The organism is Glutamicibacter sp. 2E12 (assembly GCF_050030965.1).
In the GTDB taxonomy this organism is placed as follows: Bacteria; Actinomycetota; Actinomycetes; order Actinomycetales; family Micrococcaceae; genus Glutamicibacter.
In genome coordinates this window covers 912341-969131 of the sequence record NZ_CP188297.1, presented here as the reverse complement: position 1 = coordinate 969131, position 56791 = coordinate 912341, and the positions used below count along the sequence as shown (strand labels likewise).

General features: G+C 60.3%; 52 protein-coding genes, 1 tRNA gene and 3 riboswitches (2 of these 56 cut by a window edge). Of the genes, 33 read left to right on the top strand and 20 right to left on the bottom strand.

Annotation, left to right across the window (positions count from 1 at the left end; translation table 11 throughout):
• The 3 genes in view from ACP3TE_RS04405 to ACP3TE_RS04395 are tightly spaced (at most 58 nt apart) and all read right to left on the bottom strand, a layout consistent with a single transcriptional unit that may run on beyond the window.
• A protein-coding gene (locus ACP3TE_RS04405; RefSeq protein ID WP_105659124.1) for a sensor histidine kinase crosses the window boundary here: on the bottom strand, positions 1–663 show its beginning. It extends 876 nt beyond the left edge of the window; 663 of the gene's 1539 nt are visible here — the first part of the coding sequence; it begins with the start codon at positions 661–663; its stop codon lies beyond the left edge, outside the window.
• A gap of 52 nt (positions 664–715) precedes the next feature.
• Positions 716–1423 (bottom strand): response regulator transcription factor, encoded by a 708-nt coding sequence (locus ACP3TE_RS04400; RefSeq protein ID WP_105659125.1) that lies wholly within the window; start codon positions 1421–1423, stop codon positions 716–718.
• A 58-nt stretch (positions 1424–1481) separates the two neighbouring features.
• Positions 1482–1700, bottom strand: coding sequence for a hypothetical protein (locus ACP3TE_RS04395; protein ID WP_105661594.1), 219 nt, complete (start codon positions 1698–1700; stop codon positions 1482–1484).
• Positions 1701–1954: 254 nt separating this feature from the next.
• On the opposite strand from ACP3TE_RS04395, the gene ACP3TE_RS04390 reads away from it, so the two are divergent.
• Positions 1955–2338, top strand: a complete 384-nt coding sequence (locus tag ACP3TE_RS04390) for a cold-shock protein (RefSeq protein ID WP_038990235.1) — start codon at positions 1955–1957, stop codon at positions 2336–2338.
• Between the two features lie 3 nt (positions 2339–2341).
• Entirely contained in the window at positions 2342–2950 is a 609-nt protein-coding gene (locus ACP3TE_RS04385; RefSeq protein ID WP_332487716.1) for a DUF3027 domain-containing protein, read from the top strand.
• Between the two features lie 74 nt (positions 2951–3024).
• Here ACP3TE_RS04385 and serC read toward each other — a convergent pair whose 3' ends face one another.
• Positions 3025–4146 (bottom strand): phosphoserine transaminase, encoded by a 1122-nt coding sequence (gene serC, locus ACP3TE_RS04380; RefSeq protein WP_426735501.1) that lies wholly within the window; start codon positions 4144–4146, stop codon positions 3025–3027.
• Positions 4147–4406: 260 nt separating this feature from the next.
• Between serC and ACP3TE_RS04375 the strand changes: the two genes are divergently transcribed.
• The 4 genes from ACP3TE_RS04375 (at position 4407) to ACP3TE_RS04360 (ending at position 8262) form a co-directional block, all read left to right on the top strand.
• Positions 4407–5105, top strand: a complete 699-nt coding sequence (locus ACP3TE_RS04375) for a metal-dependent transcriptional regulator (protein ID WP_105659129.1) — start codon at positions 4407–4409, stop codon at positions 5103–5105.
• A 104-nt stretch (positions 5106–5209) separates the two neighbouring features.
• Positions 5210–5360: riboswitch (cyclic di-AMP (ydaO/yuaA leader) on the top strand.
• A 4-nt stretch (positions 5361–5364) separates the two neighbouring features.
• On the top strand, positions 5365–6411 hold the full coding sequence (locus tag ACP3TE_RS04370) for a M23 family metallopeptidase (protein ID WP_105661597.1): 1047 nt from the start codon (positions 5365–5367) through the stop codon (positions 6409–6411).
• Between the two features lie 123 nt (positions 6412–6534).
• Positions 6535–6705: riboswitch (cyclic di-AMP (ydaO/yuaA leader) on the top strand.
• Positions 6706–6708: 3 nt separating this feature from the next.
• Positions 6709–7536: a C40 family peptidase gene (locus ACP3TE_RS04365; protein ID WP_426735498.1), complete on the top strand. Its 828-nt coding sequence runs from the start codon at positions 6709–6711 to the stop codon at positions 7534–7536.
• Between the two features lie 189 nt (positions 7537–7725).
• The gene (locus ACP3TE_RS04360) at positions 7726–8262 is read left to right on the top strand and encodes an HNH endonuclease (RefSeq protein ID WP_400291495.1); all 537 of its coding nucleotides are present in this window, start codon (positions 7726–7728) and stop codon (positions 8260–8262) included.
• 38 nt (positions 8263–8300) lie between these two features.
• Here ACP3TE_RS04360 and ACP3TE_RS04355 read toward each other — a convergent pair whose 3' ends face one another.
• Positions 8301–8711: an NUDIX hydrolase gene (locus tag ACP3TE_RS04355; protein ID WP_105659133.1), complete on the bottom strand. Its 411-nt coding sequence runs from the start codon at positions 8709–8711 to the stop codon at positions 8301–8303.
• 187 nt (positions 8712–8898) lie between these two features.
• Here ACP3TE_RS04355 and ACP3TE_RS04350 point away from each other — a divergent pair, with 187 nt between their 5' ends.
• Entirely contained in the window at positions 8899–10128 is a 1230-nt protein-coding gene (locus ACP3TE_RS04350) for an ROK family transcriptional regulator (RefSeq protein WP_105661599.1), read from the top strand.
• A gap of 121 nt (positions 10129–10249) precedes the next feature.
• Here ACP3TE_RS04350 and ACP3TE_RS04345 read toward each other — a convergent pair.
• Together ACP3TE_RS04345 and ACP3TE_RS04340 are read right to left on the bottom strand one after the other, a co-directional pair.
• Positions 10250–10323, bottom strand: a tRNA-Arg gene (locus ACP3TE_RS04345).
• Positions 10324–10390: 67 nt separating this feature from the next.
• Positions 10391–11053 carry a hypothetical protein gene (locus tag ACP3TE_RS04340; RefSeq protein WP_133833228.1) on the bottom strand — a complete coding sequence of 221 codons (663 nt, stop codon included), beginning with the start codon at positions 11051–11053 and terminating at the stop codon, positions 10391–10393.
• Between the two features lie 83 nt (positions 11054–11136).
• Between ACP3TE_RS04340 and pcrA the strand changes: the two genes are divergently transcribed.
• From pcrA to ACP3TE_RS04320, 4 genes are all read left to right on the top strand, one after another.
• The gene (gene pcrA, locus ACP3TE_RS04335; RefSeq protein WP_105661600.1) at positions 11137–13515 is read left to right on the top strand and encodes a DNA helicase PcrA; all 2379 of its coding nucleotides are present in this window, start codon (positions 11137–11139) and stop codon (positions 13513–13515) included.
• Positions 13516–13757: 242 nt separating this feature from the next.
• Entirely contained in the window at positions 13758–14930 is a 1173-nt protein-coding gene (gene sucC / locus ACP3TE_RS04330; RefSeq protein WP_105659137.1) for an ADP-forming succinate--CoA ligase subunit beta, read from the top strand.
• A gap of 16 nt (positions 14931–14946) precedes the next feature.
• Complete coding sequence (gene sucD / locus ACP3TE_RS04325) at positions 14947–15849, top strand: succinate--CoA ligase subunit alpha (protein WP_133833227.1); 903 nt, start codon at positions 14947–14949, stop codon at positions 15847–15849.
• A gap of 392 nt (positions 15850–16241) precedes the next feature.
• Positions 16242–16631 carry a hypothetical protein gene (locus ACP3TE_RS04320; RefSeq protein WP_426735494.1) on the top strand — a complete coding sequence of 130 codons (390 nt, stop codon included), beginning with the start codon at positions 16242–16244 and terminating at the stop codon, positions 16629–16631.
• 78 nt (positions 16632–16709) lie between these two features.
• Here the strand turns inward: ACP3TE_RS04320 and ACP3TE_RS04315 are convergent, their stop codons facing one another.
• The 3 genes from ACP3TE_RS04315 to ACP3TE_RS04305 form a co-directional block, all read right to left on the bottom strand.
• Complete coding sequence (locus tag ACP3TE_RS04315) at positions 16710–18251, bottom strand: MFS transporter (protein ID WP_426735492.1); 1542 nt, start codon at positions 18249–18251, stop codon at positions 16710–16712.
• Between the two features lie 575 nt (positions 18252–18826).
• A complete protein-coding gene (locus ACP3TE_RS04310) occupies positions 18827–19063 on the bottom strand; it encodes a hypothetical protein (RefSeq protein WP_105657313.1) in 237 nt (78 codons plus the stop codon).
• Positions 19064–19273: 210 nt separating this feature from the next.
• A complete protein-coding gene (locus ACP3TE_RS04305) occupies positions 19274–22621 on the bottom strand; it encodes an SNF2-related protein (protein ID WP_426735490.1) in 3348 nt (1115 codons plus the stop codon).
• Between the two features lie 86 nt (positions 22622–22707).
• Here ACP3TE_RS04305 and ACP3TE_RS04300 point away from each other — a divergent pair, with 86 nt between their 5' ends.
• Entirely contained in the window at positions 22708–23898 is a 1191-nt protein-coding gene (locus tag ACP3TE_RS04300; RefSeq protein ID WP_133833223.1) for an LOG family protein, read from the top strand.
• Between the two features lie 63 nt (positions 23899–23961).
• On the opposite strand, the gene ACP3TE_RS04295 is transcribed toward ACP3TE_RS04300, so the two are convergent.
• The 3 genes from ACP3TE_RS04295 to ACP3TE_RS04285 form a co-directional block, all read right to left on the bottom strand.
• Positions 23962–25065, bottom strand: coding sequence for a VIT1/CCC1 transporter family protein (locus tag ACP3TE_RS04295; RefSeq protein WP_105657316.1), 1104 nt, complete (start codon positions 25063–25065; stop codon positions 23962–23964).
• 54 nt (positions 25066–25119) lie between these two features.
• Positions 25120–25386 carry a hypothetical protein gene (locus ACP3TE_RS04290; RefSeq protein ID WP_426735488.1) on the bottom strand — a complete coding sequence of 89 codons (267 nt, stop codon included), beginning with the start codon at positions 25384–25386 and terminating at the stop codon, positions 25120–25122.
• A 16-nt stretch (positions 25387–25402) separates the two neighbouring features.
• A riboswitch (SAM riboswitch) is annotated at positions 25403–25516 on the bottom strand.
• Between the two features lie 67 nt (positions 25517–25583).
• A complete protein-coding gene (locus ACP3TE_RS04285) occupies positions 25584–26171 on the bottom strand; it encodes a DinB family protein (protein ID WP_426735486.1) in 588 nt (195 codons plus the stop codon).
• 136 nt (positions 26172–26307) lie between these two features.
• Between ACP3TE_RS04285 and ACP3TE_RS04280 the strand changes: the two genes are divergently transcribed.
• The 3 genes from ACP3TE_RS04280 (at position 26308) to ACP3TE_RS04270 (ending at position 29064) form a co-directional block, all read left to right on the top strand.
• The gene (locus ACP3TE_RS04280) at positions 26308–26874 is read left to right on the top strand and encodes a helix-turn-helix domain-containing protein (protein WP_105661607.1); all 567 of its coding nucleotides are present in this window, start codon (positions 26308–26310) and stop codon (positions 26872–26874) included.
• A 137-nt stretch (positions 26875–27011) separates the two neighbouring features.
• Positions 27012–27428: a hypothetical protein gene (locus ACP3TE_RS04275; protein WP_400343649.1), complete on the top strand. Its 417-nt coding sequence runs from the start codon at positions 27012–27014 to the stop codon at positions 27426–27428.
• 106 nt (positions 27429–27534) lie between these two features.
• On the top strand, positions 27535–29064 hold the full coding sequence (locus ACP3TE_RS04270) for an APC family permease (protein WP_400343646.1): 1530 nt from the start codon (positions 27535–27537) through the stop codon (positions 29062–29064).
• 55 nt (positions 29065–29119) lie between these two features.
• Here the strand turns inward: ACP3TE_RS04270 and ACP3TE_RS04265 are convergent, their stop codons facing one another.
• Complete coding sequence (locus ACP3TE_RS04265) at positions 29120–30655, bottom strand: PucR family transcriptional regulator (RefSeq protein ID WP_400343644.1); 1536 nt, start codon at positions 30653–30655, stop codon at positions 29120–29122.
• Between the two features lie 81 nt (positions 30656–30736).
• On the opposite strand from ACP3TE_RS04265, the gene ACP3TE_RS04260 reads away from it, so the two are divergent.
• From ACP3TE_RS04260 to ACP3TE_RS04250, 3 genes are all read left to right on the top strand, one after another.
• Positions 30737–32095 carry an aminotransferase class III-fold pyridoxal phosphate-dependent enzyme gene (locus ACP3TE_RS04260; RefSeq protein ID WP_426735483.1) on the top strand — a complete coding sequence of 453 codons (1359 nt, stop codon included), beginning with the start codon at positions 30737–30739 and terminating at the stop codon, positions 32093–32095.
• Between the two features lie 196 nt (positions 32096–32291).
• Positions 32292–33278 carry an agmatinase gene (speB, locus tag ACP3TE_RS04255; RefSeq protein WP_426735481.1) on the top strand — a complete coding sequence of 329 codons (987 nt, stop codon included), beginning with the start codon at positions 32292–32294 and terminating at the stop codon, positions 33276–33278.
• Positions 33278–34921: a thiamine pyrophosphate-binding protein gene (locus tag ACP3TE_RS04250; RefSeq protein ID WP_105657324.1), complete on the top strand. Its 1644-nt coding sequence runs from the start codon at positions 33278–33280 to the stop codon at positions 34919–34921. The genes speB and ACP3TE_RS04250 overlap by 1 nt, the downstream gene beginning before the upstream one ends.
• Positions 34922–35013: 92 nt before the next feature.
• On the opposite strand, the gene ACP3TE_RS04245 is transcribed toward ACP3TE_RS04250, so the two are convergent.
• Together ACP3TE_RS04245 and ACP3TE_RS04240 are read right to left on the bottom strand one after the other, a co-directional pair.
• Positions 35014–35226: a hypothetical protein gene (locus ACP3TE_RS04245; RefSeq protein WP_133833215.1), complete on the bottom strand. Its 213-nt coding sequence runs from the start codon at positions 35224–35226 to the stop codon at positions 35014–35016.
• A gap of 76 nt (positions 35227–35302) precedes the next feature.
• The gene (locus tag ACP3TE_RS04240; protein ID WP_332594649.1) at positions 35303–36163 is read right to left on the bottom strand and encodes an inositol monophosphatase family protein; all 861 of its coding nucleotides are present in this window, start codon (positions 36161–36163) and stop codon (positions 35303–35305) included.
• A gap of 196 nt (positions 36164–36359) precedes the next feature.
• Here ACP3TE_RS04240 and ACP3TE_RS04235 point away from each other — a divergent pair, with 196 nt between their 5' ends.
• The 7 genes from ACP3TE_RS04235 (at position 36360) to ACP3TE_RS04205 (ending at position 43970) form a co-directional block, all read left to right on the top strand.
• A complete protein-coding gene (locus ACP3TE_RS04235; RefSeq protein WP_426735479.1) occupies positions 36360–36770 on the top strand; it encodes a MarR family winged helix-turn-helix transcriptional regulator in 411 nt (136 codons plus the stop codon).
• Positions 36763–38322, top strand: a complete 1560-nt coding sequence (locus ACP3TE_RS04230; RefSeq protein ID WP_426735477.1) for an MFS transporter — start codon at positions 36763–36765, stop codon at positions 38320–38322. Before ACP3TE_RS04235 ends, ACP3TE_RS04230 begins: the two co-directional genes overlap by 8 nt.
• 44 nt (positions 38323–38366) lie before the next feature.
• Entirely contained in the window at positions 38367–39086 is a 720-nt protein-coding gene (locus ACP3TE_RS04225; protein WP_426735475.1) for a GntR family transcriptional regulator, read from the top strand.
• Between the two features lie 133 nt (positions 39087–39219).
• Positions 39220–40365 carry a CaiB/BaiF CoA transferase family protein gene (locus tag ACP3TE_RS04220; RefSeq protein ID WP_426735474.1) on the top strand — a complete coding sequence of 382 codons (1146 nt, stop codon included), beginning with the start codon at positions 39220–39222 and terminating at the stop codon, positions 40363–40365.
• Between the two features lie 27 nt (positions 40366–40392).
• Positions 40393–41571, top strand: coding sequence for an acyl-CoA dehydrogenase family protein (locus ACP3TE_RS04215; RefSeq protein ID WP_402735711.1), 1179 nt, complete (start codon positions 40393–40395; stop codon positions 41569–41571).
• A 35-nt stretch (positions 41572–41606) separates the two neighbouring features.
• Positions 41607–43064, top strand: coding sequence for an aldehyde dehydrogenase family protein (locus tag ACP3TE_RS04210; RefSeq protein ID WP_426735472.1), 1458 nt, complete (start codon positions 41607–41609; stop codon positions 43062–43064).
• A gap of 36 nt (positions 43065–43100) precedes the next feature.
• Complete coding sequence (locus ACP3TE_RS04205; protein ID WP_332728147.1) at positions 43101–43970, top strand: 3-hydroxyacyl-CoA dehydrogenase family protein; 870 nt, start codon at positions 43101–43103, stop codon at positions 43968–43970.
• Between the two features lie 72 nt (positions 43971–44042).
• Here the strand turns inward: ACP3TE_RS04205 and ACP3TE_RS04200 are convergent, their stop codons facing one another.
• Positions 44043–44477 (bottom strand): pyridoxamine 5'-phosphate oxidase family protein, encoded by a 435-nt coding sequence (locus tag ACP3TE_RS04200; RefSeq protein WP_105657333.1) that lies wholly within the window; start codon positions 44475–44477, stop codon positions 44043–44045.
• Between the two features lie 96 nt (positions 44478–44573).
• On the opposite strand from ACP3TE_RS04200, the gene ACP3TE_RS04195 reads away from it, so the two are divergent.
• From ACP3TE_RS04195 to ACP3TE_RS04185, 3 genes are all read left to right on the top strand, one after another.
• Positions 44574–45659, top strand: coding sequence for an App1 family protein (locus ACP3TE_RS04195; protein ID WP_426735470.1), 1086 nt, complete (start codon positions 44574–44576; stop codon positions 45657–45659).
• Positions 45660–45661: 2 nt separating this feature from the next.
• A complete protein-coding gene (locus tag ACP3TE_RS04190) occupies positions 45662–46129 on the top strand; it encodes an acyl-CoA thioesterase (protein ID WP_105661618.1) in 468 nt (155 codons plus the stop codon).
• Positions 46130–46192: 63 nt separating this feature from the next.
• Entirely contained in the window at positions 46193–47047 is an 855-nt protein-coding gene (locus tag ACP3TE_RS04185; RefSeq protein WP_426735468.1) for a siderophore-interacting protein, read from the top strand.
• Between the two features lie 326 nt (positions 47048–47373).
• On the opposite strand, the gene ACP3TE_RS04180 is transcribed toward ACP3TE_RS04185, so the two are convergent.
• Complete coding sequence (locus tag ACP3TE_RS04180) at positions 47374–48219, bottom strand: DNA-3-methyladenine glycosylase family protein (protein ID WP_426735466.1); 846 nt, start codon at positions 48217–48219, stop codon at positions 47374–47376.
• A gap of 4 nt (positions 48220–48223) precedes the next feature.
• Complete coding sequence (locus ACP3TE_RS04175) at positions 48224–48817, bottom strand: DNA-3-methyladenine glycosylase I (RefSeq protein ID WP_426735464.1); 594 nt, start codon at positions 48815–48817, stop codon at positions 48224–48226.
• 81 nt (positions 48818–48898) lie between these two features.
• Between ACP3TE_RS04175 and ACP3TE_RS04170 the strand changes: the two genes are divergently transcribed.
• From ACP3TE_RS04170 to ACP3TE_RS04150, 5 genes are all read left to right on the top strand, one after another.
• Positions 48899–49270 (top strand): ArsR/SmtB family transcription factor, encoded by a 372-nt coding sequence (locus ACP3TE_RS04170; RefSeq protein ID WP_426735463.1) that lies wholly within the window; start codon positions 48899–48901, stop codon positions 49268–49270.
• The gene (locus tag ACP3TE_RS04165; RefSeq protein ID WP_426736197.1) at positions 49267–50199 is read left to right on the top strand and encodes a cation diffusion facilitator family transporter; all 933 of its coding nucleotides are present in this window, start codon (positions 49267–49269) and stop codon (positions 50197–50199) included. Before ACP3TE_RS04170 ends, ACP3TE_RS04165 begins: the two co-directional genes overlap by 4 nt.
• A 122-nt stretch (positions 50200–50321) precedes the next feature.
• Positions 50322–51071, top strand: a complete 750-nt coding sequence (locus ACP3TE_RS04160) for an ABC transporter ATP-binding protein (RefSeq protein WP_105657341.1) — start codon at positions 50322–50324, stop codon at positions 51069–51071.
• Between the two features lie 3 nt (positions 51072–51074).
• Positions 51075–53570 carry an ABC transporter permease gene (locus tag ACP3TE_RS04155; RefSeq protein ID WP_426735460.1) on the top strand — a complete coding sequence of 832 codons (2496 nt, stop codon included), beginning with the start codon at positions 51075–51077 and terminating at the stop codon, positions 53568–53570.
• Positions 53571–53664: 94 nt separating this feature from the next.
• Positions 53665–54009, top strand: a complete 345-nt coding sequence (locus ACP3TE_RS04150; RefSeq protein ID WP_426735458.1) for a DUF6176 family protein — start codon at positions 53665–53667, stop codon at positions 54007–54009.
• A gap of 73 nt (positions 54010–54082) precedes the next feature.
• Here ACP3TE_RS04150 and ACP3TE_RS04145 read toward each other — a convergent pair whose 3' ends face one another.
• On the bottom strand, positions 54083–56791 hold the 3' portion of the coding sequence (locus tag ACP3TE_RS04145; RefSeq protein WP_426735456.1) for an ATP-binding protein. The gene runs 618 nt beyond the window's last position; 2709 of the gene's 3327 nt are visible here — the last part of the coding sequence; its start codon lies off the right edge, out of view — the gene reads right to left on this strand; it ends in the stop codon at positions 54083–54085.

Genomic DNA, 56791 nt, shown 5'->3' with positions numbered 1-56791 from the left:
CATCGACGCGGTGCGCTCCACATTGATCAGCGGCTTGAGCGAACGCCCGGTGAGCCCGTAGGCGATCATCGACATCAGCAGGGCCGCAAGCGTGCCGGTGGAGAGCACCAGCACCGCAGTTTGGCTGACGGTACGGTTCACATTATCCAGCGGCATGGACAAGAACAGGTTCAGCTCGCTGCTCTTCAACGGGATCATCACCGTACGCCAACCAGCGGAGGTGGGGAAGGCGCCGGGGACCGTAGCAGGGGAGTTCGGGTGGGCTGCCAGCTGCTGGATCTGTTCCATATTAAGCAGCGGCAGATCCGTGCCGTTGGAAGGACCGACCCGCGAACGCGGCATCACGTAGACGATCTCGCCGTCCTGGTCGCGAATGTCAGCGTAGGCGCTGCTGAGCCCGAGCAGCGTGGCATCGACATCCAAGGCGTCATGGCTGCCGTTGTCCTCGTTCAAGGAGTAGAGGTAGGCCTTGTTGAGCCCGTAGGCCATCGTCGACTTGGACACGTTCAGCTGCTTGTCGATCTGGCTGGTCATCGCGATCCTCAGCGTATGCGCTGAACCGATAGCGGTAGCGAAGATCGCGACGATCATCAGTCCAAACATGACCGCGACCAGTTTGGTCCGCAACGAGGTGCGACGCCACTGGGCTCGAAATGACTTCATATGCTGACTTTACAAGGCCTTCAATTATTGGCGCGGACCGTTACGTGTGCCGTTAGCGGCGGTCTGGGGTGCGCATCAGGTAGCCCACGCCGCGCTTGGTCTGGATCAGTGCAGGCCACTCCGGGCGGTCGACCTTGCGACGCAGGTAGGAAATGTAGGATTCCACGATCGAGGCATCGCCGTTGAAGTCGTATTCCCAGACATGGTCCAAGATCTGCGACTTGGACAGTACGCGGTTCGGGTTCATCATCAGGTAGCGCAGCAGCTTGAACTCGGTGGGGGACAGGTCAATGATCTCCCCGGCACGGCGCACCTCGTGGGCGTCGTCATCCAGCTCAAGGTCGGCCACGATGATGGTCGCGTTCTCGTCCTCGCCATTGGCGGTACGGCGCAGGACGGCACGGATGCGGGCGACGACTTCATCCAGGCTGAATGGCTTGGTGACGTAGTCGTCGCCGCCGACGGTCAAACCGGTGACCTTGTCGCTGGTGTCGTCGCGCGCGGTCAGGAACAGCACCGGGAAGTGGCGGCCAGCGGCGCGCAGTTTACGGGTGATGGTGAAACCGTCCATGTCCGGAAGCATGACGTCCAGGACGGCCAGGTCCGGTTCTTCGGCTTCAACGGCTGCGAGGGCTTCGCGTCCGTTGGCAGCAGCGACAACTTCGAAGCCTGCAAAGCGCAGGGAAGTGGAGAGCAGTTCGCGGATATTCGGCTCGTCATCGACAACGAGAAGTTTTGCCTCAGCAGTTTTTGGACTCATGGATTACAGTGTGCCGAAGAAGTCTGGGAGTCCGCTGAGTGAATGCTGAAGCGAGTGGCTAGCTTTTTCGGCGCCTGGCGACGTTTCCGAAGACCACGATGGCGGCCAGGATGAATGCCGTTGGCAAGCCCAAGCGCGCAAAGAGCATGAGCAGCGGCGGGATGGCCATCTCCTGGAAGTAGAAGACGAGGGTTCCGACCAGCGCCAAGGCGGAAAGGATGGCGATGATGATCGCCAATCGGGAAAGTGCAGTCATGGTTTTGGATGAATCGCTCACGCTACCAAGTTTAGCCCCGGAGCCATGGGCGACAGGCGGAATGCGAAGATTGCCGGGCAAAGATGAATTCACCGCACGAGAGATGACATAATCTTAGATAAAGGACTTGAAGCGATCCAGCAGATTGAGCACCCGGCAAGAAGCAGAGAAGAATTCCGGCAGTGGCTCCGCTGGATCGCACATATGAATATGCATGGCGCTGAGCAGGCCTCGGCTATGCAGCTTAGCTACAAGAACGAACGAGGTAAATGATCATGCCTAGCGGCAAGGTTAAGTGGTACGAAAAGGCCAAGGGCTTCGGCTTCATCACCGCCGAAGATGGCAAAGAGATCTACGTCAATGCCGCGGCATTGCCCGAAGGCGTGCATGACCTGCGCCCCGGAACCCGCCTGGAATTCGGCGTTGCCGAAGGCCGCCGCGGTCCACAGGCACTGAGCCTGCGCTTGCTCGAAGCCGCTCCATCGGTCGCACGTGCCAAGCGCAAGAAGCCCGAAGACGAGGCAGTGCTGATCGAAGATCTTATTAAGCTGCTCGACAACGTTTCCAATAGCTTGCGCAATGGGCGTTATCCTGAACAGGCATATGGCAAGAAGGTTGCTACCGTACTTCGTGCGGTAGCCGACGATCTGGACGCATAAATAATGGCCCGTAAACCCAAGTTGGACACCATCCTCGCCGAGGCAGTGGATACTGCTCGCGGCGCGCTCGCAGAAATTGCCGGTGCGTCAGAAATCGGCGAACACCTAGGCGTCACGGCGGAAGGTGAGCGACTTGTCACCCATCGTTTTGTCTCCCATAAGTCGGGATATCAAGGATGGACCTGGTTCGCCACGCTTGCGCGGGTCTCACGGGCAAAATCCAAGGACCTGACGGTTTGCGAAGTAGGCATTATTGCAGGGGAGCAGTCATTGCTCGCTCCGGCATGGGTGCCATGGGCCGACCGCCTGGCAAAGGAAGAGATTGAAGCGGCCAAGGCCGCCGAAGCCGCAGAGGACTTGGCCGGGACCGGCGGGGAAGCCGACGGTCCTGAAGCCACGGAGCCAGCGAAGGAGCCGGATCCATCGGATCCAGGCGCCGAGGCTCAGGATCCGCAGACCGAAGCCGAAGCGGACGGCGCCGAAAATGACGATGACGCTGTGCAGCAGCATAAGTCGCCGGCACGTCGCCAGGTACGCCGCCGTCGCACGGCGCAGCGCACCGCAGCCCGTCGCCGGGCAGCGCAGCGTAATCGCACGCGCAAGGAAAACTAGGCAATAGCGGCAAAGACCTTCGCACAACGATGATGAATCGTTGTGCGAAGGTCTTTGGCTTTAATCGAGGGTTCTTAGAGCTGCTCGATCACGTAGTCGATGCACTTGAGCAGTGCTTCGACGTCGCTTGGCTCGATCGCAACGAAGGTGGCGATCCGCAGCTGGTTGCGGCCCAGCTTGCGGTATGGTTCCACGTCGACAACGCCGTTAGCGCGCAGTGCCTTGGCAATTGCCGAGGCATCGACCGAGTCATCGAAGTCAATGGTGGAGATGACGTTCGAGCGGTGCGCTGGGTCGGCCACATAAGGGGAAGCGATTTCGGAAGCCTCGGCCCAAGCCCGGATCATCCCTGCGGACTGTGCCGTGCGCGCTGCCGCCCACTTCAGGCCGCCGTTGGCATTGATCCACTTGATCTGCGCATCCAGGCCCACAAGAGTGGTCAGCGATGGCGTGTTGTAGGTCTGGTTCTTCAAGGAGTTATCCAGCGCGGTCGCCAGGTTCAAGAAGTCGGGGATCCAGCGGTCGGTTGCTGCAATTTCCTCGATGCGGGCAATCGCGGCGGGAGAAACGAAGGCCAGCCACAGGCCGCCGTCGGAAGCGAAGTTCTTCTGCGGAGCGAAGTAGTACACGTCGGTCTCGGACAGATCCACGTCCAGGCCTCCGGCGGCGCTGGTGGCGTCAATGACTACCAGTGCATCGCCGTTGGCGCCAGCAACGCGCTTGATCGGCGCCGCGGCACCGGTTGAGGTCTCATTGTGCGGCCACGCGTAGAGGTCTACGCCGGCTTCGGCTACGGGTTCAGGTACGGTGCCCGGCTCGCCGACAATGATGGAGGAAGGTTCCAGGAATGGAGCCTTGTCGGTGGCTTTGGCGAACTTCGAGCCGAATTCGCCGAAGGACAGGTGCTGCGCCTTGGAACGGACCAGGCTGAATGCAGCGGCATCCCAGAACGCGGTGGATCCACCCACGCCGAGAAGAACTTCGTAACCCTCTGGTGCGCTGAACATTTCCTTCAGGCCGTCCTGAACCGAAGCTACGAGGTTCTTGACCGGAGCCTGGCGGTGGGAGGTGCCCAGCAGTTCGGCGCCGGCATCGACGATGGCCTGGATCTGTTCTGCGCGAACCTTGGAAGGTCCTGCACCGAATCGACCATCGGCGGGCAGAAGGTTTTCTGGAATGTTGATATCCGTGCTCATCGCGCTCCTCTTGTAGCGATAGATTGAAGTGCCATAACGGCCACCATTACCCATGGTTTGGAATATTGACAGATAGCCTTGGCGTTTCAATAGATATCTTCGCAAATAGCGGGGTGTCGTGAGAAAAGCGCGTCGGTCGGTTACGCCGAGGGCTTGGCGGGTTACAGGGCTTTCTGCAGCTCCGACCAAGTAGAGTGGGATATCGACGCCACGTAAATTTCGAGCGAACTTAATTGTTGTGACTTCCAGGAGCGACTGCCGTGTCTGATCTTATCGATACAACTGAGATGTATCTGCGTACCATTCTTGAGCTTCAAGAAGAGGAAATCGTGGCATTGCGCGCCCGAATTGCAGAGCGTCTTGGCCACTCGGGCCCAACCGTGTCGCAGACGGTTGCTCGCATGGAACGAGACGGCCTGGTTATCGTATCGACCGATCGCCACCTTGCTTTGACCGAAAAAGGTCACGAGCTGGCTACGGGCGTGATGCGCAAGCACCGCTTGGCGGAGCGCCTGTTGTCGGACATCATCGGGTTGGACTGGGAGTACGTGCACGATGAAGCGTGCCGCTGGGAACACGTGATGAGCGAACGCGTCGAGCGTCGGCTCTTTGATCTTCTGGGCAAGCCAACAGTGTCGCCCTACGGCAACCCAATTCCGGGCCTGGAAGTCCTCGGTGGCCCCAATGTGGGCGAAATCTCACATGAAGTAGAGAACTTGGATGATGCCCTGCTGTCCGGAAACATCGGCCCGGTGGCAATTGAGCGCCTGGCCGAACCTATCCAAACGGACCCAATCCTGCTCGGACAACTGAACGAAGGTGGAATCCGCCCAGGTGCGATTGTCACCTTGGAGCGCGCCGACGACTACGTTGTAGTGCGCGTGGACGGCATCGAAGGCGCTCTGGAGCTGCCGGTCGAGGTCAGCGCACACGTATTTGTAAAGTCTCAGAAAAGATAACGAAATTGTAACTTTCGGCGTTGACAGGTAGCGTTAAGCCTTGGAGCTAGCGATCTAGTTAGCTCTATCCATTTTTGGTGCGACCGCCTAGTGTTGCCCTGCGCCAGAAACGGTCACCAAATCTTGAGGGCAATAACGGGGGACCCACTTTCCGGCGTGCAAACGCCTTGGGGTGAAGTTCTGCGACAAGCAGGCCGGCTGATTCTCAATAGCCGAACCCGACAGCTAACTTCGTAGGCGCAACAGTGAGAGGAATGTTTTGGTAGAAACCAAGACTGCGGGACGTCGCCGCGCTGCCGGCGTCGAAGTAGATGTGATTGCAGAAGTCACCGCTTCGACTGCTGAGCGTAACGGCGGGCGCCGAGCAGCACGTGCCGCTGCCACCGTCCCGATGATTGCACCGGTCAAGCCGGTACATGAAGATTTCGTTGGTCGACGATTCGACTCCATGCAGCGCTACGGTGTTGCTCCTAACCAGACCCTGCTGGCCGGCAAGGATACCGCGAGCAACGTCGTTGCATTGCCAGGAGCTGTTCAAGCCCCTGCCAGCAAGCCTGCCCCGATCGAAGCAGCAGGCAATGTCGAGTTCATTTCTAGCCTCAAGTCCAAGGTTCAGAAATCCACCCACCGTGGATTCGCCCACAAGGTGGCAGCCGTAGCCGCCGTTTCGGGTTTGGCGCTTGCCGCCGTAACTCCACAGCTCTCCGGCAGCGCGGAGGAGAACAAGGCCGTTGAGGTCGCAGCTCAGCGCACCGCCACTTCCGCAGTTGTAGATGTAACTGCACCTACCGGCAATGCGGAACTGTCCGTGGAGCGTGCAGCTTTGACCTCCGAGCTGAACACCGAAGTTGCCAAGGAAGAGAAGTTCGCCGAGATCATGACCGCTTCGGGCGGTAGCGTCACGGCCATCAAGGACACCTCGGGATTGCTCGGCGCACCGGTCACCACGAAGCGCATCACCTCCACGTTCGGGCACCGCAAGAATCCAACCGGTCCAGGTTTCATGATTCACAGCGGCACCGACTACGGTGTGCCAAGCGGTACCAAGGTCTACGCGGCAGCTGACGGTGTTGTGACTGTCTCGGGTTGGGCTGGGCACTCCGGTAACCGAATCACCCTTGACCACGGCAACGGCCTGGAGACCGGTTACAGCCACAACAGCCAGCTGGTTGTGAAGGTTGGCCAGAAAGTTAAGCGCGGTGACGTTGTTGCGTTGGCCGGCAGCACTGGCAACTCAACCGGTCCTCACGTGCACTTCGAAGTGATCGTTGACGGTCAGTTCAAAGACCCAGCAGGTTGGTTATAACGACGTTCGTCACCATTCCGTGATCAAAACGTGACATTTCAAAAAACTTCCTATAGTCTTGTATGCGTGCCATGGGGATCCCTGGGCATCATTGCGTGAGAACCGAGCACTGCCAACACGCAATGAGTAGTTATACACAACTCGTACGGCAGTGGCGGGGGAACCAATATCGGGTCGTTAGTTTTGGCTAACAACCCTAGGGGTGAAGTGGATAGAGAAGGCAACTTCGAATCCACCGAGGTAACTCCACTTCGAACCCGACAGCTTACCTCGTAGGTATCAAGGAGAGGCAATATTTTGACCAAGAGTCATGCACGCGGACGTCGCCGCGCCGACGTTCCACGCACCAACTCGCTACAGGCGATTTCGCAGGCCGTAGCATCCAACGCTGGCTCGGTAGGCCGCCAGGCCGCCGTTGTAGCTGCAGCATCCGGCTTGATCGTCACTCTGGGCGTGCCTGGCCAGGCAACTGCACCACGTGACGTTTCTGCATCGCCTGTTGACACCATCAATCCAGAGCGTGTTGCAGTCAAGGCAGTAAAGGTAGCTGCTGACAAGAAGGCTGAAGTCGCAATCGAGCGCGCCAGCTTCACCGCTGAAGAGAAGCCAGAGCCTGTTGTCATTGCAGTTTCGAATGACATCACCCCAACTACCCGCAGCAGCAACTCGGGTAACTCTGATTCGATGGCCCCGATGACTCGTCAGAGCCGTTCGGGTGGACAGGAATCGGCTCCGCAGCAGAAGGCTCAGCCAAAGGCTGAAACTCCTGTTCAGACCTCCAACCTTTCCGGCATCGCAGGCACCGCTGCCAAGTACGTGGGCGTTCCATACGTATGGGGTGGCAACGGTCCAAGCGGCTGGGATTGCTCCGGCTTCGTCAAGTACGTCTACGCGCAGCACGGCATCAACATTGCTCGCGGCACCTCGGCCATCCTCGGATCCGGCCAGTTCGTCCGCACCAGCAACCCTAAGCCAGGCGACTTGGTATTCCAGAACGGTGGCGGCCACGTCGGCATCTACCTGGGCGGCGGCCAGATGATCGGCGCGCAGAACCCAACCGTGGACACCATGATCCACTCGGTTTCGCGCAACCCGCTGTACGGCTACTACACCCTAGCTGGCTAAGCTTCAAAGCTTTTCATAGGCCATCGGATGAGAAAGACATCCGATGGCCTATGTTCGTTTAACCAGTTGAACTCCGGGCATCAGAACGATGAAAAGAAGACAATTTCTTGGTTAGGTACCCACCAATAATCCGAAGCATCGCATAGGCTAGCGCTTAGAGACACTCCGAGCAGAACGCGAGCTCCATCAATGCCAGATGGTGGCCATCGGTTCATGAAGGTAGTACGAGCAATGCGAACTTTGGTATTAAACGCAGGATACGAACCACTAGCAGTTGTGACGTTCCGTCGAGCACTAGTGCTAGTCATGACCGAAAAAGCGAGCATCGTTCTCCAAGATGATCTCGCCCCCATCCGCAGTTCTCATGGAGATCTACCTCGGCCAACTGTCATCGTTCTGAAACGCTATGTACGACGCCCCTACAGGGACATGCAACATGTCACCCGTAGGGGCGTTCTGCGTAGAGACGCTTTTACCTGCGCGTATTGCGGCAAAGCTGCCAATACGATTGACCACGTGATTCCCCGCAGCAGGGGAGGCCAGAACACCTGGGAGAACCTCGTGGCCGCTTGCCTGCTATGCAATAGCCGCAAAGCGGACAAGATGCTCTCGCAACTGGGCTGGCAACTGCGTATTACACCTCATCGTCCACGCGTTGCTGGCCATCTGGTTTCGGGACTGCAGCACGTTGATGCGGCATGGGACGAATACTTGCACGCAAGCTAGCCGCTGGCCTGATGCTGCTGGGAGGAACCCAGCGGCGCCTATTTCTTGCTGCGTTCAATGGCTAGCGGCAGGACGCGGTCGCGAAGCAACGGAGCTAGATCGTCGCGTTCCAGGGCCACCTGCGGGTCGATCCACAGCAACTCCTCCAATTCCGCTAACGGGACGAGTTCGCCATCGAAGGCTGCGCTGTATAAAGAGGCGCGGATCATCGTCTCCGCCTCGTTGGCAGCCGGTCCGATCCATTCGCCGTCGTATTGCAGCTCGTCAGCGGTGAAGCTGAGGCCCAATTCTTCACGAATTTCTCGAATGATAGTTTGTAACGCTGTTTCCCCGGCTTCGGGTTTGCCGCCAGGTTGCATGAACTTCGTCGTTCCACGCTTGCGAACCAGGAGAATTTCTCCTTGGTTGTTGATTAAACACGCCGCTGAGATCGTCAAATTTTTCTTCACTAAAACACAATATCGCGTGTTTACAGGAGTTAGAGATGGTAACGTGCTTAATTGGATCTCCAACAGTTTTAGTTCTAGTTCACCATGGTTACTTTACTCGCAGTATCTAACCGAAGTATTGATGACTACCGAAAACGTTGGAATTGAAAGATCGATCCATCAACTTTACAGATCTATGGAGCAATAAATGCGACGGGGTACAAATCTAGGACGCTTGGGAGACTTCAACCAAGCCGTAATTCTTGAGTCAATTCGACGGGCACCAGAGGGAATTAGCCGCGTTGAACTGGCCGGTTCGACTGGTCTGTCGCCACAGACCATTTCCAACGTTGTCCGCCGTTTGCTGGATGACGGAATCGTCCGAGAAGACCGCACGATCGTCTCCGGACCAGGCAAGCCTCGCACCGTTCTGGAGCTCGAAGGCAACCGTCTTGTTTCCATTGGCATCCACCTAGACCCCAGCGTGCTGACCTTCGTCGCAATGAACCTGCGCGGCGAGGTCCTGCGCGAACGCCGCATCGAAGTTCCCAACCTCGAAGTAGCTACCGAAACTGTCCAGCTCATGGCAACTACCGTTAAGGAACTCATTGCCGAGATCCGCGTGCCGAAGAAGCACATCGTCGGTGTCGGCATTGCTGTTCCGGGTCCAGTAAACGTCGAAGAAGGAGTGGTGCTGAACCCGCCACTGCTCGATGGCTGGGCAGATGTTGAACTGGTGAACCCGTTGCGCAAGCTCTTGCGCCTGCAGGTCATTATCGAAAAGGACACCATCGCTTCAGCAGTTGGCGAACTGTGGCAGTCCAAGGAAGAGAAGAACAACGACTTCGTCTTCATTTACTGCGGTCACGGCTTCGGCGCTGGCCTGGTATTCAACGGCGATGTCCACCACGGTGCAAGCAACAACGCTGGCGAAATCGGCCACTACTCAACCGGTTACAAATCTGTGGCCTGCGAACAATGCGGTGCGGAGGATTGCCTCGCTTCCGGCACCTCCTACGAATTCATCGCCGCGCAGGCCAAGGAGCGCGGGCTGGAACTGCCAAGCTACGAAATCGTTGGCCCGGAACAGCGGGCTGCCGGAATGAACCGCCTCTACGAGCTGGCTCACGAAGGAAACAAGGTCGCCAAGGAACTGGTCACCGAAGCCATGATCAAGGTTGGCGAAGTTGCCGGCCAGCTTGCCAACTCGCTGGACGTTCGCGAAGTCGTCTTCGGCGGTCCACAGTGGGAAAAGGTATCCGAACTGGTCGACGATCAAGTCCGCGACGCCATTGGCCGCCGCTTCGCCCTGCGCGGAGTGCATGAAATCGAAACCCGCACCTCCGAGCTCGGCTCCAACGTCGGCGCCATCGGTGGCGCTTGCGTGGTCATGGACGCTTCGCTGTCGCCAAAGGCGACCGCATTGCTGCTGCGTTAAGCGAGACTCATACTAAGCACTGCGGGTACGTTCCAGATGGAACGTACCCGCAGTGCTTAACTCCGTAGTAACGACAAGAGCCTTGTTTCCCGTCCGAGGACTGGAAACAAGGCTCTAGTTGTGCCCCTGGCCGGAATCGAACCGACGGCCTACCCTTTAGGAGAGGGTCGCTCTATCCTACTGAGCTACAGGGGCATGGGCGTGAAAACACCAACAACACTATCTTACTAGGATGTCCCGGGTGTAATTCCCACGCACTGGCTTAGGCAGTACCCTCACGAATTGCGAGCATCTTTGCCTTGAGCGCACGATTGGCACGGATAGCGCCAAGACCCACAACAAGACCCGCAGTGATGATCAGCAGTGCCCAGCGGATGGTCGTGAGGATCGATGCCAAAACGACAGCTCCTTCACTGAGGTCTCCAGTGAACAGGGCATCAATTGCGAAGTTCTCCCAAATATCGATTGCCGCGAAGCCCAGCGGGGCAACCCAAGCCAGCCAACGCGTCTGGCGGTGAGGAATCCAGCGGATGAACAACAGCATGGAGAAGACCGCAGTAAACATCGGGAAGAGGAAACCAGCGGTCTTGTGCAAGTAGTTGAGCTGGCCAACAGCATCTTCATCCATGGCGCCACGCAATGCTTCTATGTCGCTTACGGTGTAGCCGAAAATACGCTGATCGGGCATCGCCAGGGAATCGCTGAGGTCCTGCATCTGCACCATCGTGAGCAGATGGTAGTACGCGAATAGCGCAGCGCATATGATCAAGCCCACCGAGATCAGCAGCATCGGGTTCGAACTGTTCTCGTGGGAGGTGCTTTGCACCTTGCCTGGCCCCATGTTCATGCCGCGCGGCGCGTTCGGCGCCTGGGCGAACTGCTGGGGCTTGCGGTATTCCTTGGTTTTCCTGACCTTCTTTGCCATATCTTCTATTATGCCCGGCCAATAGCGTGGGCTTTCCCGCTCACACTGAAAGTGTCCGGCGCTCCACGTAGACTGGCTACATCATGGATTTCCTTTTTGACGATTTCGCCCCGGATACCGCACAGCAGGTCATGCCCACTGCTGAGGAGCTTTTGGTCGGCATGAACCCGCAGCAGGAAGAAGCAGTTCGTTATGCTGGGGGTCCGTTGCTGATCGTGGCCGGCGCTGGTTCAGGAAAGACCCGTGTGCTCACGCACCGCATTGCCTACCTCCTGGCGACCGGACGTGCTCGGCCGCACGAAATCCTGGCGATCACCTTCACCAACAAGGCCGCTGCCGAAATGCGCGAACGAGCCGCTGAGCTTATTGGCGACGAGCAAGCGAAGAAGATGTGGATCTCTACTTTCCACTCCTCATGCGTGCGTATTTTGCGTCGCGAGGCGGCCACCATTGGAATGAAATCCAACTTCTCAATCTACGACTCCACGGATTCCTTGCGCCTGATCACCTTAGTCGCCAAATCTTTGGAGATCGACCCGAAGCGTTTCACGCCCAAGGCAATTGCCCACAAGATCTCCTCGTTGAAAAATGAGCTGATAGATGATGAAGACTACGCGGCGACGATCAATACCAATGATCCGTTCTCGCGAGCCGTTTCCGAGGTCTACCGCGGTTACACCCGCCGCCTGCGCGCTGCCAACGCCATGGACTTCGACGACCTGATTGGACAGGTCGTCTACATGTTCCGTGCGTTCCCGCGAGTGGCCGATAACTACCGCCGCCGGTTCCGCCATGTGCTTATTGACGAATACCAGGATACTAACCACGCCCAGTACTCGCTGGTGCGTGAACTCACCGGTGCCGAAGGTGATACCGTCCCAGGCGAACTGACCGTTGTCGGCGACTCCGACCAGTCGATTTACGCTTTCCGCGGTGCCGATATCCGCAACATCGTCGACTTCGAAAAGGACTATCCGAACGCGGCAACCATCAAGCTGGAACAGAACTATCGTTCCACCCAGACGATTCTGTCCGCGGCCAACGAGGTCATCAAGCGAAACCCCGACCGCAATGACAAGAAGCTGTGGACTGCCAGCGGCGACGGCGAGAAGATCACCGGTTATGTTGGGGAGTCAGAATCCGACGAAGCACGCTGGATTGCCGAAGAAATACTTCGCTTGAACGATGACGAGGATGTCCGCCCGGGCGACGTGGCGATCTTCTACCGCACTAACGCCCAATCGCGTGCACTGGAAGAACAGCTGATGCGCGTGGACCTGAAGTACCGCGTAGTCGGCGGCACCAGGTTCTACGACCGCAAGGAAATCAAGGACGCACTGGCCTACCTGCGCGCCTTGGTGAACCCGGATGATGACATCAACGTCCGCCGAATCCTCAACGAGCCCAAGCGCGGCATCGGCGACCGTGCCGAAGGCGCCGTGGCAGCGTTGGCTGAACGGGATCGCGTTTCCTTCATGGACGCATTGCGCCGTTCGGATGAAGCACCAGGCTTGGGAACCCGCGGAATCAAGATGACTGCTGCGTTTGTCTCCATGATGGATGACTTGAAGACCGTGGCGGAAGGCTCAGGGCCGGCAGAGGCCCTTGAAGCAGTGCTGGAGCAGACCGGATACCTGGAGACCCTTCGGCTCTCCTCGGATCCGCAGGATGAGTCGCGGGTGGAGAACCTCGCCGAATTGGTCGCCGTGGTCCGGGACTACGTGAACGAAGAACCGGAAGGCGGTCTCGAAGGGTTCCTGGAGCGCGTGGCGCTCGTAGCCGATGCCGACCAGATTCCAGAGGCTCCCAGCGATGATGAGGGAGCAGCAATGGCCGTGCAGGAAGGCGTGGTCACCTTGATGACCCTGCATACTGCCAAGGGCTTGGAATTCCCGGTGGTCTTCCTGACGGGCATGGAGCACGGTGTCTTCCCGCACCAGCGTTCCATGACCGACGAAAAGGAACTGGCCGAGGAACGCCGCCTGGCCTATGTCGGACTGACCCGTGCCCGTGAACGCCTGTACCTGACCCGTGCCGAACAGCGCAGCCTCTGGGGGCAGGCCCAGTACAACCCTGCGAGCCAGTTCCTGGAAGAGGTTCCGGGCGAGCTGATCGACTGGAAGAGCGAGGGCTCTGGCGGTGGAATGGGCTTCGGTTTCGGTAACGCAGCGGTGAATTTCGCCACGAGCAGATATGAACGTGGCAGCCACTGGGGTGCAGGTTCGGCATCGGCGCAACCGGTGCGAGGGCACAACGCCGCCCCTATTTCCAAGACGCGAGTTGTGCAGAATAAGGACATTACCATCCCTGAAGTCGGGCAGAATGTTAAGCATTCCTCGTTTGGCTTGGGCACTGTTATTGCTTTAGAAGGCGCAGGCGACAAGACGGTGGCCAAGGTGCAGTTCCCGGACTCCGAGAAGAGGCTATTGCTGCGCTATGCACCGCTAGAAATCGTGGACTAGCCGACGGGCCCTCCGTGTTTCCTGCGTCACATTCGGCTGCTTTGATGCAGGACCCGCGAGTTTCTCTACGTGTTGTAAAAGTGGGAAGTTTGCGAAAGTCGGGATAGTCTGAGAGGTGCGCACGGGCTACGGCGCCTAACGACGTCCCGGTAGTTGCGGTGCGCTCTCTTTGGCATGGCATGGATTTCGGTCTGTGGCCGTGCCGCGAGTCAGCATGAACTTCGAACGAAGGACACAAACCCGTGGACCTGTATGAGTACCAGGCGCGCGATCTATTCGAGGCACACGGCGTTCCCGTGCTTGCCGGTATCGTCGCTTACACCCCGGAAGAAGCAAAAGCCGCAGCTGAGAAGATCGGCGGCGTTGTTGTAGTAAAGGCACAGGTCAAGGTTGGTGGCCGTGGCAAGGCTGGCGGCGTCAAGGTCGCTAAGACCGCCGACGAAGCTTTCGAGCACGCTTCCAACATCCTCGGTATGGACATCAAGGGCCACACCGTAAACAAGGTCATGATCGCTCAGGGCGCCGACATTGCTGAGGAATTCTACTTCTCCGTACTGCTGGACCGTGCAAACCGCAACTACCTGGCCATGTGCTCGGTAGAAGGTGGCATGGAGATCGAGGTGCTCGCAGTTGAGCGCCCGGATGCTCTGGCGAAGGTTGCCGTTGACCCAATCGTCGGCATTGATGCCGCGAAGGCCGCTGAAATCGTTGAGGCAGCTAACTTCCCTGAAGAGCTGCGCGCAAAGGTTGCAGACACCATCCAGAAGCTCTGGGTTGTATTCAAGGAAGAAGACGCCACCCTAGTAGAGGTAAACCCACTGGTGAAGACCGGTGCCGGTGACATCGTTGCACTGGATGGCAAGGTTTCCCTGGACGACAACGCATCTGAGGTTCGCCACCCGGCTCACGAAGAGCTCGAGGACAAGGGCGCAGCCGATCCGCTGGAAGCCAAGGCAAAGGCCGCTGGCCTGAACTACGTCAAGCTGGACGGCGAAGTAGGCATCATCGGCAACGGTGCTGGCCTGGTCATGTCGACCCTGGACGTTGTTGCCTACGCTGGCGAGAACCACGGTTCGGTCAAGCCTGCTAACTTCCTTGACATTGGCGGTGGCGCATCGGCTGAGGTCATGGCTAACGGCCTTGACGTCATCCTGAATGACCCACAGGTCAAGTCGGTCTTCGTCAACGTCTTCGGTGGCATCACCGCATGTGACGCTGTCGCAAACGGCATCGTTGGCGCGCTGAACACCCTGGGTGATGCAGCGAACAAGCCACTGGTTGTCCGCCTGGACGGCAACAACGTTGAAGAGGGTCGCGCCATCTTGGCCGAGGCCAACCACCCGTTGGTCACCCTGGCAGCAACCATGGATGAGGGCGCCGACAAGGCTGCCGAGCTCGCCAACGCAGCGAAGTAAGAGGGATAAGCGAACAATGAGCATTTACCTGAACAAGGACTCCAAGGTCATCGTCCAGGGCATCACCGGCGGCGAAGGCACCAAGCACACCGCCCTGATGCTCAAGGCTGGCACCAACATTGTTGGCGGCGTTAACGCCCGCAAGGCCGGCACCACCGTGACCCACGGTGACAAGGACATCAAGGTTTTCGGCACCGTGGCTGAGGCCAAGGCCGAGACCGGCGCAGACGTATCGATCGTCTTCGTCCCACCTAAGTTCACCAAGGACGCAGTCGTTGAGGCTATCGAGGCCGAAGTTGGCCTCGTTGTAGTCATCACCGAAGGTGTTCCAGTACAGGACTCCGCTGAGTTCTGGGCTCTGGCACAGTCGAAGGTTGACGCCGACGGCAACCAGATCACCCGCATCATCGGCCCTAACTGCCCAGGCATCATCACCCCAGGTGAAGCACTGGTTGGCATCACCCCGAACAACATCACCGGCAAGGGCCCAATCGGCTTGGTTTCCAAGTCAGGTACCCTGACCTACCAGATGATGTACGAACTGCGCGACTTGGGCTTCTCGACCGCAATCGGTATCGGCGGCGACCCAGTCATCGGCACCACCCACATCGATGCCCTGGCTGCTTTCGAAGCTGATCCAGAAACCAAAGCCATCGTCATGATCGGTGAAATCGGTGGCGACGCTGAAGAGCGCGCTGCTGATTACATCAAGGCCAACGTCACCAAGCCAGTTGTTGGCTACGTGGCTGGCTTCACCGCTCCTGAGGGCAAGACCATGGGCCACGCAGGCGCCATCGTTTCCGGTTCGGCTGGCACCGCCCAGGCGAAGAAGGAAGCACTGGAAGCTGCAGGCGTCAAGGTCGGCAAGACTCCTTCGGAGACTGCTGTGCTGCTGCGCGAAGTTTACGCAGCTCTCTAAGCTGACGCTGAACCAGGGCTGACGCCCTGGAGCATACGCCGGAAACGAACGGTCGCCGCTTCTCCTGAATCTTCAGGAGAAGCGGCGACCGTTTCGCATTTAATTGAAATCTTCTAGTCAAATCGCTGATGCACTCATAAGCTGATTAGAATATATGGTTCCAGGGTCTTGAAAAAGGATTGCCGATGATGCGGAGAAGCTACTGGGCAACACTAGCGTGCTTATCCCTGGCATTGGCATCATGCACGAGCCCGGAGGCCGGCGAAAGTGCGGGGCCGTTGCCTTTGAGCCCCGAAAAGGCAAGTTCCTGCGATCGACCGTACATTGCCAGTGGCGGTCAGTTGCGTGGTGCACCGCAGCTGATCCGGGTCGACCGGTTCCATGATCAGCAGATGCGCCAAACTCTGATCGATGCACCCGTCGGCTCGACTATCAGCTTCAGCCCTCGTCCCAAGTGGGACAACGTCAATGAAGTGCTCATGGCAGCCAGCGCCGTCTCCGAAACCACTGTCGCCGAAGAGTCCTACGATGCCAGTGACGGGCTGGAATCGTTGATCAGAAGCTCCGACCAGTCTGCGGGGCTTCTGGGCTACTGGGCAGCGCGTCCCGTGACCTACACGTATAGCGTTCAATGCCTCAACGAGCAGCAGAGCCGCTACACGCTGGTCTTCGAGACCTGGTCCGACTCCGAATTCGGAATCCTTGACTGCAAGCTGAGGCTGGATGCGATGGCTCAATGGGCTGCGCAAGCAGCCTATGAATCCTACTGCCAATTCTCCTAGCCGTTGAGCCGGATACAACAATGGCGGGGCTGGTTCCGCTTGGAACCGGCTCCGCCATCGCTTAACCCTATTGCGAGGCTATCTAGCCTGGGACTGCTCCGCCTCGGCGTCTGCAATCTCCTGCTGGTAGTTCATTTCCAATTCAGGAACCTGCTCGAAGAGCGCTTCGACATCGAGGTCAGGGTTCTCGTCCTGGGTTTCAACTAGCTCAATGGCTTCCGCTTCCGACGCGACCGAAGGCAGCGAGCCGGGCAATGGCTTGCGAGCGGATTCGCGCAGGTAGCAGACCGCAACAAAACCCGCGACCGAGGTGCCCATAACCCAGAAGGCCGGAGCCAGGGAGGATTTGGTCAGGGTCACCAACGCCTGCATGATGAACGGCGCGAAGCCACCAAAGATGGCTACGGCGAAGTTGTACGAGATGCCCATGCCACCGTAACGCGAGGCGGTTGGGAACAGCGCTGGCAACGACGAAGCCAGATTGGCAACGTAGAAGACTACCGGGACTGCCAGCAGCGCAAGGCCAAGCAGGGTGGACCAGATCTGGCCATGCATCATGAACAGGAAGGCAGGGATAGCCAGGACGATGGCCGAAACCGAACCAATGAACAGGACCTTGCGACGGCCCACGCTATCGGAAAGCTTGCCCGCCAAGGGGATGCACAAGGACATGCCCACCAGGATCGGCAGGGTCAGCAGGTTGCCGTGCACCGGATCGTATTCCAGCGTCTCGGTGAGGTACGTAGGCATGTAGCTGGTCAGTGCGTAACCGGCGGTGTTGGCAGCCGATACCAGTACGAAGCCGGTGAGCAATTCGCGCCAGTAGGCCTTCACCAGGTCGATGACGCCCTTCGGGGCATCGGCAGCGCTCCGTGCGTCCTCGCTCGCGCGGTTAGCGGCTTCCTGGGCTTCCTTGAAGGCTGGAGTGTCTTCGATCTTGGCGCGGAACCACAGTGCGATAACACCCAGTGGAAGGGCCACCAGGAATGGAATGCGCCATGCGAAGCCTTCCATGACATCGTCGCTCAGGGTCAGCTGGAGGATGGAGACGAAGGCGGCACCCAGGGCGAAGCCCATGTAGGAACCTAGATCCAGCAGCGAGGCGAAGAATCCACGACGCTTGTCCGGGGCGTATTCGGTAATGAACGTAGTAGCACCGGCGTACTCGCCGCCAGTGGAGAAGCCCTGGGCAAGCTTCAACACGACCAGGAGAATTGGTGCTGCTACACCCCATACCGAGTAATCCGGGAGGATTCCGATGCCAAACGTGGCCGCTGCCATCATGAGCAGGGTGAAGACCAGAATCTTCTGGCGTCCTACTCGGTCACCCAGCTGGCCCAAAATCACGCCACCAAGCGGGCGCGCGACGAAGGTGACAGCGAATACGCCTAGGCTGAACAGGGTTTGGATTGCAGGCTCGACGGTGTCGGGCATGAAGAGCTTGCCGATAATTACTGCAAGATAGCCGTAGACACCTACGTCGTACCATTCCATCAAATTGCCAACGACGGTACCGCCGATGGCTTTCTTGAGCATCGAATTATCGACGACGTTGACGTCTTCTACCTTCAGGCGGCGTTTCCTCAGGAATCGCTGCTTCCGTGTGTTTTTTGCTTCCATAGTTTCACTCCTCATATCTTTCTTGATCTTGTCCCGGTGCCGGCGACCATATTCATCCACAAGAATGAGGAGCGAAATAGCTGCTCCTTGAGCTGGTTGCGGTCGCCGTGTGACTCGTCGAAATCGATAGATTTCTACTCAAAAATCCGGCGAAAAACCGGCATTGAGCGATGAAACGCTTAAGCGGACAATCATTAAGTTTACCAAAAATTGGATTAATTCCCTGATCGAGGGGCTCTCCAGGGGCGTATGCGTGCCCATGGGAGCAGTCGAATCCTGCGTGGACCTACCGCCGAATACCCACGGAAGCATGGGGCAAACGAGCCATTGGCCAAGTTGTGGATCGAGGTGCGCGAAAAGCCGAAATTGTGTCGAAGGACTCGGAGCGCCAGGGGTTGGAAATCAGCGAAACAACGCGAAAACGGTGCACTTGAAGGTCCTGAATCCGGTGGCGAATGGGGGCTTCCGACGGTAAAAAACGCACGCTGTTCAGCAGCGGTTGGCGCTCAGTCCACAGGGCACAAAAATGCCCCAAGATTGCTGGTGGGCAGCTTGGGGCATGTAGTCGAAGCAGGCTAGCCGCGGAGGCCGGCAGCAGCTTCAGTATCAACTCTCAGGAATGAAGAGCCGATGGCAGCGAACGCGCCCGGAATCAGGAGCATCCGGTGCTTCGGGTTATAGAAAATCTCTTCGAGCGGAGACGCCAGAACTCTGCGAATCTTTTCCAGAAGCCGGTCGTTTTCCAGGGATAGGCGTTCTTGTTCGGTTTCAATCACCACACGATCGTTGTTGATACTCACCGATGCACTCATCCAGTCATCATCGGGGGTACTGAGAGTCTCCGATTTAATCAGGGACACGGTTATTACCGCCTTTGTCGTTCGTATCGCCCGGACGAGGATCCGTCTGGGCGCTTGCCCGATGAACGCACTATGTGTGGCGTAGCGCACATCATCGGTCACTTCGAATATACAGGGTTTTACTGAGCGCCGCCTGCTAATACGGCGGATTTAATCAACCTGTTACTCAAGCAGTCCTCGGATATCTTGGGCGGTCAAGGCCTTGGAGAATCCATCGGCTTCATCCATCACTGTCGAGATCAGCTTGCGTTTGCTTTCCTGCAGCGCCACAACCTTCTCTTCGATGGTGCCCTGCGAAATCATTCGGTACACCATCACCTGTCGCGTCTGGCCGATGCGGTGCGTACGGTCGATAGCCTGGGCTTCCACGGCTGGGTTCCACCATGGATCCAGCAAGAAGCAGTAGTCCGCTTCGGTCAGGTTCAAGCCGAATCCGCCGGCCTTCAAGGAGATCAAGAACAGCGGAGCTTCGCCTTCCTTGAACTGCTCGATGACCTTGGCGCGGTTGCGGGTATTGCCGTCCAGGTAAACGAACTTCACGCCACGCTCGGTCAGCTTGTCGGCCAGCACCTTCAGATACGAGGTGAACTGGCTGAAGATCAGCGCACGGTGGCCTTCGCCCACCACATCATCGAGCTGGTCGAAGAGTGCTTCCAGCTTTGAACCGGGTACGTCCGACAGCGCTGGATCCACCAATGAAGGTTCCAGAGCCAGCATGCGCAGATGGGTCAGCGACTGGAAAATGGTGAAGCGGTTGCGATCCAGATCTTCAACCAGGTGCAAGATTTTCTGGCGTTCGCGGTTCAGATGGGTGTCGTAGACATGCTGGTGTTCTTCGGAAAGGCGCACCAGAAGCTGTTGCTCCTGCTTGGCCGGAAGATCCAGCACCACGGATTCCTTGGTGCGGCGCAGCATGAATGGCTTGATGCGACGCTGCAGCAATGCAAGGGTGTCCTTGTCGCCCAGCACTTCGATAGGGCGGGCGAATTGGCGATTAAAGCGTGTTGTGTTCAGGAACAATGCCGGAGCAACCAGCGACAGCAAAGCACCGAGCTCGGAAAGGTTGTTTTCCATCGGGGTACCAGTGACGGCCAATTTGAAATTGGTCTGCAGGTTCACCGCGGTGCGATGGGCCTTGGTGGATTTGTTCTTCACGAACTGCGCCTCATCGAGGATCAAGCCGGCAAAGCGCTGCGCCTCGTAAATCTCGTCGTTCAGACGCAACAGGGTATAGGTCGTGAGAATGACATCGTAATTCTCGGCCAGTTCCCTCAGCTGCCGTGGCGAAGGCAAGGTGCCCTCGACGCTGACTACCCGCAGGGATGGGGCGAACTTGTTGATTTCCATTTCCCAGTTCGAAACCACCGAGCTCGGGGCGACGACCAAGAACGGCAGACGGGTGCGCTGGGTTGCGGGCAGCTGAGCACATGCCTGCGGATCGGCCCAGAGCTTGTGGGCATGGAGAATCAGGGCAATCGTTTGCAAGGTCTTGCCCAAGCCCATGTCATCGGCGAGGATTCCGCCGAATCCGCCTTCATACAGGCGAGAGAGCCAGTGGAACCCTTCAACCTGGTAAGGGCGCAATTGGGCGTTCAGCGTGTTCGGCACCTGCGCGTGGTGGGCTTCAGCGACCTTGAGCAGTGAACGCATGCGTGCGATAAACAAGTCCGCGCCGTCAATGCCTTCAGCCATCTCATCAAGTTCTTCGAACAATGAGATTTGGAAGACCGTAAGCTTCAGGTCTCCCTCCTTCGGCTTGTCATTCATTGCCTGCGCCTCGTCAACGAGCGCCTTGAGCTTGGCGAACATGGGGTGGTTCAACGAGAACCAAGTGTTATCCGGCAGGCGCAGCTTCATCTGGCCATTGCTCATGGCCTCGACGATCTGCGAGAAAGGAACCTCGTGGTTGCCCACGGTGATCAGCAAGCCAAGGTCCAGCCAGTCGGTCCGTTCATGATTCACGGCATTGATCTTCAGCTGAGGAAGTTCACGCAGCTGACGGAATTTCGGCCGGGTACCCTTCTCAACCAGCTTGACTTCAGGAATGCGTTCCAGCGCGGGGAGGATCTCGGTGACGAAATCGATGGTGTCATCGCGGGCGTAGAACTTCGGCGACAAGTTGGGATTGCCGCTTTCTTCATGGACCAGGAAAACTTCATGCACTGCGGCCTGAAGCAGTTCCTCGGCCTCAAGGTCATACACTTCCTGGTCGCCAGGGATCCCCGGGTAGAGGATCTGGAAGTCCAGCGCGGCGGTGTCGTTCGGTTCGTTATTCTCGTTGAATTCGCGCTTGTAGACCACGGTCGCCTGCACATAGGGCGGTTTCAAAGCAGGCAATTCCAGCTCGTCGCTAACGCTACGCAGCTCGAAACGGCGGGCCAAACGCGGGTAGGAGGATTCAAAGAAATCGTTGATCTCCGGCCTAGGCACGGTGACCGGACGGCGGTCAACATACCAGCGGCGGTGCGCGTCAGGAATCGGCTCAACACTTGGCGCGAGCCAAATCTCATCAGGCTGAGCCAACTGGGCATAGAAACCATGCTCGGCGATGACACCGCTTGGTGCCTCCGGATCGAGAATGAGTTCCTGGTTTGCAATGTGCAGGACACCGTCCAATTGCAACCGTTGCTCATCCAGGGAGGCCTGCATGCTGAAGCTGGCTGGAGCAACGATGCGCACGCGCTGCTCGGATCGGGTCGTGATCAGTGGAATTCCCAGCTCATCAGCTTGGTCAAGCAGTGGCCAGAGCAGCTCGGAAGCGTACTCGTCCAGGAACAGCCAGTCTTCATCCACCTTGAACTGCAGCTGGCTGTCGCTGCGCGCCATGGAGGCAAAGCGGGTAAACCAGTGGTGCTGCGCCCGCAGCAGGTTCCAGCCGTAGGTCTTGAAGCCCAGGGTGGTCCAGCGAAGCTGGCCACGAACCCAACGGCCTTCGGTGTTGCGAACCATTGGGCGCACTCCCAAGCGGAAGCGCTTATTGCGGGTCGGGTGCGGGATGGTTCCGGTCGGCATCCATTGTTGTTGCTGGGTGGCGTCCTTCGAATCGAAGAGCAGGAACTGAAGCGCCATCGGCACTACCGGATCGTGCTGCGAACCAAGCAGGCCATCGGCCGGGCCCGGCTCGGACTCTTCAAACCATGAATCGATTTGCTGCGACCAAACTGTGTTCGGCTTCTCTTCCCGGGCAGGCACGGGGCGTGGCTGGGAAGCGATCTTGTTGGAGACAATAGCCAGTGCCGCGATGTGCGAGCAGATGCCCGGTGCGTCGCAGGTGCACTCGCACGATTCGATCTTCCACTCTCCACCGTCCATGAGGACCTGGATCATCGGAGAATATTCTTCGCCAGAATCGGTGACGGTGCCTTCGATCTGGTGGGTGCTTTCGTCGAATTCCACGTCAACCACGGAATTTGCTTCTGCAGCCAGGTTCTTTCCATAGAAGAAAGGAACGTTGCCCAGAAAAGCCAATAAGTGGCGGGCATCAATGGTTGGTGGAACAGATTCAATCATCCTCTCATCGTTTCACGTTCCGGGCCTTCGCGAAAGTTGAAGGGCCTTTCTGTGAATAATCACTATCTATGACGTAGCGTTGACGCATGTCCCAAGTGTGGCCCTACCTTCCAGCACGCGCAGTGAACATAACGACGCTCGTTGAATTCGACCGTCTCGCAGCCGAAGCGCTGGCTTCCCACCGCGCACGCGGAAAAGGCTGGCGAGTGCACCGTGTTGATCTGCGCGAACGGGATACCGTGCTGGAATCCTTGGATCTTTCCGAAGCGCTATTCATCGATTGCCAGTATTCCGCGCAAGGATCGCAGATCGTGCAAGCCACTGGCGGGCTGTGCATGAGCTCGGGGGACGAGCTTCCCTTCGAGACGGTGGCTCGCGGCTTGTATTCGCCGCATGAGTTGTACTCGGGGATCCGGACGCAGACCTACGAGCAAGTGCCTGATGCGAAGATCTACGCGTACTCCCAGCAGCATGCAGCGGTGAATTCCGATAGCGATAGCAATGCGCTGGCAAGAACCCTGCATGATCACCACATTGGCCAGGCGCTGGTCTCGGCGGTGTACGAGGGCACGTTCAAGGAAACCCCGATTATCGGGGTGATGGGCGGGCATGCGATGAGCCGGGGCACTGCGCAGTATGCGCAAGCTTTGGAGCTTGGGCGCATGATTACCCGGGCCGGCTACGCGGTCGCCACCGGTGGAGGCCCCGGCGCAATGGAAGCCGCCAACGCCGGTGCGTGGCTGGCCGATTACGGGCAAGAAGATGTCGCTACGGCATTGCAGATGCTGGCCGAAGCGCCAGATGCGATCCATCAGCGCACCGGCTGGGCGAGAACTGCGCTGATGGTCAAGGAGCGTTTCCCGAGCCAGCGGCAGTCCCTGGGCGTGCCAACCTGGTTCTACGGCCACGAGCCGCCGAATCTGTTTGCCACCCAGATTGCCAAGTTCTTCACCAATTCCATTCGTGAAGCGATTTTGCTGGAGCAGTCCAACGGCGGGCTGGTAGTTCTGCCCGGGGCCGCCGGCACGGTGCAGGAAATCTTCCAGGATGCCTGCGAAAACTACTACGCTACCGGTGCTCGCGTGGTGCCGATGGTGCTGATCGGCAAGGACTATTGGACGAGGGATCTGCCTGCTTGGCCGCTGCTTCAGGCCCTGGCCAAGGACCGTGTCATGGAACAGAAGATTGCTCTGGTGGAAACCGCCGAAGAAGCGATGGAGTTCATCCAGAGCATGCAAACCCTGCGCCGGCGTACCCGGCGGCCGGAGAACAGCTAGAGCACGGCATGGAAAATGCCGGTACAGCCAAAGCTGTACCGGCATTCGAATCGCAGCAGGCTGCTATCCGATGCTGACGTCGAAGATCAGGCCCAAGCAGTAGGTGATGGCCGCTGCGCCCCAGCCGATGGCTAGCTGGCGCAGGCCGCGCTTGAGCGGGGAGGCACCGGAAAGCAGTCCCACGATCCCTCCGGTGATCATCAGGGCCACGCCTACCAGGACTACCGAGACGAGGATCGCGGTCATGCCGGAGAGCCCAAGGATATAAGGCAGGATCGGCACGACCGCGCCGGAAGCGAAAAGGATGAACGAGGTGGCCGCCGCGCCGGTGGCCGACCCCAGTTCCTGGTGCTCCTTCTCGAGTTCTTCGCCGCGGCCTTCCGGGTTCAACGAGAAGTCGGGGTTGCAATCGCAGGTGAACAGGCCCATGCGTTCTGCGGCCCGGTGCGCTGCATCTTCATCGCTCATTCCGCGGGCCTTGTAGATCAGCACCAGCTCGTTGGCGTCCAGATCGAGGTTCGGGGCGGCGGTTAGCGTGACCTGGGTTGGTCGCGAGGCGGTCAGCAGCTCGCGCTGGGAACGCACCGAGACGTATTCGCCAGCTGCCATGGACAGTGCGCCGGCCAGCAAACCGGCAACACCGGAGAACAGCACGAAGGTCGCTGAAACACCGGTCGCACCGATACCCATGATCAACGCCAGGTTGGAAACCAGCCCGTCGTTGGCGCCGAAGACCGCAGCGCGGAAGTTGCCCGAAAGGCGCGCACGGCCTGCTGTAGCCAGCGCCCGGACGACCTCTTCGTGGACCTGTTCGTCGGCCGCCATCTGCGCGGTGGCGTCCTTGTCGTCGCGGTAGGGCGAACTGCTTTCGGAGCGCTGGGCCATGGCCAGCACGAAGACCGAACCGAAATGCAATGCCAGGAAGCGCAGCATGGTGCGTCGCAGCGACGGGCGGACTTCCTTGAAATGCTCGCCGAGCAGGACGCGCCAGTGGGATTCGTGGCGGGCTTCCGCCTCTGCAAGGCCCAGCAGGATTTGCCGTTCTTGACCGGTTTTCTTTTCCGCGAGGGCCCGGTAGATGGAGCCTTCGGCGACTTCATCTGCGAGATACTTGCGCCATCGCTGGATCTGCGCTTTGGTAGGTTCGGTTTCTGGGTGCTGTGGCATCGCGACGATGACCCTCCTGGAACATGGATTTTCCAATGAAACCCGTGGATCGGATCAACCACCCAGTTTAGTCAGGGCTCCTGCACTTGGGAATTTGGCAAGGCTAAAAGCAATTCGCTTGCCCGCGGGATCTCCGGCTACCGGCAGCACCAGCTGCAATTCAGAAGTGGCCGGATCATAGGTCGGCCGGCGGGCGCAACGGGCAATGAGCTGTTCAAGCCTGAGCGGATCTGCAACGTAGCGGGTGCGCCAGCGGCCTTCGGCCTTGAACTGCACTTGGCCGGTCTGGCGGTCGATGACGGGCAGAATCGGATATGCCATGGGACGTCAACTCTCTTGCGAGCTCTTGCCCGTGCACCTGTTGATGCGCGGACCGCTTCCTCATCCGAACCACCCATGAACTTGGGGTTGGTGCGCGGCCAGTCGGAGCTTGGCGCCGCGTCTCGTGAAGCAACATTTCCGATGGTACCGCCGGTGGCAGGGCGCGGTGAAGTCCGAATGCGTAATATGACTGCGGCTCAGCTGCCCGGGGCAAAGGCATTGGCCAGTTGCTGCAGCTTCTCGCGTTGTTCGGCCCATTGCCCCGCGGTGTAGCCGGGCAGCAGATCCAGTTGCGCGGTCCAGCCAGCACGGCCATCGAGCTGCTCGCGAATAATGTCCAAATGCCCTGCATGGCGGGAGGTCTCGGCGAGCGCATGGATGAGCAGGTGATCCAATGTGGTATTCCCGGCTGGCCCCCACCACGGTACCTCTACGGGGCTGACCAGGGGCAGGGTGCTGATGGCCTCATCGGCGAAGGCGATGGCTTTCCGATAGAGGCCGATCAGCTGTTGCGCGCGCATGTCTGCTGGCGGAAGGAAATCCGCGTCGGGATCATGCGGAGCTATGAACTCGCGAACGTAGCGGTCATTGGCCTTGCGCTTGAGGCAGGTGCCGAAATATTCGTATTCATTGATCGCCAAATGGTGTAGTACACCCAGGATATGGGTGCCCGTAGGGGTGAGCGGGGTGCGGGCCAGGTGCTCGGCGAGGCCTTCTGCCTTGAAGATCGCATTCTCGCGTGCGTCGTTCAGGTACCCGCAGAGCTTGTCCTTGGTGCTGTCCATGGACAGAGTCTAGTGACCGTGGTGGGTCCGCGGTAGGGGCGCCGTGTGTTTACCATTGGTAAACTTGCCCCGCAGGCCTTGAAGCCAAAGTGGTTGCGGTTGTAGTTGCTGCAAAAAACGTCGATGGAGCCAAACGATGAAAACCTTGCCAGTTGAACCAACCGGTGCTGCGATCAACATCGGTGCGAGGCTGCGCGGGGTGCGCCAGACCCAGCGCATGACCATTGACCAGGTCGCCGAGCTATCCGGACTGACCAAAGGTTTCCTCTCACGTGTCGAGCGCGACCTGACCAGCCCTTCGGTTTCGACCCTTTTGCGGTTGTGCGAAGTGCTGGGCATGGAAGTAGGTACCCTCTTCGAGGTTCCAGAAACGAAACTGGTCCGCCTGGAGCAGGCTCCCCGTGTTTCCCTGGGCGGCGACGGCATCACGGAGCAGCTGGTTACGCCACGCAGCGAGAAGCGGGTGCAGATGATTCGCGCTGAGATTGCGCCCAAGGGCACCGGTGAAGCAGAACTGTATTCGGTGGATTGCGAGCTGGAAGTGCTGCACGTGATCGCGGGAAAATTCATCCTGGTATTGCCAGATCAGCGCGTAGAACTCGAAGCAGGCGATACGATAACCTTCCCCGGGCGTGAACCGCATAGCTGGGAAAACGATTCTGATGAGGTAGCTGTGGTTACCTGGACGCTGATCCTCTCATGACGCCAAGCCCATGCGCCTGCTGCCAGGGCACGGCATGAGCGGTGCGGCTGCGCGTTCGTCTGCGGGGAGATGAACCGCGTATTCTAGGAACGATGCGTTGTTTCGGGGCGCTCGGAACGATGAGTGATGGGAGAGGCGTGAGGACAGGCGAACCAACCGCTGCGCAAGATCAACTGCGCAGTATCAGCTGGTGGGCTTCGATACTTTTCGGCGTTCTTATTGGCACCACCTTGACCTGGATCCGCACCCAACGCAATTTCTTCTTCATTGGCGCAGCGATTCTGGCCGTCGTCATTGTCACCATTGGCGTGCGAACGATTCGCCGACGTGCACGCTTCCCGCTGATGGCGCAGGCGCGCACCTCGTGGGTGTATGTGCTGTGGACCGGTGTCCTGCTCATCCTGGCCGGACCGATCCAGCTGGTGTACGTAGCCGATGACCTTTCTGAACTGACGATCAAATCGCTGGTAATGTCCGCAGGCTTCTGCCTGGGCATTCATGAGGTCGATCGCGCGCTGGTGAAAGCCAGCAAGAAGCGCTCCGGTGAGGCCTAGCCTTCCGATTTGGGCGGAATAGCCTGAAATGTAGTCAAAACATCCAATACCCTTTGGCGCGATTTTGCATAGTGTGATCCTGATCAACTTTCCAGAAGGGGTTGCCATGTCAGGAAAAACCGCGAAGAACCACACCGCAGAACCAGGCCTCAAGAAGGTCCTCGGCCGCTGGGATGCCTTGGCCATAGGCGTTGGCGCGATGATCGGCTTTGGCTGGGTCGTGCTCACCGGCGACTGGATTACCACCGCCGGTCCGCTGGGAGCCACGCTGGCTATGCTGGTTGGCGGTGGCATCATGGCGGTAGTTGGCCTGACCTATGCCGAACTCGTTGCGGCCATGCCGAAAGCAGGCGGTGAGCACAACTACTTGCTGCGCGCCATGGGCGCCCGCTGGTCTTTTGCCGGTTCGTGGGCCATCGTCGGCGGCTACATTGCGATCGTGGCCTTTGAAGCAGTGGCACTGCCCAAATCCGTGCTCTATCTCTTCCCGGAGCTTTCGCAGATCAGATTATGGGAGATCGCTGGCTCAGAGGTCTACTTGACTTGGGCGCTGGTCGGTGTCGCCGGTGCGATAGCGATCACCTGGATTAACATCCGGGGCATCAAGACCGCCGGTGTAGTGCAGACCTTCGTGGTGCTCTTCCTCTTCGTCATCGGCGCAATGCTGCTTGCTGGCGCATTCACCGGGGGCGAGAGCAGGAATATGGAACCATTCTTCGAAAACGGGGTGGCCGGCTTCTTCGGCGTGATGATCGTGGTGCCGTTCATGTTCGTCGGCTTCGACGTGATCCCGCAGTCCGCCGAGGAATGCGACATCGCCCCGCGAAAAATTGGCAAGTACGTGGTGATTTCGGTGCTGATCGCCACCGCCTGGTATGTGGGGATCATCCTGGCCACCGCCTCGGGAATGGGCGCTTCGGCGCTTTCCGGATCCGAACTTGCCACTGCCGACGCGATGGGGGCACTGTTCAATTCCGAAATCATGTCAAAGGTGCTGATCGCCGGCGGCATTGCCGGCATCCTCACCTCGTGGAATTCGTTGCTGATGGGTGCTTCGCGACTGATGTACGCGATGGCCAGTTCCGGGATGCTGCCACGCTGGTTTGCCTACCTGCATCCGAAGCACCGCACACCGAGCCATGCACTGCTGTTCATTGGCGGCCTCTCCATTCTGGCTCCATTCTTCGGCACCGCCATGCTCGGATGGTTGGTGGATTCCGGTTCGCCGTCGATCGTGATCGCCTACCTGCTGGTGGGCGTGGCGTTCTTGATTCTGCGCCAGCGCGAACCGCAGATGCAACGCCCGCTGCGCGTGGGCGGTGCGGGAAACGGCGGCAAGGTCATCGGCGTACTGTCGGTGGTCTTCTGCGCCGGCCTGATTTCGCTGTATCTTCCGGGAATGCCGGCGGCCATCGGGTGGCAGCCGTGGCTGCTCTTCGCCGCTTGGTGGATCCTGGGCATGGCCTTCTTGCTGCGGGTGCCACGCGGGATTGCGCCGGGCGAATTCGCGGAAGAGGAATTGCTGCAGAAGCTGAGCATCCGCCAGCAAGCCAAGCTCGGTGCCACCGGCCCGGACGCCGCAGCAACGCGACGCGCCAGTGCGCCGCACGATAGCCGGACTCGGCTCAAGGGCTGACGGCTGCACCTGGGGCACGCCGCGGGATCTGGCTATTGCAGAGACTGCGGCGTGCCTATTTCTGTGCCCGGCGCAGGGCCAGCCAGAGCGAGGCGGCGGCATCCGGATCATCGAGATTGGCGCCAAGCAATTCCTGGGCCACGGTGATGCGGTGGCGCAAGGAATTTCGGTGGATGCCCAATTCGCGGGAGGCTTCTTCCCAATGGCCGCGATGGCGCAGGTAGGAGGTGACCGCGGAGAGCAGATCGGCGCGCGCGTACGCTGCGAGGGCCTTGACCCAGGTCTCTGCGCTGGCATCGAAGCCCGGGGCGCCGCAGGCCATGGTCCCGAACGGGACAGCGTCCAGCGTTTGGCGCAGGGCAGGCAAATTGGCAGGGATCTCGGCCAAGTTCAATGGTTGGGAGAGTACGGCGTGGACTTCGGGTGCGGGGGAATCAAATCGCCCGCACGCCATCGGGCCCGTTGCGGTTGCAGCCTGCGGTGCCACTGCCTCGCCATTGCCGGAACTGTCTGCGGGTTCGGGAAGTATCAAATAATGTTCGGCGCCGTCCTCATAGTGAAGCTGGCACTCGCGTACCGCTGCGGCGACATCGGGCAAGGCGGCGGGGCGCGCCAGCGAGGGCAGCGCATGAAGTGCGGTTGCTGCATCGGTATCGGCACCTGCCCGGTACAGCAGGATTCGCACACGAACAGGTATTCTGCCCAATCCGGCTTCTTCCCCGACCAGGCGTGCCGCCTCGGGCTGGCCATGCAGCAACAATTTTGCGGTGGCCGAGCTGAGCGCGTTATTCGTGCTGGCAGCCAATTCCCGTTGCCTGGCGCGCAAGGAGAGCAACGTGCAGGCCGTCATGATGATCTGCCGGTCGGCCTTGGTCGGCCTGCGCCCGGCGGAAACTCCGAGATATCCGTGGATCGTGGTTCCGGACAGGATGGGATAGAGCGCAACTTCGTGGCCCTGGACCTCGAAGGTGGACGCCGAGGGCATGCCATTGCGCCGAAAGCGCATGGACTCGTGGCGGAGTTCGCCCAGGAACGCTTCGGCGGATGCCGGGTAGCAGGCCGCCGGCCGGGAATCGACGGAAAGATAGGCGGCCCAGCCGTTCACTGCCTCAGCCAAGCCCCGCACGACTGCATTGATGGCATCCGGGCGTACGGCGGCACGCGCCAAGGCAGTCTGCGTGCCCAAGGAACCCATCAGGTTCGAAGCCTGATCACGTGAGGCCAGGCGCCAGTATGCCCGTGAAATGTTCTGGAAGGGCACCTGGTCCGGGACGATCCCCAGCTCTATGCCGGCAGCGTCGCAGGCGGCGATGACGTGCTCGGGCACCGTGCGAAGCCATGGACCCAGCCCCAGCCCCAGGGCGCAGACTTTTTTGTCCTGCAGCCGGCGCATGTATGCGCGGGAAGCTTCCTCGCTCGCGGCGAATGGCATGCCGGTGGTCAGCAGCAGCTCGCCGCCGTCCAGATAGGTGGTGGGATCTTCCAACTCAGAGACATGCACCCCGCTGACCGGCTGGGCACGGAAGGTTCCGGTGCTGGCAGGGAAGAACTCGGTGCCCAACTCCGCGCCCAGCTGCAAAAGCGTAATCATTGGGTAAATTATCCAAGAAAGATGCTGGACTTGGATGCAATGACCAATGACGCGTGTCACGGGGATTTCTAGGCTTGAGCCATGACTGAAACCCTTGCTTCCACCGACGCCCCAACCTTGTCCCAGACCAGGCACCTTGCCACCAGCATCCCCGGCCCGCGCTCTGCGGCCCTCCATGAGCAGCGGGTGCAACAGGTCAGTAGCGGTTTTGGCGTCACCTTGCCGGTCTTCGTCAGCCGCGCCGATGGCGGGATTATCGAAGACGTCGACGGAAATCGCCTGATCGACTTCGCCTCGGGGATTGCCGTGACTTCACTGGGTGCCGCGAACCGCCGCGTGGCCGAACGCGTGGCCAAGCAGCTGGCGGACTTCACCCATACCTGCTTCATGGTCACCGAGTACGAATCCTTCACCCAGGTGTGCAGCTGGTTGAACCAGCACACCCCCGGCGAGTTCGAGAAGCGCACAGCGCTGTTCTCCACCGGGGCCGAGGCCGTGGAGAACGCGGTCAAGATCGCCCGTGCTGCCACCGGACGCGCTAACGTGCTGGTCTTCGACGAGGCCTACCACGGCCGTTCGCTGCTGACCATGGGCATGACTGCCAAGATCAATCCGTACAAGATGAATTTCGGCCCGATGCCCGAGCATATCGTGCGCGCCGCCTCGGCCAACCCGTTGCGGCCCTCTGGGGGAGCGGCCACCGTCGAAGCGGTCCTGGCGTCCGTCGAGCAGACCTTGATGGACTACGGCCCCCAGACTTTCGCCGCGATGGTGATCGAGCCGATTCAGGGCGAAGGAGGTTTCGTTGTCCAGATGGCCGGGTTCATCCCGGGGCTGCGCAAGCTGGCCGACAAGCACGGTATTGTGCTGGTCATCGACGAGATCCAGGCCGGCATGGGGCGCACCGGGAAGCTATTCGCTTCGGAGCACGAAGGCGTGGCAGGTGACCTGATCCTCACGGCCAAGGCCCTGGCCAACGGAGTTCCGCTGTCCGCGGTGACTGGGCGCGCCGAGCTGATGAATGCCCCGCACGCTGGCGGCCTGGGCGGCACCTATGCTGGCAACCCGCTGGCTTGCGAAGCGGCGCTGGCTGTATTCGAGCAGTTCGAGGATGGGATGCTTCTGGATAACGCCCAGCTCATCGAGCGGGTGTCCCGCGAGGTTCTTGAACCACTGATGCAGCAGAGCCCGGTGGTTGCCGACGTCCGCGGCCGCGGAGCCATGCTGGCTATCGAGTTCGCCGACCGGGGCAGCTTGGCGCCGCGCGCCGATGCAGCCGCGGCGGTTTCCAAGGCCTGCCATCGAGCCGGGGTGCTGACCCTGACCTGCGGTACGCACGGCAATGTGCTGCGCCTGCTGCCGCCGCTGGTGATCGGCGAAGCACTGCTGCGCGATGGATTAGAGGTGCTTGCCCAGCAGATTCGCAGCGTCGCCAGCTGATCGCCCTGCTGCAGTTTCGGCCCATGCCGCAGCCCGTTCGCGGGTTGTGGCATGGGCTATTTCTGCCTGGATTCCCGGGCTGCGCGATAAGTGAATCTTGACGTGACCCAGCAGACAAAATAGCATAATGGAAAACTGAAGTTTCATATTAGACAACTTGGACTTTCGTTCTTGGATGTCTGGGGAGGAAGTTGCGATGAAGGAAATCCGCATCGAGGAAAACGGGCATCTGGGACCCATTAATGCCGCGGTGATTCCACGCTATGCAGGTGGTGGCACCTACGCCCGGCTGCCGCGACTGGATCAGGTGGAGAAGGCCGACATCAAGATTGTTGGCGTGCCTTTCGACACCGGTGTCTCCTACCGGCCCGGCGCCCGCTTTGGCGCCAACCACGTGCGCGAATCCTCGCGCCTGATCCGCCCCTACAACCCAGCCACCGACACCTCGCCGTTTGCGCAGAGCCAGGTGGCTGACGCGGGGGACATGGCGGTCAACCCGTTCAACATCAACGAGGCTATTGAGACCATCGAGCACAACGCACTGGAGCTGACCAGTGACGGCTCCACCCTGGTCACCGTGGGCGGAGACCATACCATCGCGCTGCCATTGCTGCGTGCCGCCTCGCAACGAGCCGGTGCTCCGGTAGCGATGCTGCACTTCGACGCGCACCTGGACACCTGGGACACCTACTTCGGTGCCGAATACACCCACGGCACCCCGTTCCGCCGTGCGGTCGAGGAGGGAATCCTGGATACCGAGGCGATCTGCCACGTCGGCACCCGCGGTCCGCTCTATGGCAAGAAGGACCTGGAAGACGACCAGCGCTTCGGCTTCGGCATCGTCACCAGCTCGGATGTCTACTACCAGGGCGTCCGCGAAATCGTGCACAAGCTGCGCGACCGCATCGGCAACCGCCCGCTGTACATCTCGGTGGACATCGACGTGCTGGACCCAGCCCACGCCCCGGGTACCGGAACCCCGGAGGCCGGCGGCATCACCAGCCGTGAACTGCTTGAAATCCTGCGCGGTTTGCGCGGGTTGAACATCATCGGCGCGGATATTGTCGAAGTCGCCCCCGCCTACGACCATGCGGAGCTGACCGGCGTGGCCGCCTCGCATGTCACCTATGATTTGATCAGCCTGATCAGCGACTTCCGCGCCAGCAAGGGGATGAGTAGCTAATGAACGAGCAACCGCAACGCAACGGCGGCGATCTGGTCATCGAGACCCTCACCGCGCTCGGTGCCAAGACCGTATTCGGGATCCCCGGGCAGCACGCCCTGGGACTCTTCGACGCCCTCTCGCGCTCAAGCTTGGAGTTCATCTCCTCACGAGTGGAGAACAACTCCGCCTTCGCCGCCGATGGCTACTCCCGCGCTACCGGGGAAGTGGGCGTGCTGTTCCTCTCCACCGGCCCGGGCGCGCTGACCTCGCTAGCGGGTCTGCAGGAGGCCTACGCCACCGGCGTGCCCATGGTCGTGGTGGCCAGCCAGATTCCGCTGGACGGCCTGGGAGCCCGCCGCAAGGGCATGCTGCATCAGCTCGATGACCAGAAGGCCTCGGCCGCCAACGTCACCAAGTTCCAGCAGACCGTGCATCATGCATCGGGCATCCCCTCGGCGATCCAGGACGCGTGGGCCCGGGCCATTACCGTGCCGATGGGGCCGGTGTGGGTTGAGGTGCCGCAGGATGTCCTGCTCGCCCCGGTGATGGTGCCACCGGTACAGGATGCCCTGGCCGAAGCCTACGAGCATCCCCCGCGCGAAGAGCTGATTCGCGAAGCCATGCGCTGGCTGGCCGAAGCCAAGCGCCCGGCCATCATCGCCGGCGGCGGTGTGCGCCGGGCGGGGGCGCAGGCTGAATTGCTGGCCGTGGCCGAAAAACTGCAGGCCCCGGTGCTGTGCAGCCCCGGCGGCAACGGAGCCTTTGGCTGGAACCATGAGCTGTCCTTGCAGTCGTGGGCGGAAGACCGCTATGTCTCGGACGTCATGGAAGATGCCGACGTGCTGGTGGTGATCGGTTCGGCCCTGGGCGAGGTCACCAGCAACTACTTCACGCTCGAACCCCGCGGCAAGATGATCCAGATTGATGCTGAGCCGCGCGTGCTCGAGTCCAACACCCCGGCCCTGGGTATCCGCGCCGATGCTCGTGAAGCCTTGAAATTCCTGGACGAGGAAATGCGCGAGACGGGCTTCAAGGCCCAGGCATCATGGCACGGAAGCACCCCGCAACAGGTGGTGGCCCAGACCCTGGCAAAGGTGCAGGCGCGCCTGGATGCCCAGGACCTTGGCAAGGAACGGAAGTTCATGGCGGATATACGCGCCGCAGTCCCGGCAGGCATGCAGACCTTCTGGGATATGACCATCGCTGCCTACTGGGGCTGGAGCTGCTGGGACGCCAAGGAGGGCGAATTCCATTCCGCGCAGGGTGCAGGCGGCCTCGGCTTCGGCTTCCCCGCCGCGATCGGTGGCGCCATCGGCTCCAAGCAGCGCGTGCTGGCAGTCAGCGGCGACGGTTCATCGATGTACTCCATTGCCGAACTGGCCACCGCCAAGCAGCACCATGCGCCGGTCACCTGGTTGATCGTCGACGACGGGGGATATGGCATCCTGCGCGAGTACATGGAGGGAGCCTTCGGAAAAGCCACCGCCACCGAACTGGCCCGGCCGGACTTCGTGGCCCTTGCGCATTCCTTTGGCATCCCCGCCCAAGCGGTCGATCCCGAAGGCATCGGTTCGGCGCTCGCCGACGCCTTGGAAGCAGATGGCCCCAATGTCATTGTGGTCCGGACCCTGCTGAAGATGTTTGCGCCTACCCACCTGTAAAGCGCCCGAACGCACGCACGGCCTCGGACCTGTTGCTCCCACGAGCGATGGATCCGGGGCCGTTGCGATTAGTGGATGAGGAAAAGTGCGGGTCAGTGGGTGAAATGGAACACCACACCGAAAAGCACTGTCGAGATGCCCAAGCTAATGCCGATGAGCAGTGGCTCCCAATCCAGGGATTGAGCTGCCAACATCACTGCGAAGGAAGCGAAAAGCAGAATTGCTCCGATTCCTCCCAGGATCACACCTCCGCCTCCATGGTGCCGCGCGGCGGAGTGCGCGGTCCGTTGAAATCGTGGTTCCATGCCGCCATGGTACGTCCGAAAGCGGCCAAAGCCGAGGGGCAGGGCCAACTACTTCGATATTGTCAGATTTGTTGGCTCAGCGGCCCGTGCGCAGCTGATGGATCCGCTCGGCTGCGGTTGCCAAGGAAGGATAATCGGCGCCGGGCCCTTGCGCGATGAAACCGGGGCAGTAGTGGTCGGCGAGTCCTGCCTGTCCGTAGGACAAGCCGCGGAACGTGCCCTGGGCCATGCGCACCAGATGCGCTCCGGCAGCCACATCCCACACCTTGGTATCGAACCCGATGGTGGCGTCGCACCAGCCTGCGGCAACATGGGCTAAGGCCAGCGCCGCGCAGACCTTGCGGCGTACCGTGGCGAAGTCCTGGATCCACTGGCCAAAGAGTTCCAAGGACAGATCCCCGTCCTTGAGCATGGATTCTGCTCCCGGGTAATCCGTCATCAGGTTGGCGCGGGACTGTTCGGGACGGGCACCGGGCTCGAGGACCTGCCCGTTGAGGAACGCGGCAGTCGAATTGGCGCTGAATTCATCACCAGAAACCGGATCGAGGATTGCGGCGGCCACCAGTTCTCCATCGATGGCTGCGGCAATCGAGATGCAGAAGAATGCCACGCCGTGGACGAAGTTGCTGGTGCCGTCAATCGGATCGACAATCCACTGCACCTTCCCGGCGGCCTGCCGTCCTTGATCGCCAGAGACCTGCTCTTCGCCGAGAACCCAGGAATCCGGGTGGGCCGATAGCAGTGAGGCAGTGATGAGCCGCTGGCTCTGCCGGTCGATGTCGGTGACCAGATCATGGGTGTTGGTTTTATGCTCGGCTACCACGTTGCCGCGGAAGGAAGCGCGCAGCAGCTCGGCGGACTGGCGAGCTGCCTTCAGCGCGGAAAGACGTAATTCTTCGGCGTATTGCGTGCTGGCTTGGACTCGCTGATCATTCACAACACCAGCTTACCGCCGTGGCAACGGGCAAAAACGTTGACTGGAGCAACGATTCGAACTTACTGTGGTGGAAACACAATAGATAGGCAGCCGATAGATCGTGGACAAGTCTCCAGATAGCCCTTCGGATTCTGAACTCAAAATCCTGCTCGACGAGTTGGCCCGCAGTTCCAGGATCCTTCGCGTGTTTTCGCATATGGATCAGACTGACCCCGAGGTATCAAACGCCTCCCATCACGTGCTCAAGACGTTGAAAACCCGTGAACCCACGCATGCTGCCGACCTTGCGCAGTCCTTGGGGATCGGCACCGCGGCGATGAGCCGGCATTTGGCGGAACTGGAGCAAACGGGCCTGGTAGCCAAGCAGCCCAGCAAGATCGACGCCCGCCGCCACGTGCTCTGGGTGACCGAGGCGGGTTGCGAGCGGCTTGAATTCCGCGACCGCTTGCGCCTGGAGCGAATGCGGGATGTTCTTCCGGACTGGGATGTCGAGCGCTTGGCCAGCGTCGGGCATGCGCTGAGCGAATTGAACGCGACGATGATCCGCGGCATCCAATCCCAACGGACCGAGCAGTTCGGCAATGTGGAGAATTCCGACCTTGGATAAGAGCATGCCGGAAAAGGAACGTCCCACTGACCTCACCGAGGCAGAGGCAGACCAGCCGCAGATGAATCAACGCGAGGTGCTCAAATCCATCGCTGGCGTCCTGGCATCCTTCTTCGCTGCCATGCTGGCGGCGACCATTGTGTCTATTGCGCTGCCGACCATCATGGATGTCCTGGGCGGCTCGCAAACCGACTTCAACTGGGTTTTGAGCACCACGCTGCTGGCTAATGCCGCCACCACTCCCATCTGGGGGAAAATGGCGGATCTCTTCGACAAGAAGAAGCTGCTGCAAGCCGGAATCCTGGTGTTCGTGCTCGGCTCGTTGCTGGCCGGACTCGCCTGGTCCATACCCGTTCTGCTGTTCGCCCGGGTCATCCAGGGCATCGGCATGGGCGGGCTGACCGCCATGGGCATGGCAGTCATCGGCACGGTCATCCCGCCACGGGAACGTGGACGCTATTCGGGATATTTCGGTGCCGTCATGGCTGTATCTACCGCAGCAGGACCGCTGCTCGGCGGATTCATCGTGGACTCGCCCCTGGGCTGGCGCTGGTGCTTCTTCTTCGGCATCCCGATCAGCCTGCTCTCCATGCTCTTGATCCACCGGACCCTGCACCTGAAGCACCTCAAACGTCCGGTGCATATCGATTGGGTCGGCGCGGTCCTGTTAACCACCGCCGTCTCGATCCTGCTGATCTGGGTTTCCTATGTAGGCAAAGCCGACTATTTCGGCTGGAATTCGTGGCAGACCTACACGATGGTCTCGATGTTCCTATTGCTGGTTGCCGCATTGCTGCTTGTTGAATCACGGGTTCGTGAACCGATCATTCCGCTGAAGATCATTTGCACCCGAACAACGTCGCTGGCGATTCTCGCCTCGATCTCGATTGGCGTGGGGATGTTCGGCACCGGCGCATTCATCGGCCAGTACTTCCAGATCGCCCGCGAAGCGACACCGACCATGGCCGGCCTCATGACCTTGCCAATGATCGCGGGCAACTACTTCGGATCCGTCTTCTCGGGACAGATGATTACCCGCTTCGGCCGTTGGAAGATCTACCTGCTCATCGGTTCGGTCCTGAACATCGCCGGCCTCGGCCTGCTTGGGCTGATGCGCCAGGATACCGAATACTGGCTCTTGGCCTGCGGCATGTTCCTCAACGGCGTGGGCATGGGATTCATGCTGCAGAACTTGGTGCTCTCGGTGCAGAACACGGTGAAAGTCACCGATATCGGGGCGGCAAGTTCTTCGGTGGCGTTCTTCCGTTCCGTAGGCGGCTCAGCAGGTGTGGCGGTGCTCGGTGCGCTGCTTTCGCGCAATGTGGCAGATCTTATTACCGAATCGTTGGCGGCCAAGGGGCAGCTGTCCTCGGCGCCGGCCACCGGGGATTCCTTGAATCTTTCCGGGATGCCAGATGCGCTACGGCAGGTGGTGGAATCGGCGTATGGCGAGGCGACAGGGATCGTCTTCATCGTCTCGGCGGCCGTAGCGGTAGTTGCCTTCTTCTGCATATTGCTCATCAAGGAAGTGCCGTTGCGCAAGACGATCTAGTACCTGGCCTTGCCGCCGGGTCGAATCAGGATAAGCTTCAGACCATGAGTAGCATGCAACCGATTAAGCCGAAAATATCTCTTACCGAGCAGGTGACTACGATGATCCGTGCCGCCATCGTTGCCGGAGAGATGGCTCCGGGGGAGCACTACTCGGCCATTGGCATCTCGGAAAAGCTCGGCGTCTCGCGAACTCCGGTGCGCGAGGCCTTGCAGCTGCTGGAAAAAGAGGGAATCGTTACCGTGGCGAAAAACCGCGGGGTGCGTGTCAACCAGATTTCATTGGAGGACATTGTCGAAGTCTTCCAGCTGCGTTTGGCTATCGAGCCTCCAGCTGCCGCACGTGGCGTGCGGAACGCGACCCAGGCTGATATCAACCAGCTGAAGTCGTTGCACCAGCGAATGCTCGCCATCGGCGAAACCGGTGATGGCCGGGCGACGTTGGAAGCGGACAAGGAATTCCACCTGTGCCTACTGGGGCTGGCCGGAAATGCGAAACTCGACAGCGTGGTGGGGGAGCTGCGCAACCTCGTCCTGGCCCACGGGCAGACCACAGTGCCCTTCGCCCGCTCCAGCCAGGACCTGGCCGGAGACCGCGAGGAAATCATGGAGGCGATTCTTGCCAAAGACCCCGACGCCGCCGCGCTGGCCGTTCGGGGCCACGTCATGCGCACCGCGCAGATGCTGATCCGTTCGGTGTGTTCGCGGACCCCGGGACTGGACGCAGAACCGTTCCTGGAGCGGCTGGACGCCTTGATTTCCTAGGGCATTCCGCGCCCCCTGCAGACCCAAGCAGCTAAACATCCTGAAAATCCTTGCCAAGGGTGATCCGGGCAACATAGAGTTGCATGCAACATGTAACTAAGCAATTCTGTGCGGATTGAAGGTGTGGAAGCAAATGAGCCAACCGCTTGAAGGGGTCAAGGTCATCGACCTCTCGCGCATCTTGGCCGGGCCGCTGTGCTCCATGACCCTGGCCGACTTCGGGGCCGAAGTTCTCAAGGTGGAGAACGCTGCTGGAGATGAGACCCGCAGCTGGAAGCCTCCGGTCAATGCCCAAGGCATCAGCACCTACTACTGGTCGGTGAACCGCAACAAGCAGGCAGTAGTCGCCGACTTCGCGGACGCGGCCCAGTTGCAGGCCCTGCGCGGATTGATCCGCGACGCTGACGTGCTGGTGGAGAATTTCCGCCCCGGCGTCCTGGCCAAATTCGGGCTGGACTACGAGAGCCTGCGCGAGTTGAACCCGGCACTGGTCTATTGCTCCATCTCGGGCTTCGGCGAAAAGCAGGGTGCGACCTTGCCCGGCTTCGACCTGCTGGTGCAGGCAGTGGGCGGACTGATGAGCATCACTGGAGAACCAGACGGGCCTCCGAGCAAGGCCGGCGTTGCCCTGGTGGACGTATTGGCGGCGCAGAATGCGGTTGCCGGCATCCTGCTGGCCATGCGCGAACGCGATGCCAGCGGTATCGGCCAGCGGGTGACCGTCAACTTGCTCGGCTCGCTGCTGGCCGGACTGACCAACCAGTCCAGCAGCACGCTGGCTACCGGAAAATCCCCGGCACGCATGGGCAACGCGCACCCGAGCATTGCCCCCTATGAAACCTTCGCAGTCAACGACGGCGTGGTGGCCATCGCCGTGGGCAATGACCGCCAGTTCGCTGCCTTGGCCAAGCATCTTGGCCAGCCGGACCTAGCCCAGGATCCGCGCTTCAGCAGCAATAGTGCACGGGTGGCCCACCGCGAAGAACTCAAGGCAATCATCGAAGCGGCCACCGCCTCAGCCACTGCCGCGCACTGCGCGAATGCGCTGATGTCCGCGGGAGTGCCCGCCGGAAAGGTCAACTCCATTGCCGAGGCCATCGACTTCGCCAAGGAACTTGGTCTGGATCCCGTCGCGCTGATCACCGATCCGGACACCGGGGAAGCGACCGAGCAGATCGCCAGCCCCATCGGGCTCTCGCGCACCGGCGCCCAATACCGCACCATCCCGCCGGCCCACGGGGAGCATCAAGCGCTTCTGGGCACCCTGGCAAATAGCTAATCGCAAGAACTTTCAAGGAGATTTAATATGAGCACCGCAGAACGCCTTCTGGATCCGGCCGACCTGATCAATTTCGATTCGCTGCTCTCGGCGGAGGAACTGGCCCTGCGCGATACCGTGCGCGGTTTCGTCAACGAGAACATCAAGCCGAATATCGCCAAGTGGTACAACGACGCAGTCTTCCCGCTGGAGATCGTTCCGGAGATGGCCAAGCTGGGCCTGCTGGGCATGCACCTGGAAGGCTACGGTTGCGCCGGCCGCTCGGCCGTGGAATACGGCATTGCCGGCGCCGAGCTGGAAGCCGGCGATTCGGGGCTGCGCACCTTCGTTTCGGTCCAGGGATCGTTGGCCATGAGCGCCATCTACAAGTACGGCTCCGAGGAGCAGAAGCAGCAATGGCTGCCCAAGATGGCCGCCGGCGAAGCCATTGGCTGCTTTGGCCTGACCGAACCAACGGCAGGTTCCGACCCGTCGAGCATGAAGACCTTCGCCCGCCGCGACGGCGATGACTGGGTGATCAACGGTTCCAAGCGCTGGATCGGGCTGGCCAATGTGGCGCAGGTGGCAGTGATCTGGGCACAGACCGATGAGGGCATCCGCGGCTTCGTCGTTCCAACCAGCACCCCGGGCTTCACCGCCACCCCGATCGAGCAGAAGCTGTCCATGCGCGCCTCCATCCAGTGCGAAATCGATCTGGTCGATGTGCGCCTGCCTGGTTCGGCGGTATTGCCGAATGCCAAGGGCCTGAAGGGGCCGTTCTCCTGCCTGAACGAAGCCCGCTACGGCATCTTGTGGGGTTCCATGGGGGCCGCCCGCGATTCATTCGAGGTGGCATTGGCCTACTCGCAGGAACGCCTGCAGTTCGACAAGCCGCTGGCCGGATACCAGATGACCCAGCAGAAGCTGGTGGACATGGCCCTGGAAATCAACAAGGGCTTCCTGCTGGCCCTGCACATCGGCCGGTTGAAGGATGCCGGGAATTTGGACCTGCACATGATCTCGGTAGGGAAGCTGAATAACTGCCGTGAAGCCATCGCGATCTGCCGCGAAGCACGCACCATCCTGGGAGGCAACGGCATCACGCTGGATTACTCGCCATTGCGCCACGCCAACAACCTGGAATCGGTGCGCACCTACGAGGGCACCGACGAGGTGCACACGCTGATCCTGGGCAACAAGCTCACCGGCGTGCCGGCCTTCCGCTAAGCCGCGAAGCCAAGGAAGACGGGAGAACCAAGCAAATGAACCTTTCCACAACACTTGCCACCCTGGAGCACTGCATCAATGGCGCATGGGTGCCTGGCGAAGGCCGCCGCATCGATTCGAAGGCGGCCGCCGACGACTCCATCGTGCTCGCGGAGGGCACCGCGGCCAGCGTGGACCAGGTGGACGCCGCTTTCGGCGCCGCCCACCGGGCCAAGAAATCCTGGGCGTCCACTCCGATGGCCGCCCGCGGGGCGATTCTGGCCAAGGCCGCCGGATACCTGAAGGAGCATGCGGAGGACTTCGGAGCGGAACTGGCCGCCGAAGAGGGCAAGACCAGAGCCGAGGGAATCGGCGAGGTGCTGCGGGCCGCACAGATCCTGGTCTACTATTCCGGCGAAGCGGAGCGCGCTGCCGGCACCGTTTTCCAATCCCCGCGTGCCGGGGAACAGATTCTGGTTACCCACAAGCCGCTGGGGGTGATCGGGGTGATCACCCCGTTCAACTTCCCGATCGGGATTCCGGCTTGGAAGATCGCCCCGGCGCTGGTTTTCGGCAATACGGTGGTGTTCAAGCCGGCCAGCCTGGTGCCGTTGCTGGCCATGCGCTTTGTGCAGGCCCTGGAGCACGGAGGGCTGCCCGCTGGTGTACTGAACCTGGTCATCGGCCCGGGCGCGCTGGGTGATGCCTTCATTGCCAATGAGCATTTGGACGGGCTGACTTTCACCGGTTCCACCGGAGTCGGGCGCAAACTCTGTGCGGCAGGTGCGGCCCGGGGGATTCCGGTGCAGGCCGAAATGGGCGGCAAGAATGCTTCGGTAGTGCTGGCCGACGCAGACCTGGACCTGGCCAGCGAGCAGGTGCTTTTCGGGGCCTTCCGCTCCACCGGCCAGAAGTGCACGGCCACCAGCCGGCTGATCCTCGATGAGTCCATCGCCGACGCATTCTTGGCCAAGCTCACCGAAAGGCTGGAGCAGTGGGTGACCGGGGACCCGCTGGACCCGTCAGTGCATATGGGACCGCTGGTGGATGCCAAAGCGGCGAACTCGGCGGCACAGGGGATCGACCGGTCGCTGGCACAGGGCGCAACACTGCGCTATCGCGGGCTGGCCCCGGGAACCGGCAGCTTCCTGGCACCAACCATTCTGGAACTTCCGGAGGGGGAAGCAGGGCGAGCCAACTGCGCCTGGCAGGAAGAATTCTTCGCGCCCATCGTGTCCGTCCGCCGAGTCAACGGGTGGAAGGAAGCTTTCGAGGCTGCAGAAGACTCGGAATACGGTTTGAGCCTGGCCTTGTTCACTTCGAATCTTGCGCTGGCCCTGGAGGCGCAACAAACTCTCGACGTGGGTATTCTGCATGTAAATTCGGAGTCAGCCGGAGCTGACCCGCACGTGCCTTTTGGCGGTGCGAAAGCTTCGGGCTACGGACCGAAGGAACAAGGGGCAGCAGCTCGCGAGTTCTACACGCACACCACGACGACCTACCTGCGCGGCTAAAAGGCGCAGGCCAGGACTGCAAAGAAAGAATGGTCAATGAGGATTGAACGTATTTTGGTGATCGGTGCCGGCACCATGGGCCGGCAGATCGCGATGAGCTGCGCGCTGGGCGGCTACGCCACCGTGCTGCAGGATATCTCTGCCGACGCGTTGGGCGCAGCACGCACCGAGCTGGAGTCCTGGGCTGCCGGCCGCGTGGCCAAAGGCAAACTCGACCAGCCCACGGCAGCTGCGGCGCTGGGGCGCTTGAGCCAGAACACCGACTTGAACCAGGCTGCTTCCGCAGCCGACTTGGTGATCGAGGCTGCTGTGGAGCGTCTGGACATCAAGGAGCAGATCTTCGCCCAACTGGGCGAGCATGCACCGGCCCACGCCATCCTGGCGACGAACTCCTCGACGCTGCCCTCCTCGAAGCTGGCCCAGGCCAGCGGCCGTCCAGCGCAGGTGTGCAATATGCACTTCTTCAACCCTGCATTGGTCATGAAGTGCGTTGAAATAGTCCGCCATGGGCAGACCAGCGATGCCACGATCCAGGCTGTTACCGAGGTAGCCAACCAGCTGGGGAAGAACCCGGTGCTGGTGAACAAGGAGATTCCGGGTTTCATTGCCAACCGCATGATGGGTGCGATCAACGCCGAGGCGCTGAACCTGGCTCACCAGGGAATCGCCAGCATCGAGGATATCGATACCACCGCGAAGACCGCTTTGGGCCACCCCATGGGTCCGTTCGAGCTGATGGACATGGTGGGCCTTGATGTTATCGATTTCATCGCCCAGGCGACCTACGCCGAGACCGGTGACGAGGCCGACCAGCCGCACCCGATGATCACTGAAAAGGTGGCTGCGGGCAAGCTCGGACGCAAGAGCGGAGAAGGGTTCTACCCTTATTCCCAGGCATCGGCTTAAAGCTGGAAACGCCGCTGCCAGCCCGATGGCCATTGGGCGGGAGGCGGCGTTTGCCGTGTAGATCGGAGAGAACTATTCAGCGACCTCTGGTTGCTCGCCAAGCTCGAAGTGGCGCCCGGAGACCGAATCAATGTTGACCCGAATCCAGAAATCCTTCTGGGTGGGGATCCAGGGAGTGACGCCGCTTTCGCGGGCCTCCTTGATATCGGCCTCATGCTCCAATACTTCGGCGCTGCCGTGCACGACAACGGACCAAGCTTCATCGGAAAGGATGCCGTCGACCTCGAAAGCGATCTTTTCATTGATCGCCATGGCCGCAAGCTTATTACCGGGCGAGGTGCGCAAGAACAGCTTCCCGTTGTGCACCGCGTAGTTCACCGGAACAATATCGATCAACCCTGCAACCGAAGTTGCTACGCGTCCGTGGGAGCTGTGCGAGAGCAGCTGCCACGATTGGTCCTCATCCAATACCAGGACCGGACTATTGAGCTCGTGTTCGAATTTCATAGCACCAGTTTTCTACTCTTTGTAGAAAAAGGCAAGGGCTCAAGACACAAGTTGTCGTTTTCCCGTGCTTGGCGGTCGACATGAAAGACTGGGGCTATGAGTCATATTTCGGCTGATGGCGATGCCCGGCATGTAGCTTCGCGAATGGAAGACGGAGTGCATCGTTGGCGTGCACGGCGCGCCCTGGCCAACGGCCACCAAGCGGTAATCCTTCCCTATGTGGGATATGGCTCTACCGGACCGAGCGGCGGCTGGATTCGCGTCTTCGCCCGCGTTGTGCTGGCCAAGCCCGGCGCCTTTGAAGACGGGCAGCATCAAGCCCAGGTCATCGCCGATGGCATTCGCGGTTTCCGCAATTTCATTTCCCCGATCCTTCCCGGCGGCAAGGTCAGCATTGACGTTGGCGACCAGCGCTTCGAGGTCCAGGCTGACCGTGGCGGCGTCATCGATGTGAAGCTGCTAGTCGACCTGCCCGCGGGCTGGCATGAGATCCGGCTTCATGCCCACAACGGCGATGCCGCGCAGGCGAGGATTCTCGTTATCGATCAGGCACAGAAGTTCGGGGTGATCAGCGACGTGGATGACACCGTCGTGGTCACCGCGCTGCCGCGCCCCATGCTGGCGGCGTGGAACTCCTTTGTGCTCTCCGAGCATGCCCGCGTGGCGACCCCCGGGATGGCGGTGATGCTCCAGAAGGTGCTGCTTGAGCATCCGGGATCTCCGACCATCTACCTTTCCACCGGCGCATGGAATGTTGCACAGACCCTGCAGCGCTTCATCTCGCGCAACCTGTACCCGAAGGGGCCCTTGCTGCTCACCGACTGGGGGCCAACAGACCGTTCCTGGTTCCGCAGCGGAATGCAGCACAAGGTTGACCAGCTGCGCCGCCTGGCCGAAGAGTTCCCGCACATTTCGTGGGTGCTCATCGGCGATGACGGCCAGCATGATCCGGCCATTTATGCCGAGTTCGCGCGCCGCTATCCCGAATTGGTCCGGGCTATTGTGATCCGCCAGCTGACCCCTTCGGAAGCGGTGCTAGCCGGCGGACGTTCGCATGAGCTGCGCCGAACCACCCCCGGGGTGCGTTGGGTCTACGAGCCGGACGGAGCCCGGATCCTTCGGGAGCTGGCCAAGTTGGGGATCGTGGGCAATGACGGCGCAAACCTGCTGAAGGAAGATTAGCCATGGAAGAAAGCATTCTGCGGGTGCAGGTCCCTATGCGCTGGGGCGACATGGATGCTTACGGCCATGTCAATAATGTCAATCTGATCCGGTTAATGGAAGAAGCGCGAATCGCCGGCTTCGGCGTGCCCGGTGGCACCGGCGCGCCAGGCTCGCAGCCGCAGGCCGATATCTTCTCTGCAGTGCCTGCCGGAACCCAGATCCTCGTTGTCGAGCATCGGGTGCGGTATTCCCGCCCGTTGGAATACCGCAACGTGCCGGTCAATGTCGATCTCTGGGTTGCCAATGTCAAGCCTGCCAGCTTTGATATCTGCTACGAGTTCCGTGACCCGGTGGAGGACTATTTGTGCGTCAAGGCCTCCACTACGTTGGCTTATTTCGACCCGGTGTCCTCGCGGGTGCAGCGTTTGAGCCCCGGAGAACGCGCGGCGCTCAGTGCATATGAAGGTCCTCCGACCTTCCCGAAGTAACCACTTGCGCTCCCGTCAATTAGGATTGATCTATCTACCCTTATTAAGACAGGAAGTGATTTTGTGTCCCAGCCGGCTGGTGATCGCCCGCAAACTGGAGGCCGACCTGCGCGCCCCCAGGTCCTCCTGCAGGTCCTCAAGCGCGAGAATATCGCACCTCATCTGGTGCGGCTCACCCTTGGCGGTCCAGGCATCTGCGATTTCGCAGACAAGCCGGTGACCGACCGCTACGTGAAATTCCTGTTCGCGAAGCCGGAACTGGGCCTTGAATTGCCTTATGACATGGAAGCGCTGCGTGAGCGGCTGGCTCCCGAGGATCTGCCGGTTCGCCGTACCTATACCGTGCGCCGCAGCGATATGCAGGCGGGCACCATCGAGGTCGATTTCGTGGTCCATGGCGATGAGGGCCTAGCCGGTCCTTGGGCGCGTGACGCGCAGATCGGCTCATCGATCTGCTTCTCGGGCCCGGGCGGAATGTTTGTCCCCAAGGATGAATTCGATTTCCACTTCTTTGCCGGAGATGAAACTGCCATTCCCGCCATTGCGGCCTCCTTGGAGTCCATGGCTCCGCAGATGAAGGGCCTGGTGGTCATCGAGGTTGCCGATGCGGCTGACGAAATGCAATTGCAGGCGCCGGCCGGCGTGGAAATTCGCTGGATTCACCGCGGTGCCGAATTCTCCCCTGAAACCACGATCCTGGAGTCCGTGGTCCGGGGGATTCCATGGCCCGAGGGCCGAGTGCAGGTCTTTGCCCACGGTGAGCGCGAAGTCATGAAGAAGCTGCGCGCATACTTCTATGACGAGCATGGCGTGGACCGCCGCGACATGTCGCTCTCTGCCTACTGGGCCTTTGGCCGTGCAGAAGATGCATTCCAGGCCGAGAAGCGTACGGAAGTTGGCAAGATCTTCGCCGACTAGTCTTTTGGCGCGGACAAATTCGAGCAAGTTAGAGCGACCTAAGAATTAAATCGAAAAATTACGCAAACAGGGCTTGACGTTATTACTGGTTCTTAGGATATGCTTATTCCAGAGCTTCTCCCGTGTGTGGTCGGGAGAAGCGTCAAGCTTGACCGATATTTATCGGCTAGTTCGCTGCTTGCCGGGGCTGCTCACCTCGAAGCAGCGAGCGGCGTAGCCGGCTTGAATAAGGGGAATGGAGAATCGGCTGACTTGCTCAGTCGGCCGATTCGTCGAAAAGGGAGCTTATCAGGATTGCACACCTTGATAAGCTCCCTTTCTCGTTGCTACAGCTTGGCGGCGTCGAAGGACCACAGCAGCAACGTGGCCAGGTAGCCCGCACCCTCCGGTGGAGGCGCCACAGTGACGCCGCGATCATGAAGCTTCCTCATGGCTCGGCGAACTACTAGATCCGACTCCAGGAAGATCTCCGGATCCCGCAAACCCCGCAGGGCAAGGTAATTGCGCGTCCAGGGCCCCACTCCGCGCAGCCCTTGGAGCTGCTCCAGGAATGCCGGCACGTCTCCGAGCAGGAACTTTCCACTGAGCTCGAACCATTCGGCTACCGCGTGCAGCGCCGTTGCCCGCGGTAGCGGGCAGCGAATGATTGCGCGCAATTCCCCGGGCGTGCAGGCGGCCGTTGAGGCCGCTGTGGGGAAAGCCCGGAGGCCTGAGCCATGCTGCTGGCCCAATGCGCCGACGTAGCGCCCGCCGAGGGTCCGTGCCGCCGCCAAGGACACCTGCTGTCCAATGATCGTGGTGGCCAGGGCCTCGAAGATATCCGGGTAGCTGATGAGCCGCAAGGAGGGGTAAGCCATCGCGAGCGGCTGGTAGCAAGGAAGGGCCTGGAGCGCTTCATAAGCAGCTGTGGTGTCTTGCTGCAGTCCAAGCCAATGGTTGATGATCTCCGTGAGGCGCGCAATGGATTCAGCCGGGGCGTCGTGGGTGAGCGATACGCCTGCAGGATCCAGGCTCAATGAAACTTCTACCAGGTTCCCGTCCAGCTGCAGTACGCGGTGCAGCTCGGCTGCGGCGGCATTCAGCCGCTCCTGGGCAGGCAGCGAATGCAATTCCAGGACTGCCAATGCGTGGCCGACATCCAGAATTCCCGTTGCCGGCAGGCGCAGTTCCATGAACTCAGGCCCAGATGCCGGAAGTGCCGCGGCGGTGCGATCCGACCAGGTGGGTATCGACCATGCCGATGGCTTCCATCAACGCGTACATGGTGGTCGGGCCCACGAACTTGAAACCCCGCTTCTTCAGCGCTTTGGCCAGTTCCTTGGATTCGGGGCTTTGCGTGGGCACTTCAGTGAAAGTGCGCGGAGCCGGGGTCTGGTCCGGCTTGAAGGACCACACGAAATCCGAGAGGCCGCCCTCTTCGCGCAGCATCAGGGTCGCTTCGGCGTTGGCGATCGTTGCTCGGATTTTGAGCCTGTTGCGCACGATCCCGGCGTCTTCCATCAGGCGATTGAAATCATCCTCGGTAAACAATGCGACCTTCTCGGGATTGAAATGCTCGAAAGCGCGGCGGAACGACTCGCGCTTGGAAAGGATGATGGCCCAGGACAGGCCTGACTGGAAGCACTCAAGGCTCAGCCGCTCGAAAAGTCCCTCCTCGGAGGTGATCGGCATGCCCCATTCGGTGTCGTAGTACGTGCGGAGCATGCCATCCGAGGCGGCCCAGCGAGGGCGCGCCAATCCGTCTTCGCCAACGATGAGATCTTCAGTCATATTTTCATCTTGCCATCCATCACGATGCGCAGTTGGCCATGCAACGTTCCGTTTCGCGGCAAAGTCACCTATCATCGTTATATGGCGATAATAGAGTCAGATATCGATGCATCGGAAATCCGCAGCGGCAAGCTCCAGTTCGCTGCGCTCTTCCACGCGCTCGCTGACCCGGCGCGGCTGCTGATTCTGGACCATCTGCGCACCGGGGAGCATAAGGTCAGGGAACTGACCGAGCATTTGGGCCTTGCCCAAAGCACGGTCAGCGCGCATCTGTCCTGCCTGAAGGACACCGGCCTGGTGCACGTCCGAAGCCAGGGCCGGGCCAGCCTCTACTCGCTGGGCCAGGGTGAAGCACTTGACGCATTGACCGCTGCCGCCTCGGCGCTTCTGCCGCAAGAGGCATCCCATCACCATTGGGAAGAAGCGCACAGCATGGATCCGAAGAAAGGCTGAACTTGGGACACGATCACTCTCACGGGCACTCCCATGATCATTCCGGAGGAAACCGAACCCGCCTGGCCTGGGCCTTCGCCATCACCGCTACAATCCTCGTCGCCGAGGTTGTTGGCGCTATCGTCACCAACTCGCTGGCCTTGCTGGTCGACGCAGCGCATATGCTGACCGATACCCTGGGGCTATTGCTGGCTCTGACCGCTGCCAACCTGATTATGCGCAAGCCAACGACCAAACGCACCTGGGGATTCCGCCGCGCTGAAGTCCTCTCCGCCACCTTCCAATCGGCATTGCTGCTGGCTGTGGGCATCTATGCGGCCATCGACGCCGTGCGGCGGCTCTTCACCCCTGCAGAAGTCCAACCGGAGGGACTGCTGGCCTTCGGCATCATCGGCCTATTGGGCAACGTCATCTCCATGTGGATCATTTCCGCCGGGCGCAATAGCAACCTCAATATGCGTGCGGCCTTCCTGGAAGTAGTCAACGACGCGTTGGGCTCGGTTGCCGTCATCATCGCCGCGCTGGTTATCACCTACACCGGATGGATGCGCGCCGACTCCGTGGCTGCCCTGGTGATCAGCGCCCTGATCGTTCCCCGGGCCATGAAATTGCTGGGGGAAACCACCCACATCCTGCTCGAATCCACGCCTAGGGGCCTGGACCTGCTCGGGGTCAAAGCGCATTTGGAGGCATTGCCCGGGGTGATTGCGGTGCACGATCTGCACGCCAGCCAGATTGCCTCCAACCTTCCGGTGCTCACCGCCCATGTGGTGGTCGAGGACTCTATGTTCTCCGCTGGGGTAGCCGGTGGGCTGCTGCGGGATTTGCAGCAGTGCGTGGCAGATCATTTCACCGTGAGCGTTGAGCACTCGACCTTCCAGATTGAGCCGGCATCGCACCAGAAAACCGAACGCGAACATGGCTGCTAATCGGTAACCTGCGGGGGCAGAGCGTCCGCGGATTTGCTCATACCTTGGTATGACGCACCCCCGGGAAACTAGGTCCTGATGGTGGATGCGGGTTTGGCTAGGCGCTTTGTAGTATTTCTAATATGACTTCTGAGACTCTGCCAAAAACCGAAAATGCGGTCGCTGCCCGCGGCTTGACCAAGACCTACGGGCATGACAGCACCCGTGTTGAGGCCCTTCGCGACGTAAACGTTTCCTTCGAACGATCCCGCTTCACCGCCATCATGGGCCCATCGGGCTCCGGAAAATCCACGCTGATGCACTGCCTGGCCGGACTTGATACCGCCGACTCCGGTGAAATCATCATCGGCGGCAAGAACCTGCTGGAGCTGAGCGATGACCAGCTGACCGAGATGCGCCGCGAGCAGATCGGCTTTGTCTTCCAGTCCTTCAACCTCGTGCCAACCATCACCGCCAAGGACAACATCCTGCTGCCATTGTCGCTGGCCGGCAAGAAGCACGATCGCGACTGGTTCAACACCGTCATCCAGGCGCTCGGCCTGGGCGACCGCCTGAACCACAAGCCGCATGAACTTTCCGGCGGCCAGCAGCAACGTGTCGCGGTAGCCCGAGCACTGCTCACCCGGCCGGAAGTGGTCTTCGGCGATGAGCCAACCGGCAACCTCGATTCGCGTACCGGCGCCGAAGTGCTGTCCTTGATGCGCACGTCCACCCGTGAAATGGGCCAGACCATCATCATGGTCACCCACGACCCGGTGGCCGCGTCCTATGCAGACAATGTCTTGCTGATGAAGGACGGCACAATTGTCGGATCCATCCAGGAGCCAACCGTGGCTACCGTAACCGAGGCCCTGGCCTCCTTGGCGGAGTAAGCAATGCTGCACGTAGCACTTTCGAATATCAAGACCTATGCACGTCGATATATCGCCGTCATCCTGGCTGTGGCCATCGGCACCGCCTTTCTTGCCGCAACGCTTTCGGTGAACTCATCCACCCAGGCGACACTGAAGAATTCGCTCGGAGACGCCTACAAGAACGCCGATCTGGTGGCCTACCCCGATTGGGACCTGGTTCCCGGCGCCGAGGAGTTGACCGAGCTGAGCCTCAAGGACATCGCAGATGTCCGGAACCTGCCTGAAGTTTCCACCGCCTATGGCCTGGCCTACGCCGATGGCCTGCTGCGCACGGCGGACAACAGCTACGGCGTGTCCGCACAGCCAGTAGATCCCGACCAGGGGCTGGGCGGCATGGAATTGATTGAGGGCCGGGCGCCCCAAGGTTCCAACGAAATCATTATTGATGCTTCCCACGCCAAGGAAATGGGCGTGTCCATCGGGGACGTCGTGGCTCTGGAAAATGGCGCGATCTCGCCGGCGAACTACAACATCGTGGGCATCCAGCGCTCGACCACCAACCCGCGGACCTCGGCCTACGCCTTGGCCGGCATGAGCGAGAAAGCGTGGCAGCACTTTTCCGGCGGGCAAGCCCTGATCACCGAAATCGTGGTCAATGGCGACGGCTCCGACGAGGCCTTGAAGGCAGAGCTGGAAAAGCTGTTTGCCGGCAAGAAGATGGCTGACATGGCGGTGGTGACCGCCGATGAGAAGGTCTTGAACGAAGTCGCCCAGTTCACCGGCGGCACCGACCAGCTCAGCGTGATCCTGCTGGTCTTCGCACTGATTGCGCTGGTGGTCACCGGGCTGGTTGTGGTCAATACCTTTGCCGTAGTCATTGCCCAGCGCACCCGCGAACTGGCACTGCTGCGCATCCTGGGCGCCAAGCGCAAGCAGATTCGAAGCTCGGTGCTCATCGAAGCACTGCTCATTGGCATTCTTGCCTCGATTCTCGGTGTCTTGCTAGCCGTCGCACTGATGGCGGGCCTGATCCAGCTGCTGCACGTGATGGTGCCGGAGATGTCCTATGCGGCGTTGGCCCTGACCCCGCAGGGATTGGCCATCCCAATTCTTGTCGGCGTGCTGATGACTGTGGTCGCCGCGAGCCTGCCGGCTCGACGGGCGATGAAGCTCGCACCGCTTGCGGCCTTGCGCCCCTTCGACGCTGCCAGCGTGAAGAACCGTGCCGGCAAGGCCCGGATCATCTTCGGATCACTGTTCGTGGTGGCCGGCGCAGGCTTGCTGGCCTACGGCGCGATCCAGGGGAATCTGGTAGTCGCCTTCCTGGGCGGCCTGGCTTCCTTCCCGGGGATCCTGATGCTGGCTTCGCTGTTCGTGCCGAGCAGCGTTTCCGGGATCGGCAAGGCCATGGCTGGCAAATCGACGGCGGGAAAGCTCGCGTCCCTGAACGCCGTGCGCAACCCGGGCCGAACCACCGCGACGGCAACGGCACTGCTGATCGGCGTGACCTTGGTGTCCATGATCATGGTCGGCGGCCAGACCGCCAAGGCCAGCTTGAACAACGCTGTGGCCGCAGAATTCCCGGTCGACATGATGGTCTCCTTCTATGACCGCCAAGTTTCAGGCGCCGAGACCAAGAGCATGCTTGAGCAAATCAACGGCGTGGACGGGATTACGGCCAGCTCCAGCTTCACCTCCGGATATGCGGATGTTGACATGGGAACCGATGAAACGTTCAACGCCGAGATCATGTCCGTTGATCCCACGAGCTTCGCTGACGTTGCACTGGACCCGAATATCGTGCCGGCAGATGGCGAGATCGTCTATGTGCTGGGTAGTCCCGAAAACCCGACGGTGGAAGTTGGCGGGCAAACGCTGGCAGTGAAGAATTCCGAGGCAATGCTCTCAGGAAATATCGTCACCGAGCAGACTTTCAGCAAGCTGGAAATCGATGAAGCCAATCAGTACTCGGGGATCCTGATCAAGGTGGATTCGGACGTCAACGCAGCGGGCGTCAACGAACTGGTCACCAAGGTTTCTGCCATCACCGGCGTTGAATCATCAATGATCAATGGCGGTGTGGTGATGAAGTCGATGTTCTCCCAGATCATTGACGTGCTGCTGATGATTGTCTCTGCCTTGCTGGCAGTGGCCGTGCTGATCGCCCTGATCGGCGTAGCCAACACGCTCAGCCTCTCGATCCTGGAACGCACCCGGGAGAATTCCCTGCTTCGTGCCCTGGGCCTGAAGAAGAAGCAGCTGCGCGGCATGCTGGCGACCGAAGCGGTACTGATTGGCGGCGTCGCAGCCCTGCTCGGCTTGGTGCTGGGCGTGGCCTACGGCCTGCTTGGAGCCCGCTCGGCACTCGCGTCCATGGGAACGATGACCTACGAGATCCCATGGTGGCAGCTCGCACTGGTCCTGCTGATCAGCATCGTGGCAGCGCTCTTGGCATCGGTGACTCCGGGCCGCCGCGCCGCAAAGTTGTCGCCGGTTGAAGGATTGGCCGTCGAATAGCCGGTAGCCAGCCAAAGACGGTGGTCCTGAAAGCCAAGGCTTTCAGGACCACTGTCTTTTCCGCAGGTGCGGCTCAAGCCCATAGGCTGTAGACATGAAAATTGAACTCACTCGATTCCGAGTTCTGCCAGGCAAATCAGCGCTAGCTAATGAATGGCTGGAATTCCTGAACAGCAATATGCCCGCGGTGCTTGAAACCCTGGAAGGCGAAAAGATGTACGTGGAGACGATCTTCAGCGAAACCCTGGATGGTGTCGACTACCTCTACTGGTACAGCATCCAAGGCGAGGGCGGTGCCGCGGTGCAGGACTCTGCACATGAAATCGACAAGGTGCACCTCAGGTATTGGAAGCAGTGCATCGATCCAGGCTTCTCACCCCAAGAGCTGTCCCCGCGGGTGGTCATGATCCCTGAACGCGTGCAGCGCAGCATGGTCTAGAGGCGAAGCACCAAGGCACGAGGTCCAGAACTCGCTATGGCGAATTCTGGACCTCGTGCCTTGTTCTGGATGTTCAGCTGCGCAGGGTAATCGTCGTGGCCATGGCCGGGGAACGGCCGGTGGTCACGAAGCCTGAGATATTGGAGCCAGGGTGCTTGATGATATCCGTGATGGATCCCAGATGGCGGCTCAAATCGATCTTGTCCTCGGGGGCCGCGAGCACCAGATGGAAACCGAACTCCTGCAACGCGCGTATGCCTGCCGCTGCATATTCGGAGTTGGCTTGAATGAACGCCTCGTCGATCATCACCGTGCCGTAGGAAGTGAACCCGGCTGAAGCGAAGCCCAGCTGGTAGGCCAGGGCAGCACCCATGATGAAGGATGTGAAGCGCTGGCCTTCGCCGCCGGAGAGCGTCCCGGGTTCCAAGCCGGTCTCAATCTCCCCATTGGGCTTGTGCTCATTGCAGCTGATCATCACATGCTGGCGGACATCGAGCACGGTCGAACGCCATGAAGCCATCGCTGGGTCGCTGAGCGCGGTGACCAGTGCCTCCAGCGCTTGATAGGAGCTGGCCAGGGTGGATTCGTCCTTGGTGGTGTAAGCCTCCTGCAATGCGTCCTTCAGTTCCTTGCGGAAGGTACCGGCCTCAACAGGAATCGCATTTACGGCTTCCAAGCGAAGGACCGACCCATGCTCGAAAGTCACCTCTGCCAGAATCTGGTTCAGCGGCTTGATGCGTTCAGAGATCATCCGGCGCTCTTCATCCAGCAACTGCAAGAGGTCGCTGAAGCGTTCATAGGAACGGTTCGCGAAGTATTCACGGAACTGCGCCTCATGGTGCGGCAGGCCATCGGCCACGATCTGGTCGTGCAGCTGCGCGTAGTGCTCAGCTGCTTCAGCGGTGGTGCCATGGGTCTGCGCGTGCGAGGTGCCGAATTCACGGGCAAAACGACGGAAGGTTTCGCTCAGCGCGCCACCGATTTCCTGGCGCTGCGACTGCAAGGAGTTGACCTGGCTGCCCAGCTGGAGCTTGACCTCGGCAAAGGCTTCGCTGATTTGTTCACTGGCAGGGCAGTTCCCTGCAATCACTTGCTGGAGAACCGGGCCAAGCAGCTGATGCTGGCGCAGCGCGGACGGGATGCTCTGCTCCCATCCGGTCCCCAAATCATCGCTGGCGGACAGGATCTGCTGCGCACGCTGCACCTGCAAGCCAAGATCTGCAATGCGTGAACGAACCAGTGCGAGGTCCCCGACCAGGGTTTCTGCCTCGGCCTTCGCCGTTTCGATTTGCTGGCGAACCCGGGAGGAATCCCCGGACAATGCCAAGGCATCGCCGAGCTTCTGCTCGCTGCGGCGCAACGCTTCCAGTGCCTCGGACGCGTCGAACTGGCCAAAAGTCCGCTCATCGGCAATCAGGGCCTGCAAGAGCTGGGTTTTGGCCACGACCTTGTTCTTCGCCGCACTGCGTTCATCGGCAGCCTGGTGGGCCTGGACGATTTTCTCATCCAACCGTGCCGCCTTGGACTGCAACTCGGCAATCTTCGACTCGTTGGTGAAGCCCAGCAGGTACTCGGAAGCAGGCAACGTGCGGGTATCGCGCTCGAAGCTTCCGGTTCCTGATTTGATGGTGCCGGCCGGGGTTATCGCCTTGGGGTGCACATGCATGGCTGCGTCGTTCTCAACACAGGCCAATGGGTAGTCGGCGGTGATCTTCGCCTTCAGCCAGGCCCCGGCTTCGCCGGGCGCGAAGTCCAGCTTGGCCACCAGGTCTGCCGGGCCGGCTTCAGCGGTGCGCGGCGGCTGGGAAATGTCGCTCCACCGCACGCGGCCCAAGCCGTCGAGTTGATCAATGGCGTGGGTGACTTGGGTGAGTAGCTCCCCGGGAACCAGCAGGGTGCGGGCCAAGGAGTGCAAGGCCTTTTCAGCGGCCAAACGCCAGGTACCGGCATCGGCCGAGACATCCATGAGCTCGCCAGCGAACGGAAGCTGTTCTTCCTTGAGCGAGCAGGCCGAAGCGATGGCTCGGCGGGCGGCTATCGAACGGTCATCGATATTGCTGGCCCGGCGCTGGTAGGAGCGGATCTGGTCAGCCAACGTTTCTGCGCGCTTGCGCAGGTTGACCAAGGTGGCCATGGCCTCGTACTCAACGGTCTGGGCATCATGCGTAATCGAGCTGAGCTGCTGCAAGGTACGTGCCGCGTTGGCCCGCAGCTCATCCAGGCCGGTGGCTGAGAATTCGAAGGCCAAGCCAGCATCCGAGGCCTGCTGCTGCAGGGTCCGGATGACGTTCTCCTTCTCGCTCAACGCCTTGCGAGCCACATCGGCCTCGCGCTCCAGCAGCATCAGGGAAGCAGAGCCCGCAGAGTCGTGGGCAGCCTCCAGCGACGCCAGCTGGTCATCGAGCCTTTCCTTGCGCTGCCGCAGCTCGGCCTCTTCGGCCTTGAGCTTGGCTAGCTCCGATTCGTGGGAGTTCAGGTCATTGCGCAGCACCAGCTGGCGGACCTGGGTTTCCAGGGTGTGCACGTCGCTTTCCAGCAATTGCCGGGCGGTGGCGATCTGTCCAGCCAAGGAACGGTAGGCCTGATCCTGCTCCGGCACCTGCGCGAGCACGTCACGCTGGGCGCGGGCGGTATCCAGCTGGCGGTAGATGCCACGCAAATGGGCAAAGTCTTCCACTGCTGCGGACGCGGCCTTCAACGTGGCTGGTTCTTCCAGCACTTCGTGGCGGAAGAACTGGTTGACGCCCTTGGCCAGGCCCTTGCCATTTTGCAAGGTGCGCAA

Coding starts and splice junctions, on each gene's coding strand:
- ACP3TE_RS04400 (WP_105659125.1), bottom strand. CDS start 1,423: ATGAGTCCAAAAACTGCTGAGGCAAAACTTCTCGTTGTCGATGACGAG.
- ACP3TE_RS04390 (WP_038990235.1), top strand. CDS start 1,955: ATGCCTAGCGGCAAGGTTAAGTGGTACGAAAAGGCCAAGGGCTTCGGC.
- ACP3TE_RS04385 (WP_332487716.1), top strand. CDS start 2,342: ATGGCCCGTAAACCCAAGTTGGACACCATCCTCGCCGAGGCAGTGGAT.
- serC (WP_426735501.1), bottom strand. CDS start 4,146: ATGAGCACGGATATCAACATTCCAGAAAACCTTCTGCCCGCCGATGGT.
- ACP3TE_RS04360 (WP_400291495.1), top strand. CDS start 7,726: ATGCCAGATGGTGGCCATCGGTTCATGAAGGTAGTACGAGCAATGCGA.
- ACP3TE_RS04350 (WP_105661599.1), top strand. CDS start 8,899: ATGCGACGGGGTACAAATCTAGGACGCTTGGGAGACTTCAACCAAGCC.
- ACP3TE_RS04340 (WP_133833228.1), bottom strand. CDS start 11,053: ATGGCAAAGAAGGTCAGGAAAACCAAGGAATACCGCAAGCCCCAGCAG.
- pcrA (WP_105661600.1), top strand. CDS start 11,137: ATGGATTTCCTTTTTGACGATTTCGCCCCGGATACCGCACAGCAGGTC.
- sucD (WP_133833227.1), top strand. CDS start 14,947: ATGAGCATTTACCTGAACAAGGACTCCAAGGTCATCGTCCAGGGCATC.
- ACP3TE_RS04320 (WP_426735494.1), top strand. CDS start 16,242: ATGCGCCAAACTCTGATCGATGCACCCGTCGGCTCGACTATCAGCTTC.
- ACP3TE_RS04315 (WP_426735492.1), bottom strand. CDS start 18,251: ATGGAAGCAAAAAACACACGGAAGCAGCGATTCCTGAGGAAACGCCGC.
- ACP3TE_RS04310 (WP_105657313.1), bottom strand. CDS start 19,063: ATGAGTGCATCGGTGAGTATCAACAACGATCGTGTGGTGATTGAAACC.
- ACP3TE_RS04305 (WP_426735490.1), bottom strand. CDS start 22,621: ATGATTGAATCTGTTCCACCAACCATTGATGCCCGCCACTTATTGGCT.
- ACP3TE_RS04300 (WP_133833223.1), top strand. CDS start 22,708: ATGTCCCAAGTGTGGCCCTACCTTCCAGCACGCGCAGTGAACATAACG.
- ACP3TE_RS04295 (WP_105657316.1), bottom strand. CDS start 25,065: ATGCCACAGCACCCAGAAACCGAACCTACCAAAGCGCAGATCCAGCGA.
- ACP3TE_RS04290 (WP_426735488.1), bottom strand. CDS start 25,386: ATGGCATATCCGATTCTGCCCGTCATCGACCGCCAGACCGGCCAAGTG.
- ACP3TE_RS04285 (WP_426735486.1), bottom strand. CDS start 26,171: ATGGACAGCACCAAGGACAAGCTCTGCGGGTACCTGAACGACGCACGC.
- ACP3TE_RS04280 (WP_105661607.1), top strand. CDS start 26,308: ATGAAAACCTTGCCAGTTGAACCAACCGGTGCTGCGATCAACATCGGT.
- ACP3TE_RS04270 (WP_400343646.1), top strand. CDS start 27,535: ATGTCAGGAAAAACCGCGAAGAACCACACCGCAGAACCAGGCCTCAAG.
- ACP3TE_RS04265 (WP_400343644.1), bottom strand. CDS start 30,655: ATGATTACGCTTTTGCAGCTGGGCGCGGAGTTGGGCACCGAGTTCTTC.
- ACP3TE_RS04260 (WP_426735483.1), top strand. CDS start 30,737: ATGACTGAAACCCTTGCTTCCACCGACGCCCCAACCTTGTCCCAGACC.
- speB (WP_426735481.1), top strand. CDS start 32,292: ATGAAGGAAATCCGCATCGAGGAAAACGGGCATCTGGGACCCATTAAT.
- ACP3TE_RS04250 (WP_105657324.1), top strand. CDS start 33,278: ATGAACGAGCAACCGCAACGCAACGGCGGCGATCTGGTCATCGAGACC.
- ACP3TE_RS04245 (WP_133833215.1), bottom strand. CDS start 35,226: ATGGAACCACGATTTCAACGGACCGCGCACTCCGCCGCGCGGCACCAT.
- ACP3TE_RS04235 (WP_426735479.1), top strand. CDS start 36,360: ATGGATCAGACTGACCCCGAGGTATCAAACGCCTCCCATCACGTGCTC.
- ACP3TE_RS04225 (WP_426735475.1), top strand. CDS start 38,367: ATGAGTAGCATGCAACCGATTAAGCCGAAAATATCTCTTACCGAGCAG.
- ACP3TE_RS04220 (WP_426735474.1), top strand. CDS start 39,220: ATGAGCCAACCGCTTGAAGGGGTCAAGGTCATCGACCTCTCGCGCATC.
- ACP3TE_RS04215 (WP_402735711.1), top strand. CDS start 40,393: ATGAGCACCGCAGAACGCCTTCTGGATCCGGCCGACCTGATCAATTTC.
- ACP3TE_RS04210 (WP_426735472.1), top strand. CDS start 41,607: ATGAACCTTTCCACAACACTTGCCACCCTGGAGCACTGCATCAATGGC.
- ACP3TE_RS04205 (WP_332728147.1), top strand. CDS start 43,101: ATGAGGATTGAACGTATTTTGGTGATCGGTGCCGGCACCATGGGCCGG.
- ACP3TE_RS04200 (WP_105657333.1), bottom strand. CDS start 44,477: ATGAAATTCGAACACGAGCTCAATAGTCCGGTCCTGGTATTGGATGAG.
- ACP3TE_RS04195 (WP_426735470.1), top strand. CDS start 44,574: ATGAGTCATATTTCGGCTGATGGCGATGCCCGGCATGTAGCTTCGCGA.
- ACP3TE_RS04190 (WP_105661618.1), top strand. CDS start 45,662: ATGGAAGAAAGCATTCTGCGGGTGCAGGTCCCTATGCGCTGGGGCGAC.
- ACP3TE_RS04180 (WP_426735466.1), bottom strand. CDS start 48,219: ATGGAACTGCGCCTGCCGGCAACGGGAATTCTGGATGTCGGCCACGCA.
- ACP3TE_RS04175 (WP_426735464.1), bottom strand. CDS start 48,817: ATGACTGAAGATCTCATCGTTGGCGAAGACGGATTGGCGCGCCCTCGC.
- ACP3TE_RS04170 (WP_426735463.1), top strand. CDS start 48,899: ATGGCGATAATAGAGTCAGATATCGATGCATCGGAAATCCGCAGCGGC.
- ACP3TE_RS04160 (WP_105657341.1), top strand. CDS start 50,322: ATGACTTCTGAGACTCTGCCAAAAACCGAAAATGCGGTCGCTGCCCGC.
- ACP3TE_RS04155 (WP_426735460.1), top strand. CDS start 51,075: ATGCTGCACGTAGCACTTTCGAATATCAAGACCTATGCACGTCGATAT.
- ACP3TE_RS04150 (WP_426735458.1), top strand. CDS start 53,665: ATGAAAATTGAACTCACTCGATTCCGAGTTCTGCCAGGCAAATCAGCG.